This is a genomic window from Streptomyces sp. SP18CS02 (genome assembly GCF_036322365.1).
Lineage (GTDB): Bacteria > Actinomycetota > Actinomycetes > Streptomycetales > Streptomycetaceae > Streptomyces.
Genome location: NZ_JAQYXC010000276.1, coordinates 55668 through 112488, shown reverse-complemented (window position 1 = coordinate 112488; position 56821 = coordinate 55668). Strand labels below are relative to the sequence as shown.

53 protein-coding genes and 1 tRNA gene (2 of these 54 only partly in view) are annotated in these 56821 nt (G+C 73.0%); 27 read left to right on the top strand and 27 right to left on the bottom strand.

All coding sequences use genetic code 11. The annotated features are described in order from the left end of the window. Together PUR26_RS12840 and PUR26_RS12835 are read left to right on the top strand one after the other, a co-directional pair. On the top strand, positions 1-258 hold the 3' portion of the coding sequence (locus PUR26_RS12840) for a MerR family transcriptional regulator (protein WP_329872207.1). Its footprint begins 216 nt before the window's first position; only the last 258 of its 474 coding nucleotides appear in the window; its start codon lies off the left edge, out of view; it ends in the stop codon at positions 256-258. After that, the gene (locus PUR26_RS12835; protein WP_329872205.1) at positions 255-1271 is read left to right on the top strand and encodes an aldo/keto reductase; all 1017 of its coding nucleotides are present in this window, start codon (positions 255-257) and stop codon (positions 1269-1271) included. Before PUR26_RS12840 ends, PUR26_RS12835 begins: the two co-directional genes overlap by 4 nt. Before the next feature lie 198 nt (positions 1272-1469). Here the strand turns inward: PUR26_RS12835 and PUR26_RS12830 are convergent, their stop codons facing one another. From PUR26_RS12830 to PUR26_RS12810, 5 genes are all read right to left on the bottom strand, one after another. Then, on the bottom strand, positions 1470-2147 hold the full coding sequence (locus PUR26_RS12830) for a response regulator transcription factor (protein ID WP_329872204.1): 678 nt from the start codon (positions 2145-2147) through the stop codon (positions 1470-1472). Beyond that, the gene (locus PUR26_RS12825; protein WP_329872202.1) at positions 2144-3457 is read right to left on the bottom strand and encodes a sensor histidine kinase; all 1314 of its coding nucleotides are present in this window, start codon (positions 3455-3457) and stop codon (positions 2144-2146) included. The genes PUR26_RS12830 and PUR26_RS12825 overlap by 4 nt, the downstream gene beginning before the upstream one ends. A gap of 173 nt (positions 3458-3630) precedes the next feature. Next, positions 3631-4500, bottom strand: a complete 870-nt coding sequence (locus PUR26_RS12820; protein WP_329872200.1) for a DUF4429 domain-containing protein — start codon at positions 4498-4500, stop codon at positions 3631-3633. An 86-nt stretch (positions 4501-4586) separates the two neighbouring features. Further along, a complete protein-coding gene (locus PUR26_RS12815; RefSeq protein WP_329872198.1) occupies positions 4587-5798 on the bottom strand; it encodes an alpha/beta hydrolase in 1212 nt (403 codons plus the stop codon). A 199-nt stretch (positions 5799-5997) separates the two neighbouring features. Continuing rightward, the gene (locus tag PUR26_RS12810; protein WP_329872196.1) at positions 5998-6675 is read right to left on the bottom strand and encodes a TetR/AcrR family transcriptional regulator; all 678 of its coding nucleotides are present in this window, start codon (positions 6673-6675) and stop codon (positions 5998-6000) included. A gap of 115 nt (positions 6676-6790) precedes the next feature. On the opposite strand from PUR26_RS12810, the gene PUR26_RS12805 reads away from it, so the two are divergent. From PUR26_RS12805 to PUR26_RS12795, 3 genes are all read left to right on the top strand, one after another. Continuing rightward, complete coding sequence (locus tag PUR26_RS12805; protein WP_329872194.1) at positions 6791-8398, top strand: MFS transporter; 1608 nt, start codon at positions 6791-6793, stop codon at positions 8396-8398. A gap of 190 nt (positions 8399-8588) precedes the next feature. Beyond that, positions 8589-9023 (top strand): peptidase inhibitor family I36 protein, encoded by a 435-nt coding sequence (locus PUR26_RS12800; protein WP_329872192.1) that lies wholly within the window; start codon positions 8589-8591, stop codon positions 9021-9023. 19 nt (positions 9024-9042) lie between these two features. Further along, on the top strand, positions 9043-9351 hold the full coding sequence (locus PUR26_RS12795) for a small hydrophobic protein (RefSeq protein ID WP_329872190.1): 309 nt from the start codon (positions 9043-9045) through the stop codon (positions 9349-9351). A gap of 341 nt (positions 9352-9692) precedes the next feature. On the opposite strand, the gene PUR26_RS12790 is transcribed toward PUR26_RS12795, so the two are convergent. Both PUR26_RS12790 and aceE read right to left on the bottom strand, forming a co-directional pair. Beyond that, positions 9693-10523 carry a potassium channel family protein gene (locus tag PUR26_RS12790; RefSeq protein WP_443077061.1) on the bottom strand — a complete coding sequence of 277 codons (831 nt, stop codon included), beginning with the start codon at positions 10521-10523 and terminating at the stop codon, positions 9693-9695. A 122-nt stretch (positions 10524-10645) separates the two neighbouring features. Continuing rightward, positions 10646-13393: a pyruvate dehydrogenase (acetyl-transferring), homodimeric type gene (gene aceE / locus PUR26_RS12785; protein WP_329872187.1), complete on the bottom strand. Its 2748-nt coding sequence runs from the start codon at positions 13391-13393 to the stop codon at positions 10646-10648. Between the two features lie 489 nt (positions 13394-13882). Between aceE and PUR26_RS12780 the strand changes: the two genes are divergently transcribed. The 6 genes from PUR26_RS12780 to PUR26_RS12755 all read left to right on the top strand — a co-directional run bounded on the left by PUR26_RS12780 (position 13883) and on the right by PUR26_RS12755 (position 18503). Next, positions 13883-14320, top strand: coding sequence for a DUF3052 domain-containing protein (locus PUR26_RS12780; RefSeq protein WP_329872185.1), 438 nt, complete (start codon positions 13883-13885; stop codon positions 14318-14320). Between the two features lie 236 nt (positions 14321-14556). Beyond that, positions 14557-15033, top strand: a complete 477-nt coding sequence (locus PUR26_RS12775; RefSeq protein WP_329872183.1) for a peroxiredoxin — start codon at positions 14557-14559, stop codon at positions 15031-15033. 112 nt (positions 15034-15145) lie between these two features. After that, a complete protein-coding gene (locus tag PUR26_RS12770) occupies positions 15146-15721 on the top strand; it encodes a TerD family protein (protein ID WP_329872181.1) in 576 nt (191 codons plus the stop codon). A gap of 104 nt (positions 15722-15825) precedes the next feature. Then, complete coding sequence (locus tag PUR26_RS12765) at positions 15826-16401, top strand: TerD family protein (RefSeq protein ID WP_329872179.1); 576 nt, start codon at positions 15826-15828, stop codon at positions 16399-16401. Between the two features lie 103 nt (positions 16402-16504). Further along, positions 16505-17650 (top strand): DUF475 domain-containing protein, encoded by a 1146-nt coding sequence (locus tag PUR26_RS12760; RefSeq protein WP_329872177.1) that lies wholly within the window; start codon positions 16505-16507, stop codon positions 17648-17650. Positions 17651-17762: 112 nt separating this feature from the next. Beyond that, entirely contained in the window at positions 17763-18503 is a 741-nt protein-coding gene (locus tag PUR26_RS12755) for a TerD family protein (protein WP_329872175.1), read from the top strand. Between the two features lie 34 nt (positions 18504-18537). On the opposite strand, the gene PUR26_RS12750 is transcribed toward PUR26_RS12755, so the two are convergent. Further along, positions 18538-19407, bottom strand: a complete 870-nt coding sequence (locus PUR26_RS12750; RefSeq protein ID WP_329872173.1) for a TerD family protein — start codon at positions 19405-19407, stop codon at positions 18538-18540. A 198-nt stretch (positions 19408-19605) separates the two neighbouring features. Here PUR26_RS12750 and PUR26_RS12745 point away from each other — a divergent pair, with 198 nt between their 5' ends. From PUR26_RS12745 to PUR26_RS12735, 3 genes are read left to right on the top strand one after another with little or no spacing between them, the layout of a single operon-like run. After that, positions 19606-20769 (top strand): HpcH/HpaI aldolase/citrate lyase family protein, encoded by a 1164-nt coding sequence (locus PUR26_RS12745; RefSeq protein ID WP_329872171.1) that lies wholly within the window; start codon positions 19606-19608, stop codon positions 20767-20769. Continuing rightward, positions 20766-23225: a phosphoribosyltransferase gene (locus PUR26_RS12740; protein ID WP_329872169.1), complete on the top strand. Its 2460-nt coding sequence runs from the start codon at positions 20766-20768 to the stop codon at positions 23223-23225. The genes PUR26_RS12745 and PUR26_RS12740 overlap by 4 nt, the downstream gene beginning before the upstream one ends. A 29-nt stretch (positions 23226-23254) precedes the next feature. Beyond that, positions 23255-24163 (top strand): HAD family hydrolase, encoded by a 909-nt coding sequence (locus PUR26_RS12735; protein WP_329872167.1) that lies wholly within the window; start codon positions 23255-23257, stop codon positions 24161-24163. Here PUR26_RS12735 and PUR26_RS12730 read toward each other — a convergent pair. Further along, positions 24132-24743: a DedA family protein gene (locus PUR26_RS12730; protein WP_329872165.1), complete on the bottom strand. Its 612-nt coding sequence runs from the start codon at positions 24741-24743 to the stop codon at positions 24132-24134. The genes PUR26_RS12735 and PUR26_RS12730 overlap by 32 nt on opposite strands. A gap of 109 nt (positions 24744-24852) precedes the next feature. Between PUR26_RS12730 and PUR26_RS12725 the strand changes: the two genes are divergently transcribed. Together PUR26_RS12725 and PUR26_RS12720 are read left to right on the top strand one after the other, a co-directional pair. Further along, complete coding sequence (locus PUR26_RS12725; protein WP_329872163.1) at positions 24853-25992, top strand: sensor histidine kinase; 1140 nt, start codon at positions 24853-24855, stop codon at positions 25990-25992. Continuing rightward, positions 25983-26633 (top strand): response regulator transcription factor, encoded by a 651-nt coding sequence (locus tag PUR26_RS12720; RefSeq protein WP_329872162.1) that lies wholly within the window; start codon positions 25983-25985, stop codon positions 26631-26633. The genes PUR26_RS12725 and PUR26_RS12720 overlap by 10 nt, the downstream gene beginning before the upstream one ends. Positions 26634-26744: 111 nt before the next feature. Here the strand turns inward: PUR26_RS12720 and PUR26_RS12715 are convergent, their stop codons facing one another. From PUR26_RS12715 to PUR26_RS12705, 3 genes are all read right to left on the bottom strand, one after another. Beyond that, the gene (locus PUR26_RS12715; protein ID WP_329872161.1) at positions 26745-26954 is read right to left on the bottom strand and encodes an FmdB family zinc ribbon protein; all 210 of its coding nucleotides are present in this window, start codon (positions 26952-26954) and stop codon (positions 26745-26747) included. Positions 26955-26983: 29 nt separating this feature from the next. Further along, positions 26984-28276: a hypothetical protein gene (locus PUR26_RS12710; protein WP_329872476.1), complete on the bottom strand. Its 1293-nt coding sequence runs from the start codon at positions 28274-28276 to the stop codon at positions 26984-26986. Between the two features lie 120 nt (positions 28277-28396). After that, positions 28397-29164: a DUF4097 family beta strand repeat-containing protein gene (locus PUR26_RS12705; protein ID WP_329872159.1), complete on the bottom strand. Its 768-nt coding sequence runs from the start codon at positions 29162-29164 to the stop codon at positions 28397-28399. A gap of 160 nt (positions 29165-29324) precedes the next feature. Between PUR26_RS12705 and PUR26_RS12700 the strand changes: the two genes are divergently transcribed. Then, positions 29325-29399 (top strand) — tRNA-Val (locus PUR26_RS12700). An 82-nt stretch (positions 29400-29481) separates the two neighbouring features. Here PUR26_RS12700 and PUR26_RS12695 read toward each other — a convergent pair. The 3 genes from PUR26_RS12695 to PUR26_RS12685 all read right to left on the bottom strand — a co-directional run bounded on the left by PUR26_RS12695 (position 29482) and on the right by PUR26_RS12685 (position 30563). Next, positions 29482-29664: a hypothetical protein gene (locus tag PUR26_RS12695; protein ID WP_329872158.1), complete on the bottom strand. Its 183-nt coding sequence runs from the start codon at positions 29662-29664 to the stop codon at positions 29482-29484. A 158-nt stretch (positions 29665-29822) separates the two neighbouring features. Continuing rightward, positions 29823-30092 (bottom strand): hypothetical protein, encoded by a 270-nt coding sequence (locus PUR26_RS12690; protein ID WP_329872156.1) that lies wholly within the window; start codon positions 30090-30092, stop codon positions 29823-29825. A gap of 228 nt (positions 30093-30320) precedes the next feature. Beyond that, the gene (locus PUR26_RS12685; protein WP_329872154.1) at positions 30321-30563 is read right to left on the bottom strand and encodes a hypothetical protein; all 243 of its coding nucleotides are present in this window, start codon (positions 30561-30563) and stop codon (positions 30321-30323) included. Positions 30564-30671: 108 nt separating this feature from the next. Between PUR26_RS12685 and PUR26_RS12680 the strand changes: the two genes are divergently transcribed. From PUR26_RS12680 to PUR26_RS12650, 7 genes are all read left to right on the top strand, one after another. After that, positions 30672-31430 (top strand): GntR family transcriptional regulator, encoded by a 759-nt coding sequence (locus PUR26_RS12680; RefSeq protein WP_329872153.1) that lies wholly within the window; start codon positions 30672-30674, stop codon positions 31428-31430. A 57-nt stretch (positions 31431-31487) separates the two neighbouring features. Beyond that, positions 31488-32099 (top strand): hypothetical protein, encoded by a 612-nt coding sequence (locus PUR26_RS12675; protein ID WP_329872151.1) that lies wholly within the window; start codon positions 31488-31490, stop codon positions 32097-32099. Positions 32100-32395: 296 nt separating this feature from the next. Then, positions 32396-32560, top strand: a complete 165-nt coding sequence (locus tag PUR26_RS12670) for a hypothetical protein (protein WP_329872150.1) — start codon at positions 32396-32398, stop codon at positions 32558-32560. Between the two features lie 158 nt (positions 32561-32718). Then, complete coding sequence (gene fxsT / locus PUR26_RS12665) at positions 32719-38781, top strand: FxSxx-COOH system tetratricopeptide repeat protein (RefSeq protein ID WP_329872148.1); 6063 nt, start codon at positions 32719-32721, stop codon at positions 38779-38781. Positions 38782-38786: 5 nt separating this feature from the next. Then, positions 38787-40067, top strand: a complete 1281-nt coding sequence (locus PUR26_RS12660; RefSeq protein WP_329872146.1) for a CHAT domain-containing protein — start codon at positions 38787-38789, stop codon at positions 40065-40067. Then, entirely contained in the window at positions 40064-41230 is a 1167-nt protein-coding gene (locus PUR26_RS12655) for a hypothetical protein (protein ID WP_329872144.1), read from the top strand. The genes PUR26_RS12660 and PUR26_RS12655 overlap by 4 nt, the downstream gene beginning before the upstream one ends. Before the next feature lie 31 nt (positions 41231-41261). Beyond that, positions 41262-41522 carry a DUF2277 domain-containing protein gene (locus tag PUR26_RS12650; RefSeq protein WP_329872142.1) on the top strand — a complete coding sequence of 87 codons (261 nt, stop codon included), beginning with the start codon at positions 41262-41264 and terminating at the stop codon, positions 41520-41522. Between the two features lie 19 nt (positions 41523-41541). Here PUR26_RS12650 and PUR26_RS12645 read toward each other — a convergent pair whose 3' ends face one another. From PUR26_RS12645 to PUR26_RS12625, 5 genes are all read right to left on the bottom strand, one after another. Next, positions 41542-42168, bottom strand: coding sequence for a DedA family protein (locus PUR26_RS12645; RefSeq protein ID WP_329872474.1), 627 nt, complete (start codon positions 42166-42168; stop codon positions 41542-41544). A gap of 242 nt (positions 42169-42410) precedes the next feature. Further along, positions 42411-42860: a DoxX family protein gene (locus tag PUR26_RS12640; RefSeq protein ID WP_329872140.1), complete on the bottom strand. Its 450-nt coding sequence runs from the start codon at positions 42858-42860 to the stop codon at positions 42411-42413. Between the two features lie 54 nt (positions 42861-42914). Next, the gene (locus tag PUR26_RS12635; RefSeq protein ID WP_329872138.1) at positions 42915-44822 is read right to left on the bottom strand and encodes an FAD/NAD(P)-binding protein; all 1908 of its coding nucleotides are present in this window, start codon (positions 44820-44822) and stop codon (positions 42915-42917) included. Between the two features lie 174 nt (positions 44823-44996). Further along, on the bottom strand, positions 44997-46718 hold the full coding sequence (locus PUR26_RS12630) for an alkaline phosphatase D family protein (RefSeq protein ID WP_329872136.1): 1722 nt from the start codon (positions 46716-46718) through the stop codon (positions 44997-44999). 130 nt (positions 46719-46848) lie between these two features. Beyond that, on the bottom strand, positions 46849-47493 hold the full coding sequence (locus PUR26_RS12625; protein ID WP_329872135.1) for an HNH endonuclease family protein: 645 nt from the start codon (positions 47491-47493) through the stop codon (positions 46849-46851). Positions 47494-47680: 187 nt separating this feature from the next. Between PUR26_RS12625 and PUR26_RS12620 the strand changes: the two genes are divergently transcribed. Continuing rightward, positions 47681-48421: an ABC transporter permease gene (locus PUR26_RS12620; protein ID WP_329872133.1), complete on the top strand. Its 741-nt coding sequence runs from the start codon at positions 47681-47683 to the stop codon at positions 48419-48421. Positions 48422-48731: 310 nt separating this feature from the next. Beyond that, positions 48732-49316 carry a TMEM165/GDT1 family protein gene (locus PUR26_RS12615; RefSeq protein ID WP_329872131.1) on the top strand — a complete coding sequence of 195 codons (585 nt, stop codon included), beginning with the start codon at positions 48732-48734 and terminating at the stop codon, positions 49314-49316. 166 nt (positions 49317-49482) lie between these two features. Here PUR26_RS12615 and PUR26_RS12610 read toward each other — a convergent pair whose 3' ends face one another. Then, positions 49483-50157, bottom strand: a complete 675-nt coding sequence (locus PUR26_RS12610; RefSeq protein ID WP_329872129.1) for an HAD-IA family hydrolase — start codon at positions 50155-50157, stop codon at positions 49483-49485. A 132-nt stretch (positions 50158-50289) separates the two neighbouring features. Further along, positions 50290-51147: a peptidoglycan-binding domain-containing protein gene (locus tag PUR26_RS12605; protein ID WP_329872127.1), complete on the bottom strand. Its 858-nt coding sequence runs from the start codon at positions 51145-51147 to the stop codon at positions 50290-50292. A 371-nt stretch (positions 51148-51518) separates the two neighbouring features. Here PUR26_RS12605 and PUR26_RS12600 point away from each other — a divergent pair, with 371 nt between their 5' ends. Then, positions 51519-53564 carry an MDR family MFS transporter gene (locus tag PUR26_RS12600; RefSeq protein WP_329872125.1) on the top strand — a complete coding sequence of 682 codons (2046 nt, stop codon included), beginning with the start codon at positions 51519-51521 and terminating at the stop codon, positions 53562-53564. A 31-nt stretch (positions 53565-53595) separates the two neighbouring features. Here the strand turns inward: PUR26_RS12600 and PUR26_RS12595 are convergent, their stop codons facing one another. The 5 genes from PUR26_RS12595 to PUR26_RS12575 form a co-directional block, all read right to left on the bottom strand. Continuing rightward, complete coding sequence (locus tag PUR26_RS12595) at positions 53596-54099, bottom strand: GNAT family N-acetyltransferase (RefSeq protein WP_329872123.1); 504 nt, start codon at positions 54097-54099, stop codon at positions 53596-53598. Positions 54100-54269: 170 nt separating this feature from the next. After that, on the bottom strand, positions 54270-54623 hold the full coding sequence (locus PUR26_RS12590; RefSeq protein WP_329872122.1) for an antibiotic biosynthesis monooxygenase family protein: 354 nt from the start codon (positions 54621-54623) through the stop codon (positions 54270-54272). 20 nt (positions 54624-54643) lie between these two features. Continuing rightward, positions 54644-55312 (bottom strand): O-methyltransferase, encoded by a 669-nt coding sequence (locus tag PUR26_RS12585; protein ID WP_329872120.1) that lies wholly within the window; start codon positions 55310-55312, stop codon positions 54644-54646. A gap of 124 nt (positions 55313-55436) precedes the next feature. Next, positions 55437-55841: a transglycosylase SLT domain-containing protein gene (locus PUR26_RS12580; RefSeq protein WP_329872118.1), complete on the bottom strand. Its 405-nt coding sequence runs from the start codon at positions 55839-55841 to the stop codon at positions 55437-55439. A 307-nt stretch (positions 55842-56148) separates the two neighbouring features. Beyond that, positions 56149-56821, bottom strand: partial view of an ECF transporter S component gene (locus PUR26_RS12575; protein WP_443077056.1) — the 3' portion only. Its footprint extends 110 nt past the window's final position; 673 of the gene's 783 nt are visible here — the last part of the coding sequence; its start codon lies off the right edge, out of view — the gene reads right to left on this strand; it ends in the stop codon at positions 56149-56151.

Here is a 56821-nt window from a genome sequence, read left to right as displayed (position 1 = left end):
AACCGGGACCTGAGCTGGCTCACCTTCGTGGGCAAACTGAGGCTCACCGGCATGCCGGTGGCCGCCATGGTGCGCTACGCCGAGCTGGTCCGGGCGGGCGAGCACACCTTCGACGAACGGCACGAGCTGTTGGAGGAGACGCGGCGGGACGTGCGGTCGCGCATCGCGGAACTCCAGGACACGCTCGCCGTACTCGACCACAAGATCGACTTCTATGCGGGTGCCCGCAGGGCGCCGGAGAGGCCAGACCAGACATGAGCACGGAGAAGATCGCCACCGTACGCCTCGGCACGGACGGCCCCGAAGTGGGTGTCCAGGGCTTCGGAGCGATGGGCATCAGCGAGTTCTACGGCGGCACCGACGAGGCCGCGGCCAGGGACACCCTGGATGCCGCCCTGGAGGCGGGCGTCACCCTGATCGACACCGCCGACATCTACGGGCGGGGCGCCAACGAGGAGTTCCTCGCGCCCTTCGTCGCCGCGCACCGCGACGAGATCACGCTGGCGACGAAGTACGCCATCGAGCGGACCGACGACCCCTCCTACCGGGGCATCCGCAACGACCGCGCGTACATCAGGGAGTCCGTCGAGGGCAGCCTGCGCCGCCTGGGCGTCGAGACCATCGACCTCTACTACATGCACCGCCGCGACCCGGCCGTGCCGTTCGCCGAGTCGGTCGGCGCGATGGCCGAGCTGGTGAAGGAGGGCAAGGTCAAGTACCTCGGCCTGAGCGAGGTGACCGGCGCCGAGCTGCGCGAGGCCCACGCCGTGCACCCCATCACGGCGCTCCAGTCGGAGTGGTCGCTGTTCTCCCGGGACGTGGAGCGCAGCGCGGTGGGCGCGGCCGCCGAGCTGGGCGTGGCCTTCGTGCCGTACTCGCCGCTCGGACGGGGCTTCCTGACGGGCGCGTTCGCCGACGCGGCGAAGGACCTGTCGGGCGGTGACTTCCGCAAGTTCCACCCGCGGTTCTCCGGCGAGAACGCCGAGAAGAACGTCGCCCTGCTGGCCCCCGTCCGGGAGATCGCCCAGGCGCACGGCGTGACGGCCGCGCAGGTCGCCCTGGCCTGGGTGCAGCAGCGGGCGCAGGTGCACGGGCTCGCCGTCGTGCCGATCCCCGGCACCCGCAAGCGCTCCCGCCTGGAGGAGAACGCGGCGGCCACCCGCATCACGCTGAGCGCCGAGGAGCTGGCGCTGCTGGAGCCGATCGCCGGGCAGGTGGCCGGGGACCGGTACGCCGACATGTCCTCCACGTCGGCCGCCCGGGACGTCTGAGCCCGCACCGCCCGGGGCGGTAGCCCCGAGGCCCGGCGTGAACGCCGCGAAGCCCGCCGTGAGCGGCCCCGCCGCTGCCCGGCGGGCTTCGCCGGCTCCCGTCCGGGCGCCTGCCCGCGCGAACCGCCGGGCGCCGCCCCGGCAGCGGGCGGGCCGGAGGACCCCGGCGGACCGGGGCGTCAGGGGGCGCGGACGTGCCTATCCGTCGCCGGGCGTGACCAGGCCCGACTCGTACGCGTAGACCACCGCCTGGGCCCGGTCCCGCAGGGCGAGCTTGGCCAGCACCCGGCCTATGTGGGTCTTCACGGTCTGCTCCGCCAGGATCAGATGGTCCGCGATCTCCTGGTTCGACAGCCCCTGGGCGATCAGCTCCAGGACCTCCGTCTCCCGGGGCGTCAGACCGTCCAGCCGCAGCGAGGGGTTCCTGCGCCGGGCCGGGCGCGACGCCGCGAAGTCGGCGATCAGCCGACGCGTCACCGAGGGGGCCAGCAGCGCCTCGCCCGCCGCCACCACCCGTACCGCCGCGATCAGATCGGCCGGCGGCGCGTCCTTCAGCAGGAACCCGGACGCGCCCGCGCGCAGCGCCTCGTACACGTAGTCGTCCACGTCGAAGGTGGTGAGCATCAGCACCTTCGGCCGGTGCGCCACCCCCGGCGGCGGGTTCAGCAGTTCCCGCGCCGCCGCCAGCCCGTCCATCTCGGGCATCCGCACGTCCATCAGCACCACGTCCGGGTGCGCCGAGCGGCCCGCCTCCACGCCCGCCCGGCCGTCCGCGGCCTCGCCCACCACGTCGATGTCCGGCTGCGCCGACAGCAGCGCGGCGAACCCCGCGCGCACCATGGCCTGGTCGTCGACGATGATCACGCGGATCGTCACGCGGGTTCCTTCGCGTCGAGGGGGAGCCGGGCCGCGACCCGGAAGCCGCCGTCCGGCAGCGGCCCGGTGTCCAGCGTGCCGCCGGTCAACCGTACGCGCTCACGCATGCCCACCAGCCCGTGGCCCGTCCCCACGCTCTCCAGCGGCGAACGCGGCTCGGCCGAGGCCCCGTTGACCACCAGCACCGTCAGCACGCCGTCGGCCGCCGAGACCGACACCCGGGTCGGCGCGCCGGGCGCGTGCCGCACCACGTTGGCGAGCGCCTCCTGCACGATCCGGTACGCCGACAGGCTCACCGCCCGCGGCACGGTGCCCTGTCGCGCGCCGAGCTCCGCCGGCAGGGACAACTCCGCGGGCACCCCCGCCCGTACCGTCGCCTCCACCAGCTGCTGCACCCGGTCGAGCCCGGGCTGCGGCGCCCGCTCCCCCTCCGTGCCGTCGCTGCGCAGGACCGTCAGCAGCCTGCGCATCTCCGCCAGGGACTCCCGCGCGGACGAGGCGATCGCCGAGAACTCCTCGCGCGCCGCCTCCGGCAGCCCCTCGATCCGGTACGGTGCCGAATCCGCCTGCACCGTGATCACCGACATGTGGTGCGCCACCACGTCGTGCAGCTCGCGGGCGATCCTGGCCCGCTCCTCCAGCAGGGTGCGCCCGGCACGCTCGGCCTCACTGATCGTCTCCTGCTCCACCAGCCGCCGCTGTGCCTCGCCCCGCTCCCTCAGCGCCCCGGTGATCAGCAGGACGACACCGCTCAGGACGAACAGCAGCATGTGGACGCCGTCGCCGCGCCGCGGGGAGAGCAGCTCGCAGACGAACCCGAGCGCGCCCGTCGTCAGCCACACGCCCAGCAGGGTCCGCCGGGGCTCCCGCAGCCCCACGGCCACCATGAGCACCAGGTAGCCGACCACCGCCATCGGGGTCCACGGCCAGGACCGGTCCTCCACGCCTTCCGCGCCGAGCAGCACCACCGCGCCCAGCACATCGGCGGACAGGATGATCCACCAGGCCTTGAGCGGACGGGTCACCGCCAGCCACAACGGCACGGTCTGCGCCATGGCCAGGATGCCCGCGACACCGTCGTCCACCCGGTAGTCGTGGGTGAGGACGTGCACGGTGACGGGCAGCAGTATGGCGACGAACCCGGCCGCGACGACGTACGGGAGGAGCCGCAGCCACCGCGAGCCGGACCGCGCGAGCAGCGGAGCGGCCGGCCCGGCCGGCGTGGCGGTGGCCACCCACAGCGCGAGCACCGAGGCGCGGGCGGAGCGGGCCGCGCCGACGAGGGGAGAGGGTGGGGGAGTGGTACTCATGGTGCCGCCAGCCTAGGCAGCCGCGCCGCTCCCGGGCGTCATACCCGGGAGCCGCCCGTCACCCCATACCCCGGTATGACATCCCCGGACCGGGCCGTCCCGGGCCGTCCCGGCACCCCGGTATGACATCCCGGGCCTTCCCCCGGACCGGGCCGTCCCGGACCGGCGGAGCCTCAGAGCTCCGCCAGCAGTTCCGCCTTCTTCGCGGCGTACTCCTCGTCCGTCACCAGCCCCGCCTGGTACAGCTCGCCCAGATGCCGGATCCGGTCCGCGATGTCCGCCGGGTCCCGTCGGCCCGCCGTGACGGCCACCGGCACCGGAACGGGCACCGGTGAGGCGCCCGCGTCCCGTACCGCGGCGAGGACCGCCGCCGCGAACGGCAGCGACTCGTGGACCGGCCCGTAGCCGAGCCCGAAGACGACGGCCGCCGGATCGTGGTCCGCCTGGGCGGGCTGGGGGTCACCGCCGCGGCGCACCAGCCGCAGATAGCCGTCGAGGACGTCCGGCGAGCGCCACCGCACCCCGCTCAGCTCGCGCACCGGGAAACTCTGGTCCCCGGCCTTCCACTTGGCGGACGACGCGCCCGTCCAGAACCAGCGGAACGACACCTGCCGGCCGTCGAAGGACGCCTTGCCGTCGTACGCCTTGAAGGACAGCGGGGCCTCCGGGGGCTCCACCAGGAAGCGTTCGGCCGGTTCCCCGGCCTCCGGCCCGAGCGAGGCCCGCAGCTCTTCCGCGTAGTACTCGGCGAGGGTCTCCCGGTCGGCGGGAAGCACCAGCCGGTACGGATCGCTGCCCTCCTTCAGCTGCCCGGACGCCGCGTCCATGAGCGGATCGGCGCCCGGTCTCGGCACCGCGTGCAGCACGACCGTGCCGCGCTTGCCAGGGGAGAGGGTCACCGACGCCAACGCCTCGTGGGGGACGCGTCGTTCCCGCAGCGCCTGGTAGAGCTTCGGCGCGCGTATCCCCCGTTCGAAGCGGATGAGCACGGCGTCGGGTTCGAACTCCCAGGTGGCATGAATTCCGGCCAGCACATCACCCATGCGCCTCATCGTATGCGGCGGGCGCCCGCACGTCGCCCCTCGAACGGGTTTGACACGTCACGGCCGTTGACGCGTCTCTACGCGCGTCAGGCTGCCACACCGCCGGGGATTCCACTGGTGCAGGACGCTTCCGCACCGGCGCAGCGCACACTGTCGTACGCGCCGACGCCTATCTCCGCGAAGTTGCGCAGGCTCTCGGTGCCCGGCTCGAAATAGCCCGCGTGCCCCACCGCGCCGGCCGCCGACAGCAGCCGCGCCCCGAACTCGGGCGCCACCGGGTCGGCCCCGTGGCCCAGGCCGCCGACCTCCAGGTACGGCACGTCCGCGATCCAGTCGTCGGCGTCGCGCATCGCCCACACCCGGGCCCGGGTGCCCAGCGCGGTGGCGCTGGTGGTCCGCATGCCGGGGCTGCCGGCCACCGCGACGTCGGCGACCCGTCCCGGCAGGCGGCGCGCGGCGACCCCGCAGACCACCGAGCCGTAGCTGTGGCAGAAGAGCGAGACCCGGGAGTCGCCGGGCAGCGCGTCGGTGAGCCCCACCAGCCGTACGGCTCCGGTCTCGGCCAGCCTGCCCATGGCGGCGTCCATGCCGACACCGACGGGCGCCGTGTAGTCGGCCCAGGCGATGACGGCGGTACGGGTGCCCGGCGCGGCGGCCCGCTCGGCGGCGTACAGCGACTCGGCCATGCCGACCGGGGCGGTGTACTTGCGGGCGCTCTTCTGGAAGGTGAGCAGGTTGGTGTCGACGCCCGGGACGACCACGGAGACCCGCTGGGCCCGGTCGAGGTCGCCGAAGACCTCGGCGACCCGGCCCTTGCCGGACGGGTCGAAGGCGAGGATCTGCCGGCCGTCGTCCATCAGCGAGGAGAAGCGGTGCATCCGGCGCACCGCCTCGTGGTGGCCGTCGGGGGAGAGCCGCTTGTCGTCCACCCGCGCGCGCTCGGCCTCGTACGCCTGGGTCAGGGCGAGCCTGTTCGCCCGGTAGCGCAGGGTGACCGGGGCGCCGTTCAGGTTCCCGACGACGAGGGGGTACTCGGCGGCCAGCCGATGCCGCTGGGAGGAGTCCAGCGCCCGGAAGAAGGCGGCCAGTACGCGCGGTGCCGCCTTGGGGTCCGGCAGCGGGCGCGTACCGATCCGGCCGTGCCGCCAGGCGGAGAGCGCGGTTTCCCGCGGCTCCCCCGAGGCGTGCTGGTGGCGGATCGTCGTCCAGCCCGTGGTGGAGAGGAGGACGAAGACCACCGCCAGGGCGAGCAGCATGCGCCAGACGGTGAGGGTGGGAGAGGAGTCGAAGGAAGTCACTGCGGGACACCCTAGGAGAAGCGCGCACGGCGCCGCCAAGAGCGTGACGCACTTCACGCTTCGGGACGGAAATACGGGGAAGAATGATCACTCCTCGTATGCGATCGGCTCACGCCGCGGCGCGCCGCCGACGCCCCGGCCGCGGCGTCCTGCGCGGAGCCGTCCCCGCCCGGAGCCGGGGCCGTCACCGCCGGTCCCCTCACTCGGCGCGGCTGTCGCCGTCCCCGCGGCGGGCGCCGTGCCAGTCCGCCGCGAGCGCCGGGCCGATCTGGTCCAGATAGGTCTCGGTGATGGCGCGGATCGCCTGCAGCGACTGGTCCGGGCCACGGCCCCACAGCTGGCCGGTGATCCGCATGACCCCGCTGAACGCGGCGACCGCCACCCGGGGCCGTGGGTCCGCGTCCACGTCCAGGCCCTCGCGGTCGGCGATGAGCCGGGCGATGTTGTCCTCCATCTCTATGGAGCGGCGCAGATGTACGGCGAGGAGAGCGGGCGTCGACTCGATCAGCTGGAAGGTGCGCAGGTACAGGTCGACCGGCACGACCTCCATGATGGCCTCGCCGATGGTGTCCCAGGCGCAGAGCACCGCGTTGCGCATGGCCTCGAACGGCGCCTCGTGGTCCGGACGCCCGTGCAGCGCCGCCATGAAGTGCTGCTCGGCCATCTGCTGGACGGCGAAGGCGACGTCCTCCTTGCTCGCGAAGTAGCGGAAGAAGGTGCGCTGGGAGACCTCGACGGTCTCCGCGATCTCGTCGACCGTGGTCCGCTCGTACCCCTGGGTGGTGAAGAGCTTGAGAGCGGCGTGCAGCAGGGCGTCGCGGGTGCGCTGCTTCTTGCGTTCGCGCAACCCCGCGCTGGTCGGCTGCTCAACCGTCACTTCATGGTCCTCTTTCTGCGGCTTCGGCCTGCTCAGGGTACCTGTGAGCTACGTGACAGTTACCGGCGTGTGAATCGCTTTGTCAATTGTCAGCGACTGTCACTAGCCTCTTCGTATGACTAGTCAGACCACCATCGAAAAGGCGCCGCAGGACGACGGTCCCGTGCCCCCCTCCACGGGGCTGCGCGGCCACCCCTGGCTGACGCTCTTCGCCGTGGCCATCGGCGTGATGATGGTCGCGCTCGACGGCACGATCGTCGCCATCGCCAACCCCGCGATCCAGAAGGACCTCGGCGCCTCGCTCGCCGACGTCCAGTGGATAACCAACGGGTACCTGCTGGCCCTGGCCGTCGCGCTGATCACGGCCGGCAAGCTCGGTGACCGCTTCGGCCACCGCCAGACCTTCCTGATCGGCATCGCCGGCTTCGCCGCCGCGTCCGGCGCGATCGGGCTCTCCGACTCCATCGCCCTGGTGATCGCCTTCCGGGTGCTCCAGGGACTCTTCGGCGCCCTGCTGATGCCGGCCGCGCTCGGCCTGCTGCGCGCCACCTTCCCGGCCGAGAAGCTGAACATGGCGATCGGCATCTGGGGCATGGTCATCGGCGCCTCGACGGCCGGCGGCCCGATCGTCGGCGGTCTGCTCGTCGAGCACGTCAGCTGGCAGTCGGTGTTCTTCATCAACGTGCCGGTCGGTGTGGTCGCGCTCGCCTTCGGCCTGGTCATCCTCAACGACCACCGGGCGAAGAACGCCCCGCGCTCCTTCGACCTGCCCGGCATCGCGCTGCTCTCCGCCGCGATGGGGTCCCTCATCTGGGGCATCATCAAGGCCGGTGAGTCCTGGGGCTGGGGCAGCGCCAGCACCTGGGGCTTCCTGGGCGGCGCCATCGTGCTCTTCGCCCTGTTCGCCGTCTGGGAGACCAAGGTCGCCGAACCGCTCATCCCGCTGGGCATGTTCCGGTCCGTCCCGCTGTCCGCCGGTGTCGTGCTGATGGTCCTGATGGCCTTCGCCTTCATGGGCGGTCTGTTCTTCGTGACGTTCTACCTCCAGGGCGTCAAGGGCCTCAGCCCGGTCGACAGCGGTCTGCACCTGCTGCCGCTGACGGCGATGATGATCGTCGCCTCGCCGCTCGCGGGCGCGCTGATCACCAGGTTCGGCCCGCGCATCCCGCTGGTGGGCGGCATGGTGTGCACGGCGACGGCGATGTTCGGCATGATCACCCTCACCGAGGGCACCGGCACGCTCGCCATGTCCCTCTGGTTCGCGCTGCTCGGTCTGGGCCTCGCCCCGGTCATGGTGGGCGCCACCGAGGTCATCGTCGGCAACGCCCCGCTGGAGCTCTCCGGTGTGGCGGGCGGTCTCCAGCAGGCCGCGATGCAGGTCGGCGGCGCGCTGGGCACCGCCGTGCTCGGCGCGGTCATGTCCGCCAGGGTCGGCGCCGACTTCGCGGACAACTGGAAGGACGCGGGCATCCCGGTCCCGGCCGACCCCAAGCTGGAGCAGGCCGCCGAGTTCGGCATCGTCCCGGCCGAGCTGGCCAAGGCCCCGGGCATGACGCCGGACATGCTCGACAGGATCAGCGGTGTCATCCACGACACCTTCATGTCCGGCATGGGTCTGGCCTTCACCGTCGCCGGTGCCGTGGCGGTCGTCGCGGCGCTGGTCGCCACCCTCACCAAGCGCGGTGAGAACGCGGAGGCGGGCGCGGGCGCCGCCCACATCTGACACCTTCGGTCGACCCCCGGGCCCCGGCGACACCCGTCGCCGGGGCCCGCGGTGCGTCCGGGGCCCCGGCCGGGCGGCGGCTCCGCCCCGACTCACCCATCCGGATGGAACGGCCCGGACCCCCTTCCCGTCACCCCGCCCGGCGGTTCAGGGTGCGGGCAGGTGATCGTCACGACACACGGGGGCCGACATGCGTATCCGTACCGTCCTCACCACCGCGGCCGGCGTCGCCACGACGGCGGCGCTCGCCGCCACCGCGCTCACGCCCGGCGCTTTTGCCACCGCGGCGGGACCCGGTGCCGCCGCCGCGCCCCGGCCGGGTACCGCCGCCGCTCCGGCACGGCTCGGGCCGTGCGACGTGGGGCAGTTGTGCCTCTGGGACAAGGAGGACTTCAAGGGGATCCGGCGGACGTACGAGCTGACCGCGATCGACATCGAGAGCTGCGTGCCGCTGCCGCGCGGCACGGCGGCCACCGCCCTGGCCAATCGCACCGGACGGCCCGTCACGACCTACCAGTCCGCCGAGTGCGCGGAGACGGGCGAGTTCGACACCTATCCGGGCGGCGGCACCTGGGTGCCCCAATCCCCGTACCGGGCAAGGGCCTTCAAGGTATGGGAGAACTGAAGGAGGGCACCCGGAGCGCATGAACGGTTTCGGGCACACCTGGCGTACGCGCGGAAACCCCCGCTCACGCGGCCGCATGGGGTCGCGGACCGGGCCGGACCGCGCGACGCTCGGGATCGTGGGGCTGGTCTGCGCGGTCGCCGGATTCTTCGTGCTGGGGATCGTCCTCGGCCCGGTGGCGATCGCCTGCGGCTGGCTCGGCATGGGCCGGCGCTGGGCGAGTGATCGTGTCCCGGCGCTGGTCGCCTTCGTCCTCGGGGCGATCGACACCGTCCTGGCCCTGGTGTGGCTGGCCGGTTCCGCCGCCCCGGGCAACGGACTGTTCTGAGGGGTGTCCTGCCGGGCTCGTGACGCCCGGCACCGCCCTCCCCGTAGCCCTTCGGGCACGGGAGGCGCCCCCGCGCCGCGTTGTCGTCGGCCGACGGTCGCCGACGTTTCTCGCAGCCCTCCGGGCACGGGGGTGGGGACCCCCACCGCGTCGCCCCCCGTCCGCCCTGCGATGCGTCCCCTCGGCCCCGGAGGGCCTGTGGACGCCCCAGGCACCGAATGACGCTCACCGATCCGGCCCCCGCCCGACAAGACACCCCCCGGGGGTGTTCCGCCCGGACCGCGACGCCCGGTGCGACGTCCCGTCCGCCGAGGGCGGGGTCCCGCCCGCGAGGGCCGGCGCTACGCCGGCGTACGGCCCGCGCCACCGCCCCGCGCGGTCAGCGGGCCCGGCCCGGCCGCCGGCCCCGCGGGCACGGCCGCGGAGCCGGGCTGTGCGGGTACGGGGGCGCCCGCCGACAGCCGGCCGACCTCCGCGCGCAGCTCCCTGACCTCCAGGGTCAGCGCTTCGAGGAGCGCCGTCTGACGGCGCTCCTGCGCGTCGTCCCGTTCGAAGCGGGAGATGAACCACGCGGCGATGTTCGCCGTCACGACACCCAGCAGGGCGATGCCCGACAGCATCAGCCCCACCGCGAGCACCCGGCCCAGCCCCGTCGTCGGGGCGTGGTCGCCGTATCCCACGGTCGTCATCGTCGTGAAGGACCACCACACCGCGTCGCCGAGCGTCTTGATGTTCCCCTCGGGCGCGTCCCGCTCGACGTGCAGCACCGCCAGCGAGCCGAACATCATCAGCCCCACGACCGCGCCGGCCACATAGGTGGTCAGCGTGATCTGCGGCGCCATCCGGGCCCGCCGGCCCACCAGCAGCAGGGTGGAGACCACCCGCAGCAGCCGCAGCGGCTGCACCAGCGGCAGCAGCACCGCGAGCAGGTCCAGCGGGTGGCCACGGACGAAGAGCCAGCGCGCGGGCGCCAGCAGCAGCCGCACGGCGTAGTCCACGGCGAACGCGCCCCACACCGCCCACTCGACGGCCGAGCAGACCCGGTGCACCCACGGCTCGGCGTCCGGCGCCACGATCGGCACCGCGTACGCGACCCCGAAGGCCACGGCGAGCGCCAGCAGCGGCGTCTGCGTGCGCTGTTCCCAGCGGATCTGTGCGGTCGGCTCCCTCATGCGAGGCATCGTAAGGCCGCGAATCCCCGCGAATCCCCGGCGCCCGCCCCCACCCGCACGCCGAAGGGCGGCGGGACCGGGGTCCCGCCGCCCTTCGGCTCCGTGTCACACGGGACGAGCGGTCACGCGTCGCCGCCCGCCGCGCCCGGGTCCGCCGCCGCCACGTCCAGCAGCTGGTAGCGGTCCACGGCCTGCTTCAGCACCGACCGGTCGACCTTGCCCTCGCGGGCCAGCTCGGTGAGGACGGCCAGGACGATCGACTGCGCGTCGATGTGGAAGTACCGCCGCGCCGCACCACGGGTGTCCGCGAAGCCGAAGCCGTCCGCGCCCAGCGACGTGTACGTCCCCGGCACCCAGCGGGCGATCTGGTCGGGCACCGACCGCATCCAGTCGGAGACGGCCACGAACGGACCCTGCGCGCCGGAGAGCTTCCGCGTCACATACGGGACGCGCTGCTCCTCCTCCGGGTGGAGCAGGTTGTACCGGTCGGCCTCGACGGCGTCGCGACGCAGCTCGTTCCAGGACGTCGCCGACCAGACGTCGGCCTTGACGTTCCACTCCTCGGCGAGGAGGCGCTGCGCCTCGACCGCCCACGGCACCGCGACGCCGGACGCCATGATCTGCGCCGGGATCTCGCCGGCCTCGCCCGCCTTGAAGCGGTGGATGCCCTTGATGATGCCGTCGACGTCGACGTCGGCCGGCTCGGCCGGGTGCTGGATCGGCTCGTTGTAGACGGTCAGGTAGTAGAAGACGTCCTCGCCCGGCCTGCCGTCGGCCGTCTCGCCGTACATCCGGCGCAGACCGTCCTTGACGATGTGGGCGATCTCGAAGCCGTAGGCCGGGTCGTACGCGACGCAGCCCGGGTTGGTCGAGGCGAGCAGCTGGGAGTGGCCGTCCGCGTGCTGGAGCCCCTCACCGGTCAGAGTCGTACGGCCGGCGGTCGCTCCCAGTACGAAACCGCGCGACAGCTGGTCGGCCATCTGCCAGAACTGGTCACCGGTCCGCTGGAAACCGAACATGGAGTAGAAGACGTACACCGGGATCAGCGGCTCGCCGTGGGTGGCGTACGCCGAGCCCGCCGCGATCAGCGAGGCCGTGCAGCCCGCCTCGGAGATACCGTCGTGCAGCATCTGCCCCGTCGGCGACTCCTTGTAGGCGAGGAGCAGCTCGCGGTCCACGGCCTCGTACTGCTGGCCCAGCGGGTTGTAGATCTTGGCGCTCGGGAAGAACGAGTCCATACCGAACGTGCGGTACTCGTCCGGCGCGATCAGCACGAACCGCTTGCCGATCTCCTTGTCCCGCATCAGGTCCTTGAGCAGCCGCACGAACGCCATGGTGGTGGCGATCGACTGCTGGCCGGAGCCCTTCCTGACCGCCGCGTAGGTCTTCTCGTCCGGCAGCGCCAGGGGCTTGGCCCGCACGACCCGGGTCGGGACGTACCCGCCCAGCGCCTTGCGGCGGTCGTGCATGTACTGGATCTCCTCCGAGTCGCGACCCGGGTGGTAGTACGGCGGGGCGCCCTCTTCGAGCTGCTTGTCCGTGATCGGGATGTGCAGCCGGTCACGGAAGCGCTTCAGGTCGTCGACCGTCAGCTTCTTCATCTGGTGGGTCGCGTTGCGGCCCTCGAAGTTCGGGCCGAGCGTCCAGCCCTTGACCGTCTGGGCGAGGATCACGGTCGGCTGGCCCTTGTGCGCCTTGGCCGCCGCGTAGGCCGCGTACACCTTCTTGTGGTCGTGACCGCCGCGGCCCAGGTGCTGGATCTGCTGGTCGGTCATGTTCTCGACCATGGCGCGCAGCCGGTGGTCGTCACCGAAGAAGTGCTCGCGGACGTACGAGCCGGTCTCCGTCGCGTACGTCTGGAACTGGCCGTCCGGCGTGGTGTTCAGCTTGTTGACCAGGATGCCGTCGCGGTCCTGGGCGAGCAGCGGGTCCCAGGAGCGGTCCCAGACGAGCTTGATCACGTTCCAGCCGGCGCCGCGGAACTGCGACTCCAGCTCCTGGATGATCTTGCCGTTGCCGCGGACCGGACCGTCGAGGCGCTGCAGGTTGCAGTTGACGACGAACGTCAGGTTGTCCAGGCCCTCCCGCGCGGCGATGGACAGCTGGCCGAGCGACTCCGGCTCGTCCATCTCGCCGTCACCGAGGTAGGCCCACACGTGGGAGGCGGAGGTGTCGGCGATGCCGCGCGCCTCCATGTAGCGGTTCATCCGCGCCTGATAGATCGCGCCCAGGGGGCCCAGACCCATGGACACGGTCGGGAACTCCCAGAAGTCCGGCATCAGCCGCGGGTGCGGGTAGGACGACAGACCGTTCGGGAACTTCGACTTCTCCTGGCGGAACGCGTCGAGCTGCGTCTCGCTCAGCCGGTCGAGCAGGAAGGCGCGGGCGTAGATACCGGGGGACGCGTGCCCCTGGAAGAAGATCTGGTCGCCGCCGTCACCCTCGTCCTTGCCGCGGAAGAAGTGGTTGAAGCCCACGTCGTACAGGGAGGCGGAGGAGGCGAAGGTGGCGATGTGGCCGCCCACGCCGATACCGGGGCGCTGCGCGCGCGACACCATGACGGCCGCGTTCCAGCGCGTCGCGTTGAGGACCTTGCGCTCGATCTCCTCGTTGCCGGGGAAGAACGGCTCGTCCTTGGTGGCGATGGTGTTCACGTAGTCCGTGCTGCGCATCTCGGGCACGGCCACGCGCTTCTCGCGGGCCCGTTCGATCAGGCGGAGCATCAGGTAACGGGCACGCTCACGGCCCCGCTCGTCGACGGCGGCGTCGAGGGAGTCGAGCCATTCCTGAGTCTCTTCGGGATCGAAGTCCGGGACCTGGCTGGGAAGGCCGCCAATGATGATCGGGTTGCGATCGGATCCGGAAGCCACGCTGTTCCTTCGCTGTTCGGTGGAGCCTACGGGGATGACTGCGGGGTGTGCCGAGTGCCGGCAGTGCGGTCGCGCCGCCACCATCGTCTACCCCGTGGACGCAAACGTCACCTCTACCGAGGGGTAACCCCCGTCGGCCCGTCCATCCGGCCCGTACCCTTCGGTGATCCCGTCCGGACCCGCGTTCCGGGTCCGGCCAAATCGCAACCTTACGCCCAGTCCGGCCATGCGTTTCGTTCGGCCGTTCGCCCACGATTGGCGCACGGAAAGAACGCAAGCCCCTAAAGTGGGTCAAGAGGTGTGGTCCTCATGACGGGCGTGGGCGGGGAGGTGCCTGGAGTTGCGGCGAGACGGCCCCAAAAGTCACCGTTTCGGCGGTCTCGGCGGCCGGGTACTTGCGCGATCCGCCCAGCACGTGTGGACTACGGCCAATGCCGCGCGTACGCGCGCGGCCGAAGCATTTTCCAAAACACGATCAGGAGGCAAGCCGTGAGCGCGACCGCGGACCACGCGGAGGAGCGGACCAACCTGGCTGCGAGGCTGGGGTTCGAGCCCGGACAGGTGGTCCAGGAGATCGGCTACGACGACGACGTCGAGCAGGAGCTCCGTGAGAGCATCGAGGCCGTCATCGGCCAGGACCTCGTGGATGAGGACTACGAAGACGTCGCCGACGTCGTACTGCTGTGGTTCCGCGACGAGGACGGAGACCTCACGGACGCGCTGGTCGACGCCATCGGTCTGATCGAGGAGGGTGGGGAGATCTGGCTCCTGACGCCCAAGACCGGCCGTGACGGCTACGTCGAACCCAGCGACATCAACGAGGCGTCCCAGACCGCAGGCCTCTCCCAGACGAAGAGCATCAACGCCGGCAAGGACTGGGCGGGCAGCCGCCTGGTCACGCCGAAGGCGGCCAAGTCCAAGCGCTGAACCACCCAGTCGCCCACAGGGCCCCCGCCGACCTGGTCGGCGGGGGCCCTGTGCGTAGGGTGGGTGCGGGCGGGCCGCCCCGGCGCACCGGCCCCGGTCCGCGCGTCCGGCACGCGGCTGCCGTGCGCGGAGGTCCGGGCCCGCGGTCCGGGCCCGTAGTCCGGCCCGTAGTCCGGCCCGTAGGTTCAGCCCAGTGAACCCGTAGGTTCAGCCCCAGTGAAAGGGATGTGTGAGACATGGCGATCGAGGCGGTCAAGGTCGGCACCAAGGCCCCGGACTTCGAACTGAAGGACAACCACGGACGCACCGTGCGGCTCTCCGACTTCCATGGTCCCCGCGGCGCCAAGAACGTGGTGCTCCTCTTCTACCCCTTCGCGTTCACCGGGGTGTGCACGGGCGAGCTGTGCGCGCTCCGCGACGAGCTGCCGAAGTTCGTCAACGACGACACCCAGCTCCTCGCCGTCTCCAACGACTCCATCCACACCCTGCGCGTCTTCGCCGAGCAGGAGGGCCTGGAGTACCCGCTGCTGTCGGACTTCTGGCCGCACGGCGAGACCTCGCGCGCCTACGGCGTCTTCGACGAGGAGAAGGGCTGCGCCGTGCGCGGCACCTTCATCATCGACAAGGACGGCGTCGTGCAGTGGACCGTCGTCAACGGCCTGCCGGACGCCCGTGACCTGAACGAGTACGTCAGGGCGCTCGACACCCTCTGATTCTTCGGCCCAAGAGCCTGCTCGCGACGGGAACCCGTCACTAGGATCCACTCGTTGATCCGATGCCAACGCACGACGGGGGCGCTGCCCCTGGAAACCAATGGAGGGACTCGTGGGAGTCAGCCTCAGCAAGGGCGGCAACGTCTCGCTGACCAAGGCCGCGCCCAATCTGACCGCGGTCACCGTCGGTCTGGGCTGGGACGTCCGCACCACCACCGGTACGGACTTCGACCTCGACGCCAGCGCCCTGCTGGCGAACGCCGAGGGCAAGGTCACCACCGACGGCAACTTCGTCTTCTTCAACAACCTGAAGAGCGCAGACGGCTCGGTCGAGCACACCGGTGACAACCTCACGGGTGAGGGCGAGGGCGACGACGAGCAGATCAAGGTCAACCTCGCCTCGGTCCCGGCCGACATCGACAAGATCGTCTTCCCGGTCTCCATCTACGAGGCCGAGAGCCGCCAGCAGTCCTTCGGCCAGGTGCGCAACGCGTTCATCCGCGTGGTGAACCAGGCAGACGGCAACGAGCTCGCGCGGTACGACCTGAGCGAGGACGCCTCGACGGAGACCGCCATGGTCTTCGGCGAGCTGTACCGCAACGGCGCGGAGTGGAAGTTCCGCGCCATCGGCCAGGGCTACGCCTCGGGTCTGCGCGGCATCGCGCAGGACTTCGGCGTCAACGTCTGAGCCGTTCCGCGCCAGAGCCACCCGCGCAGTCTCGTCCGGCGCCGCACACTCCTGTGCGGCGCCGGACGTGCCTCTATCGCACACCTCAGGGGAGGACCCACGACATGGGCGTCACACTCGCCAAGGGAGGCAACGTCTCCCTCTCCAAGGCCGCACCCAACCTCACCCAGGTGCTGGTCGGTCTCGGCTGGGACGCGCGTTCCACCACCGGAGCGCCCTTCGACCTCGACGCCAGCGCCCTGCTGTGCCAGTCCGGGCGCGTGCTCGGCGACGAGTGGTTCGTCTTCTACAACAACCTCAAGAGCCCCGAGGGATCCGTCGAGCACACCGGCGACAACCTCACGGGCGAGGGCGACGGGGACGACGAGTCGCTGATCGTGGACCTCGTCAAGGTCCCGGCCCATGTCGACAAGATCGTCTTTCCGGTCTCGATCCACGAGGCCGACAACCGGGGGCAGACCTTCGGCCAGGTCGCCAACGCGTTCATCCGCGTGGTGAACCAGGCAGACGGCAACGAGCTCGCACGGTACGACCTGAGCGAGGACGCCTCGACGGAGACCGCGATGATCTTCGGCGAGCTGTACCGCTACAACGGGGAGTGGAAGTTCCGCGCGGTCGGACAGGGGTACGCATCAGGGCTGAGGGGCATCGCTCTAGACTTCGGGGTCAATGTTTCCTAAAGCACGTCTCCGGGTTGGTTCAAGACCCGGCGCGCACCGCGAGGGGGAGTCCCTCCCCCAGAGCTCCGCCTGGGGGGATCCCCACAACACGATTGGGTAGCCAGTGGTCCTGAAAACCTTCGGCTGGTCGTTCGCCATCACGGCGATCGGCCTCGCGTTCGCCGCCTGGCAGTGGGGGTGGGAGGCCTTCGGGATCGTGCTGATCCTGTCGGTCCTCGAAATCTCGCTGTCCTTCGACAACGCGGTGGTCAACGCCGGAATTCTCAAGAAGATGAACGCCTTCTGGCAGAAGATCTTCCTGACGGTCGGCATCCTGATCGCCGTGTTCGGCATGCGACTGGTCTTCCCCGTCGTCATCGTCGCCATCAGCGCCAAGGTGGGGCCGATCGAAGCGGTCCAGCTGGCCATGAACGAACCGCAGCAGTACGAGGACCTCGTCACCGACGCCCACCCGGCGATCGCCGCCTTCGGTGGCATGTTCCTGCTGATGATCTTCCTCGACTTCATCTTCGAGGAGCGCGAGCACAAGTGGCTGGCCTGGCTGGAGCGGCCGCTGGCCAAGCTCGGCAAGGTCGACATGCTGTCGGTCTGCATCGCCCTGATCGCCCTGCTGATCTCCGCGGTCACCTTCGCCACCGAGGCGCACACCAGCACCGGCCACGCGGACAAGTCGGCCACCGTGCTGCTCGCCGGCGTCGCCGGCCTCATCACGTACCTGGTCGTCGGCGGTCTCTCCGGCTACTTCGAGGACAAGCTGGAGGAAGAGGAGGAGCGCGAGCACGAGGAGGAGGAGCAGGCCAAGAAGGAGGGCAAGCCCGTCTCCGCCGTCGGCCTGGCCGGCAAGGCGGCCTTCTTCCTCTTCCTGTACCTGGAAGTGCTCGACGCCTCGTTCTCCTTCGACGGCGTCATCGGCGCCTTCGCCATCACCAACCACATCTTCTGGATGGCGCTCGGCCTCGGCATCGGAGCGATGTACGTCCGGTCGCTCACCGTCTACCTGGTCCGCCAGGGCACCCTGGACGACTACGTCTACCTGGAGCACGGCGCGCACTACGCGATCGGCGCCCTCGCGGTCATCCTGCTCATCACGATCCAGCACGAGATCAGCGAGCTCATCACCGGCTTCATCGGCGTGTTCCTGATCGCCGCCTCCTTCCTGTCCTCGGTCCGCCGCAACAAGGCGCTGGCGGCCGCCGAGGGGGATGCCCGCGGCCCCGACGAGAAGGCCGGGATCTCGTCCGGCGTATGAGAACGGGGTGTGACGACCCCGTCAGTGAGGAACGCTTCTGAGCGGGGCGGCCGGTGCTCCCGGCCGCCCCGCGGCGTATCCATGAAGGACCGGACGACAAGGGGTGGGGGGCATGGCTTTCTGGGACAGCCTGCGGGGTGACAGGACGGCGCAGTTCGACTCGGGCGGAGCCGCGTCCAACTCCATCGATCTGACCAGACGGCGCCCGTCCGTCTCCCTCACCAAGCAGGGCGCGGAGACCGGCAACCTGCGCGTCAACCTCTCCTGGCGCATGCGCACCTCCGACATAGAGGGCCGGTCCAGGCAGAGCGGCCGGCTGCTGCGCCACCCCCTCAAGTTCTTCAAGCCGGAGGTGGTCCAGGCGCACACCCAGGGCGTCGTCAACGTCGACCTGGACATCGGCTGCCTGTACGAGATGGCGGACGGCAGCAAGGGCGTGGTGCAGCCCCTCGGCGGCTTCTTCGGCGACCTCAACGCCCCGCCGTACGTGAAGCTCAGCGGCGACGACCGGTTCGGGGCGCCCTCCGGCGAGACGATCTTCGTCAACCTCGACCAGCGCGAGTCGATCAAGCGGCTGCTGTTCTTCGTCTACATCTACGACCAGACGCCCGCGTTCGACCGCACGCACGCCACAATGACGCTCTACCCGAGCAACGGCCCCCGCATCGAGATAGAGCTCGACGAGCGGGCGCCGCAGGCCCGCTCCTGCGCGGTCTTCCTGCTGGAGAACGTCAAGGACGAACTGGTGGTGCGCCGTGAGGTGCGGTTCGTGTACGGCTTCCAGGCCGAGCTGGACCGGCTCTACGGCTGGGGACTGCAATGGGGACGCGGCTTCAAGGCGGGCCGGGTCTGACCCCCGCCCGCCCCACGGACCCGGGACGCCCGCGTCACCCCCGGACGAACTGGGGGCCCATCGGCGGCAGCCGGAAGTTCGGGTCGGGCGCGGGAGCCGCCGCGGCGGCCGGCTGGGGGTAGCCGTACGCGGGCCGTGGCGGCTCCGAGGGCGCCGGACCGGCCTGGGGGTGGCCGTACGCCGGCCCGCCGGCCCCCGGCTGCGGATAGCCGTAGGCGGGAGCGACGGTGGGCGCGGACGCGGAGGTCTGCCCGGCGGGGGCGACGGACGCGGCGGACACCGCGGCCGGGGGAGCGCTCGGAGCGGGCGGCGCGGGCACGGGCCGGTCGGCCGGGGGCTCCGCCTCGCCCTCCGCCTCGTCCACCGAGATCCCGAACGCGGTGGCCAGCCCGATCAGGCCCGTCGGATAGCCCTGCCCGACCGCCCGGAACTTCCAGCCCTCACCGCGCCGGTACAGCTCGCCGCAGATGATCGCCGTCTCCTCGCCCGTCTCGGGCTTCACCTCGAAGACGGCCAGCGGCTCCTGGCCGGCCGACCCGGCGTCGTACAGCAGCACACGAAGGTCGCGTACGTGTTCGAAGGTGTCCCCGTCCGAGGAGGCCGCCAGGACCACCTGGTCCACCGACGCGTCCAGCGCCGCGAGATCCGCCTCGACCGTGTCCGTCAGGCCCTCGGTCACCCGCTTCTTCGACAGCCGCCGCACCAGGCCCGAGGGGTGGCGCGGCTGGTTGTAGAAGACGAAGTCCTCATCGGAACGCACCCGTCCGTCCGCGCCCAGCAACAGGGCCGAGGCGTCCACGTCGGGGACTCCGGGGCCGGGGGTCCAGCACAGTACGGCCCGAACGGCCGCGGCGTCGAGCGGGACGTTCGAGCCCTTCAGCATGGCGTGCGTCATGCCCGTCATCCTGCCTGGCCGCACACCCCGCGGACAACGTGGGGGCCGGGCCCGCCGCCCGCCCGCACGCCGGCTCCGCCGTCCCATGCGCGAGAAGCAGACGAGTTACCTGGAGTTCATCCCCATGGGGAACTCTTGACACTCGTCGGTACGTACTATTACCGGCCACATGTCTTCGGGGCCTTTACGGCAGTACGGGGGATTCTTATGCGTCATTTCGGGCACATCCCGCCCACTGCCCGAGCCGGGCTGTTCCACCGGGAGCCGGTGGAGTTCACCGCCGACTCGCCCGCCGGCGTCCTGGCCGTCGCGCTCGGTGCCACCCTCTACAGCCCGGCCACCCGTCCGCACCTAGCCGACGACGTGGACAAGCAGGTCGGACGCGGTGTCGTGTCGATGGTGCTGTGCCTGGAGGACTCCATCGACGACAGCGAGGTCGAAGCGGCCGAAAATAACCTTGTCCAGCAGTTCGCCACCCTCCACGAACGGGGCGGCGAACCACCGCTGCTCTTCATCCGCGTCCGCGAACCGGACCAGATCCCCGACCTCGTACGGCGGCTCGGCCCGGCCGGCGGACTGCTGTCCGGATTCGTCCTGCCGAAGTTCACCGAGAAGCGCGGCACGCCCTTCATGGAGGCCCTCACCGCGGCGGAGGGCGCCGCCGGGCGGCGGCTGTTCGCCATGCCCGTACTGGAGTCGCCGGAACTGCTCCATCTGGAGACCCGGAGCGAGACCCTGGCCGGCATCGCCCGCACCGTCGACACCCACCGCGAACGGATCCTCGCCCTGAGGCTCGGCGTCACCGACTTCTGCTCGGCCTACGGACTGCGGCGCTCCCCCGACATGACCGCCTACGACGTGAAGATCGTCGCCCATGTCATCTCCGACGTGGTCAACGTGCTGGGCCGCGCGGACGGCACCGGGTTCACCATCACCGGACCGGTCTGGGAGTACTTCCGCCTCCAGGAGCGCATGTTCAAGCCCCAGCTGCGCCGCAGCCCCTTCATGGAGCAGCGCGCCGACGAACTGCGCACCACGCTGATCGAGCACGACCTCGACGGACTGCTGCGCGAGATCGAGCTGGACCGGGCCAACGGCCTGCTCGGCAAGACCTGCATCCACCCCTCGCACGTCCTCCCCGTCCACGCGCTGTCCGTGGTCAGCCACGAGGAGTTCAGCGACGCGCAGGACATCCTGCGCCCGGAGCGGGGCGGCGGAGGAGTGCTGCGCTCCGCCTACACGAACAAGATGAACGAGGTGAAGCCGCACCGCGCCTGGGCCGAGCGGACCCTCCGGCGCGCCGAGGTCTTCGGCGTCGCCAAGGAGGACGTCGGCTTCGTGGAGCTGCTCACCGCCGGGCTGGCCCGATGAAGGAGGACGAGAACGTGGTGTGGTCGGGTACGTGGGTCGCCGAACGGCTGGGCGTCGAGCTGCGGGGCAGCGGGCCCGGCGGCGACGAGAGGCTGCGCGGACTGCTGGGCCTGGCCCTGCGGCGCAACCCCAAGCGGGCCCACCTGCTCGTCTCCAACGTCCTGGGCAAGCACGTGCCGCAGAGCCCCACCGTCGTCTGGCGGGCGGGATACGACCTGGGCCTGCGGGTCCGGGACCTGCTGGGCGCCGAGGACGCGCACCGCGCGCTGGTCCTCGGCTACGCGGAGACGGCCACGGGCCTCGGCCACTCGGTCGCGGACGGGCTCGGTGTCGCGCCGTACCTGCACTCCACGCGCCGCCCCGTGTCCGGCGTCGCGACGGCGGGCGGCTTCGAGGAGTCCCACTCGCACGCCACCTCCCACCTCCTGCTGCCCGAGGACCCGGCGCTGCTGGCCTCCCCGGGCCCGCTGGTCCTGGTCGACGACGAGTTCTCCACCGGCAACACCGTGCTCAACACGGTCCGCGCCCTGCACGAGCGCTACCCGCGCGAGCGGTACGTCGTCGTGGCGCTGGTCGACATGCGCTCGGAGCAGGACCGGGGCCGGCTCGCGGACCTCGCCGCCGAGATCGGCGCGCGGGTGGACCTGGTGACGCTCGCCGTGGGCACGGTACGCCTCCCGGACGGCGTCCTGGCCAAGGGCCAGGCCCTGGTCGCCGCCCACGAGCCGCCGGCGGCGGACCGGGCGCACGGGCCGGCGGCGGCCGCCGCGCGGCGGGTGGAGCTCGGCTGGCCGGCCGGGGTCCCCGACGGCGGCCGCCACGGCTTCACCCCCGGCCACCGCGCCCTGCTCGATGCCGCGCTCCCCGCCATGGCCGCCCGGCTGGCCGACGCCCTGGCCCTGCCGCCGAGCGGCACGGGCACCGGCACCGGCACCGGCCGCCCCCGGGTGCTGGTGCTCGGATCCGAGGAGCTGATGTACGCGCCGCTCGCCCTGGGCGTCGCCCTGGAGAAGCACATCGACGCCGACGTGCGCTTCTCGACCACCACCCGCTCGCCCGTGCTCGCCGTCGACGACCCCGGCTACGCGATACGCACCCGTCTCGTCTTCCCGGCACACGACGGCCCCGCCGACGGCCCCGGCGACCGGTTCGCCTACAACGTCGCGGGCGGCGGGTTCGACGCCGTCGTCGCGGTCGTCGACTCCGTCGCCGACACCCCCGCGCTGCACGCCCCCGGCGGCCTGCTGGCCCGGCTCGCCGAGCACACCCCGCGCGTCCTGCTCGCCGTCGTCCCCTCGTACGTACCCGAAAGGGACCCCATGCTGCCCGAGCCCCTGCGCGGCCCCGCGTTCTCCTCCTACGCGCCCGACGAGGTGGGCTGGCTGCTCCAGGACCTCTCGGACGTCGAGCTGGAGGCGCCCACCGAGGAGCGGGAGGAGGCGATACAGAGCGGCGGCGCGCACTACGCCGAGTCGCTGCCCGTCGAGTACCAGCCCAGCGCCCGGTACCAGGAGCTCTTCCACGCGGCCCTGGAGACCTCGGCGTCCCGCGTCGCGCGGGCGGTCGGCACGGTCACCGAGACGGTCCTGGCCGAGCGCTCCCCCCGCCCCGTGCTCGTCTCCCTCGCCCGCGCGGGCACGCCCGTCGGCGTCCTGATGCGCCGCTGGGCGCGCCGCCACGGCATCGACCTGCCTCACTACGCGGTGTCCATCGTGCGCGGGCGCGGTATCGACGCCAACGCCCTGCGCTGGCTCCAGCGCCACCACGACCCCGCCGACGTGGTGTTCGTCGACGGCTGGACCGGCAAGGGGGCCATCACCCGCGAACTGGCCGAGGCGCTGCGTGACTTCCCCGGCTTCGTCCCGGAGATCGCGGTCCTCGCCGACCCCGGCTCCTGCGTGCGCACCTACGGCACCCGGGAGGACTTCCTCATTCCCTCCGCCTGCCTCAACTCCACGGTCTCCGGCCTGATATCGCGTACCGTCCTGCGCGCCGACCTGGTCGGCCCCCACGACTTCCACGGCGCCAAGTTCTACCGCGAGCTCGCCGACGCCGACCTGTCGGCGCACTTCCTGGACGCCGTCACCGCCCGCTTCGACGAGGTCGCCGACGCCGTGGCCGCCGACGTCAAGGAACTGCTGGCGGCGGACCGCGCCCCCACCTGGGAGGGGTGGGCGGCCGTGGAGCGGATCAGCGAGGAGTACGGCATCCACGACGTCAACCTGGTCAAGCCGGGTGTCGGGGAGACCACCCGCGTACTGCTGCGCCGGGTCCCCTGGAAGATCCTCGCCCAGCGCGGCGCGGGAGCCGACCTCGACCATGTGCGACTGCTGGCCGAGCAGCGCGGCGTACCGGTGGAGGAGGCCGACGGGCTGCCGTACACCTGCGTCGGGCTGATCCACCCCCAGTACACGCGAGGGGCCACCGGCGCCGACGGCAGGGCGGTGAACCACTGATGGCGACACCCACGGCATCCTCCGCACCGATGGCGTCCGCCACCGGCACGCTCCCGGCCGCCGCTCCGGTGGCGCCCGCACCCGGCACGCTCCCGGAAGCCGTACCGGCCGCCGTGCCCACCGCGGTGACGCTCATCGCCAGCGACCTCGACCGCACCCTGATCTACTCGGCCGCCGCCCTCGGCCTGACCATGCCGGACGCCGAGGCGCCGCGCCTGCTGTGCGTGGAGGTCTACCAGCGGAAGCCCCTGTCGTACCTCACCGAGACGGCCGCGGCCCTGCTCGCCGCGCTGCCGCCGCACGCCGTCTTCGTCCCCACCACCACCCGCACCCGCGAGCAGTACCGGCGCATCCGGCTCCCCGGCCCCGACGCCCGGTACGCCATCTGCGCCAACGGCGGGCACATCCTCGTCGACGGCGTCAGCGATCCCCGCTGGCAGCGCACCGTCGCCGCCCGGCTCGCCGACGAGTGCGCCACGCTCGACGAGGTCCGCGCCCACCTCCTGGCCGCGGCCGATCCCGCCTGGCTCCTCAAGGAGCGCGTCGCCGAGGACCTCTTCGCGTACCTCGTCGTCGAGCGTGCCCTGCTGCCCGAGGGCTGGGTGAGGGAGCTCGCCGAATGGGCCGACGGCCGGGGCTGGACGGTCTCCCTCCAAGGACGCAAGATCTACGCCGTGCCGAAGCCGCTCACCAAGAGCGCCGCCATGCGCGAAGTGGCCCGGCGCACCGGCGCGGACCGCGTCCTGGCCGCCGGGGACTCGCTGCTCGACGCCGACCTGCTGCTCGCCGCCGACCGGGCCTGGCGGCCCGGCCACGGGGAGCTCGCCGAGACCGGCTGGAGCGCCGGCCACGTCGACCTGCTGGAGGAGAAGGGCGTCCGGGCGGGCGAGGAGATCCTGCGCCGGTTCAGTTCCTCCGTGCACCCGAACCCGGCCTGAACAGCCGTACCGCCACGAACACCAGCACCGCACCCACCGCCACCACCAGGACCGCCTTCGAGTACATCGACACATAACGGGTGACGTCCTCCCAGTTGTCGCCCAGGAGGTACCCGGCGAGGACGAAGACGGTGTTCCAGATCGCGCTGCCGAGCGTCGTCAGCGCCAGGAACACCGGCAGCCGCATGCGCTCGACGCCCGCCGGCACGGAGATCAGCGACCGGAAGATCGGCACCATCCGGCCGAAGAACACCGCCTTCGTGCCGTGCCGGCCGAACCACGCCTCCGTGCGTTCGATGTCCGAGACCTTCACCAGCGGCAGCCTGGCCGCGAGGGACACGGTGCGGTCCCGCCCGAGCAGTGCCCCCACCCCGTACAGCGCGAGCGCGCCCACGACCGAACCGGCCGTCGTCCACAGCAGGGCGGCGATCAGGTTCATCCGCCCGGTGGCGGAGGCGAACCCCGCCAGCGGCAGGATCACCTCGCTCGGCAGCGGAGGGAAGAGGTTCTCCAAGGCGATGGCGATCCCCGCGCCGGGGGCGCCGAGGGTGTCCATGAGGCTGTTGATCCAGCGTTCCATGGCTCCACGCTAGGAACCGCTGCCTGAAGACACCCTGAAGGCGACCGCACGGCACCCTGTGGTTTTCCGCACTGTGCGGGGCCCGCGCGGGGAGCTAGCGTGGCCGATCATGAAGGAAGTCGCCCAGCGGTGGGTCCGGCAGGCGGCCGGCCTGGCCCTCGGGGCCGCCACCGCCGTCGTCGAGCTCGTCTGGGCACTGGTCACGGGCGTCGCGCTGCTGCCGGTGCTGGCCTGGCCGCGCGGGCGCCGCACGGTCCTGCGCCCCGCGTACGCCGTCGCGGGGCGCCTCGCACGACTGGAGCGCGGCCGTCTCGGCCGCTTCCACGACGTGCGGATCTCCGCCGTGTACGAGGACGGGCGCGCCCTGCGGTACACGGCCGCCCGCTGGCCGGTGGGCCTGCTGGGCGGGGTGGTGCTCGGCTGCGTCGTGATCGGCGCCGGCTACAGCACGTTCATCCTGTACGGCTGGGCGATCACCGACATCCGCTACCTGTGGGCCGTGGCCGTGAGCAGCCTCGCGGGGCTGTTCCTGCTCTTCCTCGCCGTCCAGGGCGTCGTCGGCGTCGCCGCGCTGGACGGGCAACTGGCCCGCCGCTACCTGGGGCCGAGCCACCACGACGAGCTGGAACGGCGCATCGCGCAACTCGCCGCCAGCCGGGCCGAGGTCATGGACGCCGTCCACGACGAGCGACGGCGCATCGAGCGGGACCTGCACGACGGGGTCCAGCAGCGGCTGGTCGCCCTCGGCATGCTGCTGGGCCGCGCCCGGCGCAGCCGGGACGCGGAGCGCGCCGGTGCGCTGCTGCTCCAGGCCCACGAGGAGAGCCGTCGCGCGCTGGCCGAACTGCGCGAGGTGGCCTGGCGGGTGTACCCGACGGTGCTGGACGAGGCGGGACTGCGGGCGGCCCTGGAGTCGGTCGCCGAACGCAGCCCGCTGCCGGTCGCGCTCGGGTACGACGTCGCCCCGGCGCTGCCCCGGCAGGTCGAGACGGTGGCGTACTTCGTGGTGTCCGAGGCGGTGACCAACGTCGTCAAGCACGCCGGGGCCACCCGGATCGGTGTGGAACTGGGATGCGGGAACGGGGTGCTGACGGTGCGGGTGACCGACGACGGCGGGGGCGGAGCGGCTCCCACCGGTACCGGACTGAGCGGCCTCGCGAGCCGGGTGACCGCCCTGGACGGCCGGTTCGCGGTCCACAGCCCGGCCGGCGGCCCCACCATCATCACGGCGGAGGTGCCATGCGGGTGATCCTGGCCGAGGACTCCACACTGCTGCGCGAAGGTCTGGTGCGGCTGCTGATGGAGGAGGGACACGACGTCCTGGCGGCGGTCGGCGACGGCGAACAGCTGCTCGCCGCGGTCGAGGCGGACCGGCCGGACGTCGTGGTCGCCGACGTCCGCATGCCGCCCACGCACACCGACGAGGGCCTGCGCGCGGCCCTGGGCATCCGCGAACGGTGGCCCGGCGTCGGGGTGCTGGTGCTGTCCCAGTACGTGGAGCGGCGGTACGCCACCGAGCTGCTGACCCTCACCGGCGGATCGGACGGAGTCGGCTACCTGCTGAAGGACCGGGTGGCCGAGGTCGACGAGTTCCTGGACGCCCTGGAGCGGGTGGGGGAGGGGCGGACCGCCTTCGACCCCGAGGTCGTCCGCAGACTGCTCGTCCGCTCCACCCGCACCGACCCGCTCTCCCGGCTGACCGCCCGCGAGGGCGAGGTCCTCGCGGCGATGGCGCAGGGACACACGAACGCGGCGATCGCGGCCCGGCTGTACGTCTCGCAGAGCGCCGTGGAGAAGCACATCAACGCGATCTTCGACAAGCTGGAGCTGACCGGGACGGCCGGCTACAGCCGCCGGGTGCTGGCGGTGCTGCGATATCTAGGTACCTGACCGGGCACCGCACCGCGGCATCGCGCGGCGGCCGGCGCCGGGCCCGCGGCCGTACGGCCGGGCTCCGGAGGCCCGCTCATCCCCCCGGGGCGCCCCCGAGGCGCGGACGGGTCAGCCGCAGCAACCCCCTCCGCAGCATCCGCCGCCACCGCCGCCGGCGGGAGCGGCCTGCGCGGTGCCGCCCACGGCGACGGCCGAGAGCAGCTTGACGGTGTCGTCGTGCCCGGCGGGACAGTCCGCCGGGGCCGACGACTCGGCCATGGGACGGTTCAGCTCAAACGTGTCGCCGCAGGTCCGGCAGCGGTATTCGTAACGAGGCATGACCTCAGACTAGCGACCGGTCGTCCCGCTCAGGCCCCACTGCCCAGATCCTCACGGATCAGCTCGACCACCCGCGCCACGGTGGCCCGCACGGCCTCGGTCTCCGTCAGGAAGTGCCAATAGTCCGGGTGGCGCCCCTCCAGGCCCCCGATCGCCCGCTCCAGCCGCGCCACCGCGTCGTCCAGCGGGCGGGCATGGCGCGGATCGGGCGTGGTGCGGCCCGCCATGGCCAGCCGCTGCGCGTCGCGGATCGCGAACCGGGTCCGCTCGGTCTCCTGCTGCGGGTCCTTCGCCACCGCGTCCAGCCGCCGAAGGCGGTCACCGGCGGCGGAGACGGCCTCGTCGGTGCTGTTCAGCAGCGCCCGCGCGGTGGCCATCAGGGCGGTGGCGTCGGCCCAGCGCTGTTCCTCCCGCGCCCGGCCGGCCTCCTGGAGCTTCTCCTCCGCCTGCCGGACGCTCAGCGCGGCCCGCGCGGGAACGGGCTGCAGATCCTGCCAGCAGGCGGCGCTGAAACGTCGGCGCAGCTCGCTGAGGACCGGCTCCACTGCGGCGGCCCGGTGGGTCAGTGCCTGGGCCCGGGTCCGCAGGGAGACCAGGCGCTTGTCCGTCTCGGCGGCCCGCTCCGGAAGCCGCTCGGCCTCCGCCCGTACGGCTTCGGCGTCGCGCAGCACCCGGTCGGCCCGCTGGAGGGTGTCGGCGACACCGTGCTGCCCGGCGCCCTCGTTGAGCCTGGTCAGCTCGGGGCCGAGGGCGGCGAGCCGGGCGGCGAGGTCGTCCGCGCGCAGACCGGAGCCGCGGGCCGCGTCGAGCGCTTCGGTCGCGGCGAGCAGCGCCGTCCGCGCCCTTCCGACCGCCGGGGCCAGCCGCGCGAGCTGCGTCTCCGCCTTGTCGAGCAGCGGCCCGAGCCCCCGCTCGAACCGCTCCAGCTCGCCCCTGACCTGTACGAGATCGTCCTTGGCGCGGCTCAGCTCGCCGCGCGCCCGCGACGCCACGGAACCTTCGAGGTCGTCCCGGTCGAGGTCGTAGGTGTCGACGGCGGTGATGTAGCGGTGGCTCACCTCGTCGATGCGCCGTCCCAGGGCCGCGAAGTCGTCCACGGCCCGCAGGGCGGCCGGCGAGCCGTCCACGGCGGTGATCGTCTCGATGGATATCCGCAGGTCCCGCTGGGCGGTGTCCAGCTCGTAGAACGCGGCGGCGGCGTCGTCCTTCGCGGCCTGCGCGTCGGCCCGCCGGCCGTCCCCGCGCCCGCCGAACCAGCGGCGCGTACCGCCACCGGCGACCGCGGCGGGCAGCGCGGCCGCGAGGAGTACGGGAAGCAGCATCAGCGCGAGCGCGTCCGTCGTGTACCGCCGCGCGTCTGTCGCCGTCACATCCCGCTCCCGTGCCGTGTCCGCCCTGCCCGGTTCATTCTCCCACCAGGTAAGGACGAACACACGGGCCGGTCAGTTCGCGGAACGGACGGTGACTTCCCCGTTGTCGCTGCGCGCCTTCACCACGTGCGCGCTGCCGTCGTCCGTCGGGACACCCACCTCGACCTCGCCGTTGTTGCTCCGGGCCTCCACGGCGTACGCGGTCTTCCCGGCGGGCAGCTCGATGGTGATGGCGCCGTTGTCGCTGACGGTCTCCACCCGGTCCGGCACCACGCCGAGCCCCAGGTGGACCCGTCCGTTGTCGGACCGCGCGACCACGCTCCTCGACGTGGCCCCCTCCACGCGGATCTCGCCGTTGTCGCTCTGGAGGTCCAGCGGCCCCCCGGCGCCGCGCACCGTCACCCGGCCGTTGTCCGACCGCACCTTCAGCGCGGTGGCGAACCCGTCCGCGGTGACCGCCCCGTTGTCGTCCTCCACGGTGACGGCGACACCGCGCGGGATCCTCACCTCGTGCCGCGACGAGCAGTTGCTGGCCAGGGCGTCGCACTCGACCCGCAGGGTCAGCCGGCCGTCCTCCAGCTTCCAGCTCGGCTCGGGCCCGTTCCCCATGACCACCCAGCCGTCGACCTGCCGGGACACCTGGACGTCCTTGACGTCGGCGGGCATGAGGACGAGCTCGGAGTCGTCGGAGTCGATGCTCAACGTCTCCCCGCTGAACGCGAACGCCTTCCTCTCCACGGGGGCGCCCTCCACATCGGCGCTCCCGCACCCGGTGACGGCGAGCCCGCCGAGAACGACCCCGCCGACCGCGACGAGCCTGCGGATACGGTGTGCTGCCACGTTGAACCCCCTGATAGCCCTGCTGATGCCCCCACGCTAGGCGCCGGCCGCCCCGCCCACGATCCGGCCCACCACCGTCCCGGGGTAGGGCTACCCCCAGGTACGTGATCACGTTTGCGGGAACCGCCGGGGGGCGATGTAGGCTGTTGCCTCATTCCACGGGTGCGTAGCTCAGGGGTAGAGCGCTGCTCTTACAAAGCAGATGTCGGCGGTTCGAAACCGTCCGCGCCCACCATACGAAGGCCCCCCGCCGATCATGGCCGGGGGCCTTCGGTGTCCCCGCCCGGCCGCCACGAGGACGGCCGGGCGGGGCGGTCTCACGTCCAGACCGGTTCGAGGGTCCGGAGCTCCGACAGCCGGAACGCCACGTCCGTGAAGAACCGTTCGGGATCCGCGTCGAGAGCGGCGGTCAGCCGCGCGTACTCCTCATGCGCGCCGGCCGCCATCTCGTAGCCGCAGCGGCACCGGTACCAGTCCGGGTCACCGGGGACGAGCGGCACGCGGCACCGTGGGCAGTCCATCGCGGGAGACGGCACCGCTGCGGACGGCCGGTGTCGCGGCCGTGACGCGTCCACCGGCCACCCACGTTCCGCGACATCCGCCCGCCGGCACTCGGGACACGGGAGGGTGCCTTCCCGCTGCGGGCCGCGGGCGCGGGCTAGCCGTACAGCTGGCCGCAGCTGCGGCACTGCGGACGCCCCTGCCCGTTGGGTGCGATCTCCCCGCCGCAGTAGCAGAAGAGGTTCCGCAGGACCGTCGCGATGTGTTTCATGTCTGCCTCGTCGTTCTCGTTCGGGATGTCGGCGGGCGGGTCGCCCGACGTCTGTACGGGCGGCCGGCCGGACGCCGGGGACGGCGGCGGGGCCGGCCGGGACGGTGCCGCGTGCGCGTCCGGGGGGCGCACGTCGGCGATGGCGGTGACGGTCACGCGTACCTCATTCCGTTCGGCGGTCCTGGGGCGGGCGGCCGGCGCGGTCCCACGGGTGGGCCGCCCCGGCGCTTGGGTGGCAGGCGTGCGCGCAGTGCAACGTCTCTATCGGCAGCTCCACGGCCCGGCTGCCGGGAAGCCGGACCGCCCCCGGCCCGTCGCACAGCTCGCACGCGTCCGCCCGGCACTCCGGGGACACGTACCGGCCGGGGGGATCGGTACGGGTGGTCACTGCTGCCTCCGGTCCAACTCGGCCCACACGGTGGCGCGCTCGGCGGTCCTGTCGTGCCCGAACCGGTCGGCCGAGCGGAGGGCGAGGAGCAGGGCGCTCCACTCGGCGTCGGCCAGATCGGCGGGGATCTCCGCTTCCACACGGACGCGCTGGGGGGCCTCGTCGACGGTGGGCTGCGTGCCGGTTGCGGCGGCGAGCGCACTGACGAGTGCGGCGGTCTGCGCGTCGATCGTGGGCACAGCTCTCCCCTGTGATCCCTGCGTCACGGTTCGTGATGCTGAGTACTCAGCTTCGACCTGATGGGTTAGCTTTGTCAATGACGGTCGTGCACCCTTGGAGCTGCGCCTATGCCACGCGAAACGCCTTACCTTCAGGTGGCCGACGCTCTGCGCGCCCGCATCACCAGCGGTGAGTGGCAGGTGGGCGACAAGCTGCCCAGCCGGGCGAAGTTCGCCGCCGAGTACGGCGTGGGCCAGTCCGTCGCGCAGCGCGCCATGGAACGCCTCATCATCGAGGGCCTGCTGGAGGGGCGCGCCGGATCCGGTACGTACATCCGCCGGCCGCGTGAGCGCCTCCGCATGGTCCGCTCCCGGCACCGCGAGAGCAGGGGCGGGAGCCCGTTCCGCGCCGACATGCGCGAGCAGGGCCGCGCCGGAACCTGGGAGTCCCGCAGTACCGCCCGCGTGCCGGCCCCGGAGCGCATCGCCGAGCGGCTCGCCATCGCGCCCGGCGACCCGTGCGTGCACACCCATTACGAGTTCCTCGCCGACGGCCAGCCCGTCCAGCTCTCCGAGAGCTGGGAGCCCATGGCCATCACCGACGGAACCCCCGTCGTCCTGCCCGAGATGGGCCCCCACGCGGGTGCCGGCGTCGTCGAGCGGATGCGGTCGATCGGCGTCATCATCGAGACGGCCGTCGAGGTGCCCCGCCCGGCCCGCGCCACCCAGGAACAGGCCAACCTGCTGGGCATCTCGGTCGGGGACCTGATCACCGAGATCGAACGCACCTACCACGACACCGAAGGCCGCCCCGTCGAGACGGCCGACATCACCGTCGCCGACGTGCGCTGGGAGATCGCGTACGAGATCGGTGTCCAGCACGACTGACCCGGACGCCGGACACTCGCGCGTCGGCCGGGGCCGACGAGGCAATAGTGTGCGCCGATGGAGTCGGAGCTTGCGCGCGAACAGCGCCGAGCGGCCCGGACAGCGCCGTTCACCCCGTACGTCGTCATCGTCACGGGCTGCCTGCTGCTCGCCCTCGTGGCCGGCTGGGGCGATCTGCTGCTCGTCGTCATGGGCCGTGCCGTCCCCGGCTGGGTGCTGAGCGGTGCGCTGCTCCTCGCCCTCCTGGTACTCGTGCTGGGCCGTGCCGTACGGCGTCGCCCGGCCGCCCGCGCGACGACGGCGAGCGGCCGCTTCCCGCCCCGTCGGCTGATCACGCTGCCGGCCGTCGCCGCCGGACTGGGCTGCGCCTTCGGGGCGCTCGCCGACCTGGGCGCGGAGTACCACGTGCTGGAGCCGCGCGGCCCGGACGGCTGCCGGGCCGTCGTGCGGGAGACGGCGTTCCTGTTCTCGGGCAGCGGTGAGGTGTACGCCGTGGGGGCCACCGGTATCGGCCGGCCGGGGAGCTCCTGGACGGCGGACGACGGCTACCGCCCCGTCGCCTCCGGTACGTACGAGCTGAGCTGGGGCCACGGCGGCGGCGTTCTGGCGGTCCACGGCACGACCGGCGATCCGGTCTTCCCCGGCCTGCACGAGGTCGACTGCGGGTGACAGGGCCGGGGCACCGCGGCCGGGGCGCCGTGGATCACCTCTTCCGCCGAGGGGCGGGCGGCCCGATGGCCCTGCCAGGCTCCTGGGCCACACCCGCTGCCCGGGCGCGACGGCACCCGGCCCCGCCCCCGGCCCGCCGGCGGCGCCCGTCGCGCGGGGCGGCCGTGCTCCGCGCGTGCGACGGAGCGCGCCGTCGTGGGACCGCCCTGCGCCCTGCCGGGGCGGGCCGGGCGGCGGTGATCCTGCGGTGTGCCGGACCGGTCGGTCCGGCGATTCCATCGGGCAGGAGGAGCGACATGGCCCGGACGCAGTCGAAGTGCGGGGCGCCCACCAAGCGCGGCGGTGGGTGCCGGCGGCTCGCCATGGTGGGCGCCTCGCGGTGCAACCTGCACCGCGGGGACTGGGCGACCTACACCATCGAGAGGTTCAAGGAGAAGCAGCGCGGGCGCGCTCGCACGTGACGCCCCCGGCGACCCTGGGAATGGGACCGGCTCCCGTAGCGTTCCGGAGTGACAACTCACTGTCACTGCCCTAGGGTTGACGGGCAGTCATCAGGGCATTCGGGGGGTGCGGAGACGGTGGCGGACGTTTCCCGGGGCGCCGGGTCGAGCGGGGCGCGATGATTCTTGACGACATCCTCCACGAAGGGCTCGGGGCGTCGCGGGCCGCCGGCGCGCAGGAGCAGGAGATCCCCAGCCAGCGGCGGGTGCCCGCGGGCGGAGACCCCGGCGGGAACCCGCACATCGAGGAGCACACGACCGTCCTCGATCCCGAGGCGCGCGAGGCCATCGCCCGCATCCCCGCGCCCGTCGGGATGCACAACCTGCCCAGGGCCGCGACCCAGGTCCTCGTCGGCAGGACACAGGCCCTCGCCGCGGTCGAGAAGGTCCTGACCGCGTCCCCGGGCGGCGGCGTGATCACCCAGGCCGCCGCCCTGCACGGACTGGGCGGCGTCGGCAAGACGTCGCTCGCGCTGCACTACGCCTACGCCCGCCGCGAGGACTACACGCTCGTGTGGTGGATCACCGCCGAGACCGAGGGGCACATCGTCTCCGCCCTCGCCGACCTGGCCATCTTCCTGCACCCCGGATGGGCCCTCGGGGCCACGCCGAAGGAGCGGACCGAGTGGGCCCTCGCCTGGCTGCACGAGCACCCCGGCTGGCTGCTCATCTACGACAACGCCGAGGACCCCGTCCACGTCAACCCGTACGTCGGACAGCTCCTGGGCCGCGGGCACCAGCTCGTCACCAGCCGGCGCGCCAAGGGCTGGCACCCGGGCACGGAGGCGGTCCAGCTCGACGTACTGGACGCCGAGGTCGCCGCCGACCTGTTGTGCCAGGTCGCGTTGGAGGGCCGGTCGCCCGACGCCGCCCAGCGGCGGCAGGCCGCCGCGCTCGCGCGCGACCTGGGGCGGCTGCCGCTCGCGCTGTCCCAGGCCGGTGCCTACCTGCGCCAGACCGGGACGTCCTTCTCCGCGTACCGCGTCGAACTCGACACCGCCGCCCCGGGCACCGACGCGACCCGCACCATCGACCGCATCCGGCGCACCACGCTTCACTCGATCGAGCGGCGCGACCCGTTCGCCGTCGAGCTGCTGCGCGTGCTCGCCTGGTACGCCCCCGAGGCCCTGCCGCGCGAGATCCTGCTGCCGCTCTCCCGCGTACCCGGTGACGTCGACTCCGCGCTCGGCACGCTCGCCGACTACAACATGATCACCTTCGGCGGGCGGACCGTCACCGTCCACCGCCTGCTCCAGTCCGTGCTCCGCACGTCCGGGGCCGGTCAGGAGGCGTACGGGATCGCCGAGTGGGCCCTGGCGCGCGCCCTGCGCACCGGCGGCGCGGCCGGTACGGAACACGAGGCGCAGGCCCGCCTCCAGTCGCTCCTGCCGCACATCCAGGCCCTCGCCGCCGCCCGGCGCACGCCCGGGACCGAGCCCGACCCGGACGTCATCGACCTCTACCGGCGGGCCGTCACCGAGCTCGTCGAGCGGGACCAGCGCACCCTGGCCATCGAGCTCCAGGAAGCCGTGGTGGAACGGCGTACCGCGCTGCTCGGTCTGGAACACGCCGACACCCTGGACTCCCGGGACCTGCTCGCCGAGCTCCACAGCAAGGCCGGTGAACCCGCCAAGGCCGTCAGCCTGTGCCGCGACGTGTTCCTGGACCGGATGAAGGTGTCCGGCCGCAGCCACCCCGCCACTCTCGCCAGCCGCGACAACCTGGCATACGCCTACCGCAAGGCCGGCGAACACCGGCGCGCGGTGAGGGAGTTCGAGGCGGTCGTCGAGGACCGTACGCGGGTCCTGGGCGCCGACCACGAGTCGACGCTCACCAGCCGCAGCGGCCTCGCCTACGCACGCCAGCTGGCGGGTGAGCACCGGCGGGCCGTCGAGGAGTTCGAGGCGGTCGTCGAGGACCGTACGCGGGTCCTGGGCGCCGACCACGAGTCCACGCTCACCAGCCGCAACGGCCTCGCCTACGCGCACCGGGAGGCGGGCGACCACCGGCTGTCGGTCGAGCTGTACGGCAAGGCCGTCGCCGACCGGGCCCGCGTCCTCGGCCCGGAGCACCCCGACACCCTCACCAGCCGGGGCTGGCTCGCCGCCGCCCTGCGCACCGCCGGGGAGCACCGCCGCGCGGTGGCCCTGCTGGCGGAGGTCCTCGGTGACCGTACGCGCGTGCAGGGCGAGGACCACCCCGATGTGCTGCGCTGCCGCGCGGACCTGGCCCGCGCCCGGCAGGCCGCCGGCGAACGGGACGCGGCGGTGGACGAGTACGAGGCGCTGGCCGCCGACTACGCCCGCGTGATGGGCCCGGAGCACCCCGACACCCTCGACGTGCGGGACGACTTCGCCGACGCCTGCCGCGACGCCGGCGAGCACCGGCGCGCCATCGGGCTCTACCAGGAGCTGGTGGCCGACTGCGCGCGGGCGCGCGGGGCCGACCACCCCGACACCCTCTCGTTCCGCAGCGGCCTCGCCTACAGCCGGCAGGTCGCCGGGGAGCACGACGCGGCCGTGAGGGAGTTCGCCGCGCTCCTCGCCGACCGCGTGCGGGTCCAGGGCGACGAGCACCCGCACACGCTCCACGCCCGCGGCAGCCTTGCGGCCGCCTACCGGGCCGCCGGCCGCCACCAGGAGGCGATCGGGCTCTTCGGGAAGCTGGTCGCGGACCGTACGCGGATCCAGGGCCCCGACCACCCCACGACCCTGGAGGCCCGGCTCTTCCTCGCCCACGCCTACCAGGAGGAGGGCAGAAGACGGCACGCGGGGAAGCTCTTCGACGAGCTCGTCGAAGCCCGCGAGCGGGTCCTCGGAGCGGACCACCCCCAGACGCTGGGCACCCGGTTCTGGCAGGCCGTGGTCCGCCGGGACGAGGGCGAGTACCGGCGGGCGACCGAGCTCTTCGAAGGACTCGTCGAGGACAGCACGCGCGTGCGGGGCGCCGACCACCCCGTGACGCTGTCCGTCCGCAACGGCCTGGGCTACACCCTCCAGCTGGCGGGCCGCCACGCCGAGGCCGTCACCAGTCTCGAAGCGGTCCTCGCCGACCGGGAGCGGACCCAGGGCGCCGAGCACTCGGCCACGCTCTACGCCCGCGGCAACCTCGCCCTCGCCCTTCGCGACGCGGGCCGTCACCAGGAGGCGATCGGACTCTTCGGGGAGCTGGTCGCGGACCGTACGCGGATCCACGGCCCCGACCACCCCACCACCTTCGAGGCGCGGTTCCTGCTCGCCCACGCCCATCAGACGGCGGGGGAGTTACCCGAAGCGGTCGCCGGGTTCCAGAGGCTGGTCGCCGACCGGACCCGCGTCCTGGGAGCCGACCACCCCGACACCTTCTCCGCCCGCTTCCGCCTGGCGGACGTCCAGCACGAGGCGCTGAACCACCGCGTGGCGATCGCCCTCCAGGAGGAGCTGCTGCGCGATCGTACGAGGGTGCACGGCGCCGAACACCCCAGGACCATCGACGCGCGCTGGGGCGTGGCCAACGCCTACCGGCGTGCGGGCGACCTCGGCCGAGCGGTGGAGCTCTTCACCGGACTCGTCCGGGAACGGGAGCGGATCCAGGGCGTCGACCATCCATGGACCCTGGTGGCCCGCTCCTGGCAGGTGTTCACCGTGCGCGAGGCCGGGCGGTTCACCGAGGCGGTGCGCCTCTACCGGCCGCTGCTGCGCGACTTCACCCGGGTGTACGGGGCCGACCACCCCGAGACGCTGCTGTGCCGTCGCAACCTCGCCAGGGGACAGCAGCTGGCGGGGTATCCGCTGCGCGCGGTCGCGCAGTTCGAGGAGCTCGTCGAGGACCGCGTCCGGATCCAGGGCGCCGACGATCCGGCCTGTCTGGAGGAGCGGAGCCAGCTGGCCTCCGCCTACCAGGAGGCCGGTATGCACGGCAGGGCCCTCGAACTGCGGGAACAGCTCGTCGCCGACCACGTCCGGCTGCTGGGCGCCGACCACCCCGACACCCTGATCGCGCGCAACTCCCTGGCCGAGGCCCGGCGGTCCGCCTGGCAGATGCACGAGGCCGTCGAGGAGCTGACGCGGCTGGTCGACGACTCCACGCGCGTGCTGGGCGCCGACCACGTCAGGACCCTCGGCCGTCGCAACCGCCGTGCCTACGCGCGGCAGTCGGCCCGCCAGGACCGGGAGGCGATCGCGGAGTTCGAGGTGCTCGTCGAGGACCGCACCCGCGTCCACGGGCCGGAGCACCTCTACACGCTCGCCTCGCGTTCCAACCTGGCCCTCGCCCTCACCGACGCGGGTGACCACGCGCACGCGATCCGGCTCTACGAGGACGTCCTCGCCGACATCACGCGTCTCCTCGGCCCCGACCATCCCGAAACCCTCGGCACCCGCCGCTCGCTCTGCCGCGCGCTGCGGCTGTCCGGCGACTGGCGACGCGCGGCCGGGCTCCGCGACGAGCTGGTCCGCGACCGGGCCAGGATCCAGGGCGCCGACCACCCGCAGACCCTGTGGGCCCGCCTGCAGGCCGCGCTCGACCGGCGCGCGGGCGGCGACCTCGTCACGTCCGCCGCAGCCGTGGAGGACGTGCTCGCCGACCGCAAGCGGATCCTCGGCGCCGACCACGCCGACACCCTCGACTGCCGGGGGACCCTGGCCGAGACCTGGCTCATGGCGGGCGAGTACGCCCGCGCGGTCAAGGAGTACGAGAGCCTCTGCGCCACCCGCGTGCGGATCGGGGGCGCCGACCACATCAAGACCCTGGGCGAACGCCGGCTGCTCGCGCTCGCCTGCCGTCAGGCCGGGGACCACCGCAGGGCCGTCACCCTCCTCGACCGGCTGGTCGAGGACGCCCGACGGGCCCTCGGCGACACCCACGTCTTCACCACCGAGACGCGCGTCGCTCTCGCCCTCGTCCGCACGGAGACCGGATCGCCCGGTGTCGCGGTACGGCTCGCGGAGCGGGTCGTGGCCGACTGCGTACGGCACTGGGGCCCGGACAACCCCTTCACCCTGGAGGCGCGCGAGGTGCTGGCCCTCGCCGTGCTCCAGGCGGGCGACGCGGCGCGGGCCGTCACGGAGTACGTGTCGGTCCTGGAGGGCCGGGCCCGGGTGACGCCGCACGGCTTCCCGGCCACCATCGAGGAAGTGGCCCGCGCCCACCGGGACGCCGACGGGGATCCGTCCGTCGTCGTCACCTGCGCCCGGCTGCCCTACGGCTGGTGGCCGTTCACCACGCCGGTCGTGGGCCTGGCCCAGGCGTGCGGCGAGGCCGGGGACCGGCAGGCCGCCGTCGCGCTGCTGCGGGCGGTGTGCCAGGGGCGCGCCCGGGTGTACGGCGCCGGTCACCCCCTGACGCTGGAGGGCGGGACGGCCCTCCTGCTGGCCCGGGCGGCGGCGGGCGACGAGGACACCGCGCGGGAGCGGGAGCGGTTGCTCGCCGACTGGGAGCGGACCCTGGGCGCCGCGCACCCCTTCGTGGCCGGCCTCAGGGCGCGCTTCGAGCGGCTGCGTCCCCCCAGGGCCCTGCGGGTCACCCTGCTCGACGACGCCCGGGTGGGGGAGCCCGCCAGGATCCAGGTGCGCATGGAGCGCGCGGCGGGGCAGCCGGGGGAGACATGGCACTCCGGGACCAGCGCCGACGGCGCCGACAGCGCGGCCGGCGGGGAGCCGCCCGGACCCGGGGCGGGGGAGCCGGGCGCGGAGCGGGCCCGGGAGGCGGCGAGCGGCGCGGTGACCGACGCGGACGAGGAGCTCGTGCCGGACGCGGAGTTCGTGACCGACGGGGAGCTCGTGACCGACGCGGACGAGGAGGTGCCCGGCCGGTCGGGCTCCTCGGAGGCGGCCGGGGAGCTCGGTGAGTCCGGTGACCCCGCCGGCGGGGCAGGCGTGACCGGTGGCACTGACGGGGCCGACGGGATCGAGGGCGTCGGTGACGGCGAGACGGTTCCGGCACCGGACGCGTCCGTGCTGCCTCCGCTGCTGCTCCTCGCCGGTGTCCGGTCCGCCGCGGGGATCGAGCCGGCGTCGGCCGAGCACATCCCCGGCGCCGAGCCCGCGACCTTCGTCTTCACCCCCGCCGAGCCGGGCGCGCACCGCATCCGGCTGACCGTGTACGACCAGCGCTACGGCGTCGTGCTGCAGGATCTGGAGGCCACCGTAGACGTCACCGGCGAATCCCCCGTACCGTCGCCCGACGCCCCCCGGGGGGACTGAGCACCGTGGTCAGAGACCTCGCCGTCGACATCCGGCACAACCCGTCCCTCGACTTCACCGTCCTGCCCCCGCACCGCGGCGGCCCGGACAAGGTGCCCGCAGCGCCGGAGCCCCTGGACCTCATCGTGTCGCTGCGTCGCTACCAGCGGGACCGGCTGCACATTTCGGCCTTCCAGCCGTACACCAGGTCCCCGAAGAACGGGACCCACCACGCGTATCTGGAGGTGTCCGAGACCAGCGTCCTCAGGAAGGCGGCACGGCTGCGGTCCATCTGGCACGAGCGGGTCGTGCACCGCCGGTTCACCGACGCGGACGGCATGTCCGACGGCGGGTTCCCCTTCTCCGACGTGGCCGATCTCTCGCCGATCGCGGACCGCGCCCGCCGGGTCACCGAGGAACTCGCCGAGGCGGGACGCTCCTTGCTCAAGACCCTCCTCGCCGGGGACGGCGCCGCGCTCCGGTCCTTCCGGGACTTCCTGATGGACACCCTCGCGTCCGACGACTGCCTGCGGATCAGCTTCGACTCGGACCTCCACCTGCCCTGGCCGATGCTGGCGGTGGAGCCGGGCGACGGCGAGGAGGTGTGGGACTCCTTCCTGGGCCACCGGCACCAGGTGGAGCAGACCGGCACGTCCTACCAGACGCTGCAGGCCCCCGGAGCGCCCCGCACCCTGCCGGTGACCAGCCTCAACACCGACTCCACGCTGGAGATGGTGGCCAAGGCCCCCGAGGTCCGCAAACTGCTGGAGGAACGGTCCCATCTGACCGTCCACACGGAGTCGGAGACGTTCCTGGAGGCGCTGTCGGGCGCGATGTTCGACGAGGACCTGATGTACTTCTGGTGCCACGGCCACTTCGTCGAGAACGGCTCGCCCCACCCCCATCTCGTCGTCCAGCTCTCCGACGACCGCCATATCGACGCCGATCTGGTCGAGGACCGCCGCGACCGCTTCACCGGCCTGCACGACTCCCGCTTCCGTCCCTTCGTGCTGCTCAACGCGTGTCACTCGGGCCAGGCGGCGACCGTGCCCGAGCTGGAGCACCTCGGCGCGGCACTGATCAAGCTGGGCGCCGACGGGGTGCTCGGGCCGCAGATCGAGATCCCGCAGGTCTTCGCCACCGAGTACGCGTACGCGTTCCTTGACCTGTACCTGGCGGGGGAGCACACGGCCGGCGAGATATCCCAGGCGCTGGTGCGCCGGTTCGCGCGTGAGTTCCACAACCCGCTGGCCCTCGCGTACTCCCTGCACTGCGGGATCGACAGCCGACTGGAGGTCGCGTCATGAAGCGCGGTGCCGTGAACCCGTCCGAAGGGGGCCGTTCCGACGCGGGCCGGGCCGGTGGAGGCCTCCCCGCCCGGAGCCGTGCCTCCACGGCGCGCGCCTCCGCCAGACGTACGGGCAAGGGCTCCCTCGCCCCGCGCGGCGCCCCGCCCCGGGCGACGGTGGTCGACCTGGACGAACGGGGCAGGCTGCTGGTGCCCGGCACCACGACGCCCGTGCCGGCCAACCGGGTCGCCGAACACCTGGCCAGGCATCTGACCGTGCCCCGCCAGGCCACCGACATCCATGTCTACGTGCACGGCTGGCAGACCCCTCCGGCGACCGCCGCCCGCACGGCCGCCGGGCTCGTCCACGAGGCCCGCTCGCTGTACGCCGCCCACCCGGACCGGTATCCCGGCATCACCGGGGGCTACCGGCCCTGGTGCGTGGCGGTGCGCTGGCCCTCGTCCAGCCGGCCCACCCTCGGCGGGTACCGCACCATCCGGGACCGGGCGCACGCCATGAGCGCCGGACCCACCGCGCAGGCGTCGTACGTCCTGGCCCACCTGCTCGGCTACCTGGACGCGCAGCGGGCGCACCCCGACCGTCCCGATGTGCTGGCCAACCGCAACGGCCAGTACCTGCACCTGGTCGGCCACTCCTTCGGCGGGCGTTTCCTGTGCGAGGCGGTCCAGCGGTCGGCGGAGCAGCCGCTGAACCCGCGGGTCCTCGGCTGGAGCGCGGCGGCGGACCCCAGACGGCCGTTCACCGCCGACAGCGCGCTGATCTTCCAGATGGCGGCCCCGCGCGACGCCTTCGACCAGCTCTTCCCCTCGCTGTTCCCGGCGGGCGGACGTCCCGGGGCCCCGCTGAGCGGGCCGCTGGTCCTGACCCATTCCCGCTGGGACCGGGCCACCGGCTTCTGGCACCTGCGGGCCGAGGGGGTGCCCGGGATCGGTCACACCGGGACCGGCGTGGCGCCCGTGCCGCAGTTCACCACCCGGATCAGGCCCGTCGACGTGCCGTACGCCCTGGCCGAGCTGGACCACCGGATCGTCAACGTGGACGCCAGCCCGCTCTTCCGGGGCAGCCTGGCCACCCGGCTCGCGCCCGCCGGGGCGCACTCGGACTTCCGACGGCCGGAATCCGCCCATCTGCTGCTGAGTCTCGCCTCGCTGGCACGCTGACGCGGCGGGACCCGCGCGCCACACTGGAGGCATGTGCCGCAGCATCAAGACCCTCCGACCGCCCGTTCTCCCCGAAGAGGCCACCGAGGAGGACATCCGCGCAGCCGCCCTGCAGTTCGTCCGCAAGGTCTCCGGCTTCCGGAGCCCGGCCGCCCACAACCGGGAGGTCTTCGACCGGGCCGTGGACGAGATCGCCGGGGCGACCCGGGCCCTGCTGGAAGGGATCGAGGTACGGGGCGCCGCGAGGGGAGCGGCCCCGGCGGCCGCGGACCGGCCCGCGGCAAGGACCTGAGGCCCTTCCCCGGGCGTTCCTAGGAGGCGGCGGGCGCGGCCGACGGAGCGGGCACGGGTGCCGGTCGCCGCACGACGTACGCGGCGAGCGTCCCCGCCAGGAAGAGGGCCAGGACCGATACCGCCGCCCCGATCCAGGTCGCGCCCAGCCACCGGCCGCCGAAGTAGCCCAGACCCACGCTGTACGCGGCCCAGGCCACTCCCGCCAGGGCCGACCACGGCACGAACTCCTTGGCCCTGCGGCGGGCGGCGCCCGCGCCCAGGGAGACCACGGATCGCCCGGCCGGGGCGAAGCGGGCGATGACGACGAGGACGCCGCCGCCCCGGCTCAGTGCCGTGCCGAGACGTTCCTGCGCGGCGGTCAGGCGGCGCGAGCGGGCGATGGCCCGGTCCAGCCGGTCGCCGCCGTGCCAGGCCAGGCGGTACGCGACGAGATCGCCGAGCAGTGAGGCGGTGGCGGCGCACAGCATCAGTGTCAGCAGGGAGAGGACGTTCGGCGGGACGTTCCCGGCCGCCGCGGCGGTCGCCGCCGTGATCACGAGCACACCGCTCGGCAGAACGGGCAGGAAGACGTCGAGGAGGACGGAGGCGCCCACCACGGCGTAGATCCATGGACTTCCGGCCAACGACCCCACACTGTCGAGCACCTTCGACTCCCCGGTTCGACGTACCAGCGCCGCGACGTCGCAGGGGAGCGGCAGGGGCGGCATACAGCCATACAGCGTACGCCCGGTGGGTCGGCCGTGGATCGCCGGGACGGACGATGTCGCGCAGCTCACGGAAGGACCGGCGCACGAGGGGTCCCGCGGCTCGGGGAGGCCGGGCGGCACATGCGGAAGGGCCCGGGACCGGCCCGGGCCCTTGGGCCACACCCGCGACGCGAGCGGTGCTACACGGTGACCGTTTCGTGCCGCTCCCGGCGGGCCGGGCCGCGCGAGGAGAACAGGCCGTCCAGGGCCAGGGCGCCCGGACCGGTGAAGACCAGCAGCAGCAGCGCCCAGCAGAACATGGCCGACGCCTCGCCGCCGTTCTCCAGCGGGAACAGCGACATCGGCTGGTGGACCTTGAAGTACGCGTACGCCATCGAGCCCGAGGCGATGAACGCGGCGGCCCGGGTACCCAGGCCCACCAGGACGAGCGCGCCGCCGACGAGCTGGATGACGGCCGCGTACCACCCCGGCCAGCTGCCCGTGGGGACGGTGCCGCCGCCCACCGCGCCGCCGAGGACGCCGAAGAGCGAGGCGGCGCCGTGGCAGAGGAACAGCAGTCCGACGACGATGCGGAACAGGCCGAGCGCATAGGGCTGGGCCCTGTCGAGGCGCGCCGAGAGCTGGGACATGCGGGGGGACTCCTTCGGTTGGGGACGGAACCGATGGCCCTAGGTTAGGGAGTCCTAATCAATACTTGCAAGTTCAACATTCGGTCGTTCCGGCCGGGGTGCCGCGTCGGCCGCGCGGAGGCGCACGGCGGCCCGCAGGGCGGCCCGCGCCACCGCGTCGGCGTCCGAGAGCGTCACCGAGTCGACGCCCGGCCGGGCGCCCGCGGCCGTCACCCAGTGCACCCCCTCGGTGGGCACACCGATCGCGAACCTTCTGGTGTGGGCGCGTCCCTGACGGTCTATCAGGTGATATGGCCGTCCTGTCACGTCCAGGCCGCCGGTCTCGTAGCCGTCGACCGTGTGCGGCCTGCACCCACCGGTCTCCAGGAGCCGCGCGAGCAGTGCGTCCCCGGTCCTGCGGAGGTCCGGTTCCGGCAGCCGCGCCTCGATGAGTGTGGTCGCCGTCACGGTGGAACCGGGCACAGCGGGTGATTCGGCCACGAACGCGCCGTTCTCCGTCCGTACCTCCAGCCCCGGGCCCACCACGTCCAGGACGCCCGCCTCGACCAGCGCGGCCATCTCCTCGATGCGGCGGCGCGGCGGCCCGATGGACAGGAACGCGTTCAAAGGCGTGTACCAGCGGTCCAGGTGATCGCGGCGCGAGGCGCCCGACAGGCCCGCGTGGTCCACGACGCGGCGCAACTCGTTGCGGATGTCCCGCAGGACGTCCAGCGCCGCCTTCACCGGACCGGCGACGTTCCCGAGCGCCGCCTGCGCCGCGTCCCGGCGCAGATGGGCCAGCAGCCAGGCACGGTGACCGGCCGGGGAGCCGAACGCCTCCCCCGCGTTCGGGCGGGAGACCCGCTCCCAGGACCAGCGGTCCCGGGCCGGTACCCCGTACGCGTCGAGAACCGTCTCCGGCGCCTCGGCGGCGAGGAACCGGGAACGGAACCCGGGGGCGTCCCGCAGCAGCGCCTCGTAGTAGACCGTCTCGGCCTCCCGGGCGACCAGCGGCCATATCTCGGAGAGGAAGTCGGGCGGGTCGCCCGCCTCGCTCCGCTTGCGGAACGTCTCGATGACATACGGCGTCAGCACCAGCGGCTCATGCCGCCGCGACGCGCCCTTGGCGTTGTCGCCGCGCGCCTGGTACGGCACACCGCGCCGCGAGCCGGCGTACAGCCGGGGCTCCCGCCCCGACGGGCGGTACACCAGCCGGCCCGCGCCCGCGTCGTCACCGGCACCGTCCTGCCGTACGAAGGTGCCGCCGCGGCCCGCCGTCAGGAGCGCCATGTGGTCGAAGAAGTTGAGGCCGAGACCCCGCAGCAGCACCTTCTCTCCCGGGGCGATCGACGCCAGGTCGAGGTCCGCCGGGTTGGCGGGCGGCAGATGGCACAGCCCGTGGCGCGCCGCGTACGCGCTCAGCCGGGCCTGCGACGGGGTGGGGGTCTCCGGGAGGTGGCCCTGGGCCAGGACGACCGCTCCCAGCCCGTCGAGGACGGTGCCGTCGTCGAGGACGAGCGTCTGCGCGCCCTCCCCCCGGCCCTCCTCGTCCTCCAGGCGCACCGCGCGGGCCGCGTGCACCCGTACCGTCACCTCGGGCGGCGCCTCGCGTACCGTCCGGGCGAACGCCCACTCCAGGTACCGGCCGTAGCAGGCGCGGGTCGGGTAGTCGTCGGGACCCGGTCCGCCCGGGCGGGAGGCGGCCCACTCGTACAGGCTGGGCCCCTCGCGCACCGGGCCCTCGCAGCTCACGCTCCCGTCGGTGAAGACCGTCACCTGGGACGCGACCGTGTTCATCAGCAGCTCGGCCGACTGGTCGGTGCGCCAGACCCGGCCCGCTCCCGGCGGCGAGGGGTCGACGACATGGACGGTCAGGGGAACACCCCGGGCCAGTTCCGGGACGGAGGCGCAGAGTCTCTCCAGCACCGAAGTGCCACGGGGACCTGCACCGACCAGGGCTATCGCATGACGAACTGCGGACAAAGGGGAGACTCCCTGGGCAAAGGGGGTGCGGGGAAGCTGTGCGTCCGGCACATCATGCCGGTGGGGCGACGGCAGTCGAACCCCTGGGCGGAGGATGACCCTCCGCTGTGGGCAGGATCACGGAACCGATCAAGGAGGCTTAGGGGAGGGGTCGTGGAGACGTTCACGGAACGTTCACCGAAGGGGCGTCAGAGACCTCTCGTCCACCGTCACCAGCCCTGCCCGGCCGTCCTGTTCACGTGCCTGTTCGAGCCGCAGGTCCGCCGAACGGCCCCGTAGCGCCAGCGTCATCAACTGGTTCCCGAACCACGGTCCGCCCGTCCTGTGCCAGTCGACGCCCGGCCGCCCGGCCCGCCCGTGCCGGGCCAGCGCCTGGCCGAGCCGCCGCCCCGCCCGGCTCCAGCCGAGACGGAAGCCGAGCCGCATGACCCGCGGGATCGAGTTGTGCACCGGCGAGCAGGTCAGCTGGTAGACCTCGGCCCGGGGGCCGTCCTCGGGCCACGTCGGCTCGGCGACGTACGCGTGGTGCACATCGCCCGACAGCACGCAGATGGTCGCCGGGGCGTCAGGCCCCCGGCCCGCCTCCGCGAGCAGCCGCGCCAGCCCGTCGAAGGACTCCGGGAACGCCGCCCAGTGCTCCAGGTCCGCGTGCCGCCGCAGCTGCTCGCCGATCCGCGCCCAGCGCCCGCCGCGCTCGCCCCGGCACAGCATGGCGTTCCAGCTCTCGGCGCCATGGATGAGAGGCGGCAGCAGCCAGGGCAGCGAGGTGCCGATGAGCAGGTGGTCGTAACCGTCCCGGTCGTCGCCGTCCCCGTCGGCGCCGTCGGCGCCGCCCCTGCGGGCCCCGTCCGTCGTGGGAGCCCGGCCCGCGAGCACCTGCTCGCGCAGCCAGCGCGCCTCGCCCTCGTCGAGCATCGCCCGGTCGCGTTCCTCCAGCACCCGCGCCGCCCGGGTGTCCACCATCACCAGCCGCGTCCGCCCGAAGTCGCGCCGGTAGCTCCACCGCACGCCGGCCGGGTCGGCGTCGGCCTCGGCCGCGAACCGGCGCAGGCGCTCCGTCCCGTCCGGCTCGGCGCACACCGCCGTGTACAGCGGGTCGGCCGCCAGCTCGGCGGGGGACAGGTTGCCCAGGTGCTGGTGGACCCAGTACGACATCAGGCCGCTCAGGATGCGCTCGCGCCACCATGGGGTCCCGCGCATCTCCGCGAGCCAGGCCGTGCTGGTGTTCCAGTCGTCGATGACATCGTGGTCGTCGAAGATCATGCAGCTGGGCACGGTGGACAGCAGCCAGCGCACCCCGGGATCCAGCCACGACTCGTAGTACAGCCGGGTGTACTCCTCGTAGTCCGTCACCTCCGCGCCCGGGGGCTCGCTCAAGTCCCGCCGGGCGGCCAGCCACTGGCGGGTCGCCTTCGAGGTCTCGTCGGCGTACACCTGGTCGCCCAGCAGGAGCAGCGCGTCGGGGCGGGCGGCCACGGGGTCCTCCGCGAGCCGGGTGGCGAGCCGGTCCAGCGCGTCCGGGCCCACCGGATCCTTCTCCCCGGCGGGTGGCGCCGCCCAGCGGCAGGAGCCGAAGGTCACGCGGACCTGCGAGGCCCCGGGCCGGGGGGTGCTGATCGTGCTGGCCGGGTGGGGCGAGTCGGCGAGCGGCCAGACCCGGTGGCCGTCGAGCAGCACCTCGTAGGGCGTCGTGGAGCCGGGCGTCAGCCCGGTGACCGTGACCAGCGCGTAGTGGTGACCGGCGATCGAGAAGGTCCGCGCGGCGCCGGCGGCGCCGTCCGCGCACCGCACCTCGGCCGTGCACGGCCCGTCGGTCTCCACCCAGACGGTGGCGTGGTCGCCGGCATCCCAGTCGACGTAGCGGAGGAGTGGTCCGAGTCGCAGTCCCGCCGTCATGAGTGGTCCCTCCGTCGCCCGCGCGTACACACGCCTGTGCGTCAGTACGGTACGGAAACGACGGAGGGCCTCGGGCTGTTCCGGCCACGCCGGTCGTGCGGCGGGCCGCCGGCGGCCCGGGGAGGAGTGATCAGCAGCCGTTGAGGACGGACTGCAGCGCGCTCTTCTCCGCCGAGTCCACGCTCAGCTTCCAGTGGTACTTCACGTGCACCCACATCCGGGCGTAGGTGCAGCGGTAGGCGGTGCGCGAGGGCAGCCACTCCGCCGGGTCGAGGTCGCTCTTGGCCTGGTTGACGTCGTCCGTGACCGCGATGAGCTGCGGGCGGGTCAGGTCGTTGGCGAACGCCTGGCGCTGGGACGTCGTCCAGCTGTTCGCACCGGAGCGCCAGGCCTCGGCGAGGGCCACCACGTGGTCGATGTCCAGGTCCGACGCGGCGGTCCAGGTCGCGCCGTCGTACTCGCTGTACCAACTGCCGCTGACCGCCGCACAGCTGGAGTCCTGCTGCACATTGCTGCCGTCGCGCTTGAGGACGGTTTCGCGGGTGTTGCAGCTGCCCGACTGGGTGATCCAGTGCGGGAACAGATCGCGGCTGTAGCCGCTGGAGGAACCTTCCGCCTTCACCGTCAGCGCCGCGAGGTAGGTGCGGGCGGTCGCGGCGCTGACCGGGGTCGGAGGGGCGGCCTGGGCGGCCGGGGCGGTGGCCAGGAGGCCGGTTGCGGTGAGGGCTGCGGAGGCGGCGAGGACGGCTATTCGACGCGCGTAGACACCGGACATGCGAACTCCTAGGGGTGGGGGGCCTTGACCGTTCGCCCGGGCGGGCGGCTCGGTCATCGTGGCGGCGCCGGGTTGCGGCGGGGTGGGCGCCAGGTAACAGAGTGGCGACATGAGCACGTCACATCAAGGGGTGCGCCGCTTCTTCTGACCGGCCGCCAGCCGTCTTGCCCCGCTTTAGGGTTGGAGGGTGCTGCTGCCCGTCAATGCCGCGTTCGGGGCCGTTCTCGCCGTTCTGCTCGCGCTCGCCGCCACCGTCGTGGCGCTCGCCCGCCTCCGCCCGCCCCGGGAGATCGTCACCGCCGGACTGCGTGCCACGGGCCAGCTCGCCGCCGTCTCGCTGGTGATCGGATGGGTGGTCCGCTCCCTGCCGCTGCTGTTCGTCTTCCTGCTGCTGATGTACGCGGTGGCGGTACGCACGGCGGGGCGCCGCGTCACCTCCGACCGCAGCTGGTGGTGGGCCGCCCTGCCCATCGCGACGGGAGTGGTGCCGGTCGTCGCGGCCCTGGTGCTCACCGGTCTCGTGCCCGTCAAGGGCATCGCCCTCATCCCCGTCACCGGCATCCTGATCGGCGGCGCGCTGACCGCGACCGTGCTCGGCGGGCGGCGTGCGCTGGACGAGCTGGCGTCGCGGTACGGGGAGGTCGAGGCGGGGCTCGCCCTCGGGCTGCCGGAGCGGGACGCCCGGCTGGAGGTGGCCCGCGAGGCGGCGGCGGACGCGCTCCTGCCCGGGCTCGACCAGACCAGGACGGTGGGGCTGGTCACCCTGCCGGGCGCGTTCGTCGGGATGCTGCTGGGCGGGGCGTCACCGCTGCTCGCGGGGGCGGTGCAGCTGTTCGTGCTGATCGCCCTCATGGCCGTGCAGGGAGTGGCGGTCGCGGTGGTGCTGGAGCTGGTGGCGCGCGGCAGGCTGCACCGGCCGCAGCCGTGAGGCGGGGCGGGCGGGCGCCGGTGCGGCCCCGGCCTCGACGGCGTCGGTGCGGGCCGGGCCGGGGCCGCCGTCCGATCGCGTACCCTGGACGGAGCAGAAGGGGAGTAGCTCTTCGCCGGACCGTCGACATACTGCTGGGCCTCGTGCCCGGCCGGCGCCCGGAGGCGGGTCCCGTCAGGGGCCGGCCAGCGAGACCTTCGGCAGCAGCAGAGTCCATGCACCCATGGCCCTGCCGTGCCGAAGCGACCCCTGGAACGCGTGTGCAGGTCTCTCGGTGCGGTGGAGCCCGACCGATTGAGGTACCCGTCCCGTGCTCAGTCTCACGATCATGGCGATCACCTTCGGCGTCGTCTTCCTCGCCGAGCTTCCCGACAAGACCGCCCTCGCCGGCCTCATGCTGGGCACGCGGTACCGCGCCTCCTACGTCTTCGCGGGTGTCGCCGCCGCCTTCGCGATCCATGTGGGCCTCGCCATCGCCGCGGGCAGCGTCCTGACCCTGCTGCCGCACCGGCTGGTGCAGGCCGTGGTGGGTCTGCTGTTCCTGGCGGGCGCGGCGATGCTGCTGCTCAAGAAGGACGACGAGGACGACGAGGAGATGAAGGCCCCGGCCGACCAGTCCTTCTGGAAGGTCTCCGGCGCGGGCTTCATGCTGATCCTGGTCGCGGAGTTCGGCGACCTGACCCAGATCATGACCGCGAACCTGGCCGCCCGCTACGACGACCCGCTCTCGGTGGGCCTGGGCGCGGTGCTGGCCCTGTGGGCGGTGGCCGCGCTCGGCATCCTGGGCGGGCGGACGCTGATGAAGTACGTACCGCTGCGGCTGATCACCAAGGTCGCCGCCTGCCTGATGATCGCGCTGGCGGGCTTCAGCCTCTACGAGGCGCTGGCGCCGTGAGTTCTCGCCGGTGTGTCACGGCCGCCACGGCCGTGACACACCGGCGGGGGTGCCGCTCGTGGCACCGCGCGGACCGTGGGGGCTGGGTGGGCCGTGGGGGCTGTGTGTGGGGGGGCGTGGCGCGGGCGGGCGGCGAAAGGACGCGGCCGGTCCGGGGCGCGGGGCCTCAGGCGGTGATGCGGAGCTGGACGGTGCCGTCGGCGCCCGCCCCCACCCGTACCCGGGTCAGGTCCTCGACGAGCACGTCGGGAGAGAAGGCACCCGCGCGCGGCCCGACACCGACCACCCGCATCCCGGCGGCGCGGCCCGCGAGGATCCCCGCCTCCGAGTCCTCGAACACGACGCAGTCCTCGGGGGCGAAGCCCAGCTCGGCGGCGCCCTTCAGGAATCCCTCGGGGTCCGGCTTGCTCGCGCCCACCCGCTCGGCGGTCACCCGGGTCGTGGGCATCCGCAGTCCGGCCGCGCCCATGCGGGCCTGGGCGAGCGCCTCGTCGGCCGAGGTGACCAGTGCGTGGGGAAGGGACTCGATGGCGGCCATGAAGGCCGGGGCGCCGCCGATGGGCACCACGCCGTCGAGGTCGGCGGTCTCCTCCGCGAGCATCACCCGGTTGTCGGCGTGGTTCTGCTCCATCGGCCGGTCCGGGAGGAGGACGGCCATCGTCGCGTACCCCTGGCGGCCGTGGACGACCTTCAGCGCCTCTTCCGGGTCGAGCCCGTGCCGCAGGGCCCACCGGCGCCAGCAGCGCTCCACCACGGCGTCCGAGTTGACCAGGGTGCCGTCCATGTCGAGAAGGAGGGCGCGGGTGGTCAGAAGAGCGGGGGAGGAAGCGGTGGCCGACATCGGCGATCTCCACAGGAGAGGGTGTGGGGGTACGAAGCGGCCCGCCCGCCGGTCAGGGAATACGGGCGGGGCCACTTTGTTTCTCCACGATACAAAACGAGACCCCCTTTGCGCCACCCGCCCCCTGTCCGGTCAGCGGCCGGCCGTCTCCGCCTCCAGCGATCGTCGGGTCACCGGGCCGTAGACGCCCCAGCCGTCGTCCTCGATGGCGCGGGCCCGCTGGTAGCGCCCCACCGCCTGCTCCACGTTCTTGTCGTAGCGCCCGTGCATCGGCCCGTCGTAGACGCCCGCCTGCCGCAGCCGGCCCTGCAGTTCCGTGACGTCGTCCCCTTCGTCCCCGCGGCTCAGCGTGGGGCCCTCCGGCTCAGGGTCCGGCTCACGGTCGGGCGGGCGGACACCGGGGGGTGGCGGCGACGACGGCGTCGCGGGACGCGACGCCCCGGTGGACGCGGGCCCGGAGGGCGCCGCGTCCGGCCGGGAGGCGGAAGCGGACGGCGAGGCCGATGCGGACGCGGACGCCGAGGCGGAGGCGGACGCGGAGGGCGCATCCGACGGCGAGGGCGAGCCGGACGCCGCGACCGTCGACGACGGGACGCCGGGCAGACCGCTCGGCATCAGCGGTGCGCTCGACTCCAGATCGGGCAGGGCACGCTCCGTCCCCCCGTCCCCCTCGAACAGCCCGCCCGTGAACGCCGCCAGCCCCGCCACGCCCACCACCGCCACCACGACGGCGGCGACCGCCGACGAACGCCGGGCGGGGGAGCGGCGGCGTGAACGGCCCCGCCGGGACGGCGCGCCGGCCTCAGGGAGGGCCCCGGACCCGTACCCCGGGTCGGCCCCGGCGGCGTACACGAACTCCGGCGCGGGCCCGGAGCCGTACTCCGGCACCGGCCCGGGAGCCGTCGGCGACGCCGGGCCCCCGGCCGGCGGCACGAACAGCGGCATCGTCGCCCCGGGGTCCGGGTGCCCGCCACCAGCCGGCGACTGCACCGCCCCTCCGGGGGACGCCTCCAGATTCACGTACGGGCGTATCCGCGGCGGGTCCCCCTGGCCCCAGCCGGGCGGGGGAGCGGATCCGTCCCCCGGGCCATCGGTGAATCCGTCGATGTGTCCATCGGCGCGTCCATCGGCAGAGCCGTGGCCGCAACCGCGCCCACCGCCCCTCGCGCCGCACTCAGGACAGATGTGTCCTGTCAACGTGGGTCCCCTCCCCTTCGAACTGCGAGCGATTATGCAGCCCCGCCCGGCCATCACCGATCCCGCCGACGCCCCTCGGCAGGCCATAACGGGACGGAACGCCCAGGATGGGAGATGCGTGAGGGGGTACGTGATGAGGCCCGCCGCTCATGAGGGAGAGGTACATGGCGCAGGAAGTGAGCACCCCGGCCATCAGCCCGATACCCGGTGAGGGCCACAGCCGACGCGCGGTCCTGGTCGCGATCGGTGCCCTGCTGCTCGGCATGCTGCTGGCCGCGCTCGACCAGACCATCGTCTCCACCGCCCTGCCGACCATCGTCAGCGAACTCGGCGGCATGGACCACCTGTCCTGGGTCGTCACCGCCTACATGCTGGCGGCGACCGCCGCCACCCCCCTGTGGGGCAAGCTCGGTGACCAGTACGGACGCAAGAAACTCTTCCAGGCCGCCATCGTCCTCTTCCTGATCGGCTCGGCGCTGTGCGGCGTCGCCCAGAACATGCCCCAGCTCATCGCCTTCCGCGCCGTCCAGGGCCTGGGCGGCGGCGGTCTGATGGTGCTGTCCATGGCGATCGTCGGCGACCTGGTGTCCCCACGCGAACGCGGCAGGTACCAGGGACTGTTCGGAGCCGTCTTCGGCGCCACCAGCGTGCTCGGCCCGCTGCTCGGCGGACTGTTCACCCAGCACCTGTCCTGGCGCTGGGTCTTCTACATCAACCTGCCGATCGGCGTCGTCGCCCTCTTCGTCATCGCCGCCGTCCTGCACATCCCGGCCCGCGGCACCCGCCACACCATCGACTACCTCGGCACCTTCCTCATCGCCTCCGTCGCCACCTGCCTCGTCCTGGTGGCGTCACTCGGCGGCACCACCTGGGCCTGGGGCTCCGCACAGATCATCGCCCTCGCCGTGCTCGGCGTCGTCCTGCTGGTGTGGTTCGTACGCGCGGAGAAGCGCGCCGCCGAGCCCGTACTGCCGCTCAAGCTCTTCCGGATCCGCACCTTCACCCTCGTCGCGGTCATCAGCTTCATCGTCGGCTTCGCGATGTTCGGCGCGATGACCTACCTGCCGACCTTCCTCCAGGTCGTCCAGGGCGTCACCCCGACCATGTCCGGCGTGCACATGCTGCCGATGGTGCTGGGCCTGCTGCTCACCTCCACCGCGTCCGGACAGATCGTCAGCCGCACCGGCCGCTGGAAGGTGTTCCCCCTCGCCGGCACCGGCGTGACGGCCATCGGCCTGCTCCTGCTGCACCGGCTGGAGGAGGCCACCCCCGCCTGGGAGATGAGCCTGTACTTCTTCGTCTTCGGCGCCGGACTCGGCCTGGTCATGCAGGTCCTGGTGCTGGTCGTGCAGAACGCCGTCTCCTACGAGGACCTGGGCGTCGCCACCTCCGGCGCGACCTTCTTCCGCTCCATCGGCGCCTCGTTCGGCGTCGCCGTCTTCGGCACCGTCTTCACCAACCGGCTCACCGGCAAGCTCACCGAGGCCCTCTCCGGAGCGGGCGTGCCGCCCGGAGCGGCCGACCGGATCGCCGCCGACCCGCGCGCCATCGCCGTGCTCCCGGCCGGCCTGCGCCCGGCGGCCCTGCACGCCTACGCGACGTCCATCACCGACGTCTTCCTCTACGCGTCACCCGTCGTCCTCCTCGCCTTCCTGGTCGCCTGGTTCCTCCGGGAGGACCCGTTGCGCGCCTCGGTCACCGCGCCCGAGCCCAGTCAGACGCTCGCCTCCAACCCCGTCGAGCGCTCCTCGTACGAGGAGTGCGCCCGCGCCCTGTCGGTGCTGGGCTCCCGGGAGGGCCGCAAGGCGGTCTACGAGAAGATCACGGCCCGCGCGGGCCTCGACCTGCTGCCCACCGCGAGCTGGCTGCTGCTGCGGATCAAACGCCACGGCGCGGTGGAGCCCGCGCGCCTCGCCGACACCACCCCCGTACCGATCAGGGCGATCAACCAGGCGTCCCGGCAGCTGGAGGAGCGGGGCCTGGCACGCCGGGAAGGGCTGCCGCTGCTGCTCACCGACCGTGGTGTGGACGTCGCCGCGCGCCTGGCCAGGGCGCGTGAGGACTCCCTCGCCGAGCTGCTCGGCGACTGGTGGGGCCCCGACCGGCCGACCGATCTGGTGCAGCTGGTCGAGGAGCTGACGGCGGAGCTCTCCGGCTCGGACCAGGAGCGCCCGAGGGGCCCGCTGGCGCGGCGGGACCACGCGGCGTAGGGGCGGGCGGCGGAGCGCGGCCGCCCGGACCTCAGCCCCGCAGGGCGTCCGCGTGGAGCTCCTTGCCGTACCAGATGTCCATGTACGGGCCCTCGCAGTACGCCGGGATCTCCCGGTAGCCGCTCCGGGTGTACAGCGCGCGTGCCTCGACGAGGTCCAGGCGGGTGTTGAGGACCATCCGCCGGGCGCCGAGCCCTCGGGCCGCCGACTCCAGGGCGTCCAGCAGCAGCGCGGCGCCCCCGGTGCCCCGGAAGGCGGGGCGGACGAAGACGCGGGTGAGCTCGGCGCGTTCGGCGTCCAGCATCAGGATCCCGCCGCAGGCGGCCGGGGCGCCGTCGAGCCGGCCGACCACGAACTGCCCGGTGGGCGGGGTGAGCAGATCCACCCCGTCGTCCGCCAGTCCCTCGTCGATCTCCGCCGCCGTCGCCGGCCGGCGCCAGTAGCGGCCGGCCACCTCGTCGTAGTAGTCACGGCGCAGCGCCGAGGCGTCGGGCGTGTCGTGGCGCTCGAAGTCGAGGGTCCATCGGCTTGTCATGGACCCTCTGTACCCGGACGGGGGGCCGCCGCGCCAATCCTTTGCGGCCCGGCCCTCGGCCCGGGCTCCCGCACGCCCCGCCTCGCGACACCGGAGCCGCGCGGTTCGGCGCCGCGCGGTTCGGCGCCGCGCGGTTCGGCGCCGCGCGGCTCCGGGCCGCCGTCGTCGGGTCAGGCCTTCGGGGCGGCCTGCTGGACCACCTCGAACGACCACAGCGTGGACGCCGAGGCGGCCGGCTTGGGACGCTCACCGCCCTCGCCCTGGGCCGGGCCGCCGCCCTGGGCCGGGGACCCGCCCTGGTGCGCGGCCTTCATCGGACCCTCCATCCACGCCTGGAAGGAGGCCTCGTCGCGCCAACGGGTGTAGACGAGGTACTGGTCGGTCCCCTCCACCGGACGGAGCAGTTCGAACCATTCGAAGCCGTCGGACCCCTCGACGGAGCCGGCCCGGGAGGAGAAGCGCTTCTCCAGGATCTCGCGCTGCTCGGCCGGTACGGTCAGGGCGTTGATCTTCACGATGCTCATACCGGCAGCATAGGACGCGCTCAGCCGATGACGCGGGCCAGCAGCAGACCGTCGTACCCCTTCGTGCCCACCGTCTGGAGCGCCGTGGCGTCCAGCCGGGGCTCGCGCGCGATCAGGTCGAACATCTCGCGCGTCCCGACGATGCCCTCGTCCGTACTGGTCGCGTCGGTGACCGCGCCCCCGCGCACCACGTTGTCCACGATGATGAGGCTGCCCGGCCGGGTGAGTTCCAGCGCCCACCGCACATAGTGCGGGTTGTTGCGCTTGTCCGCGTCGACGAAGACGAGGTCGAAGGGGCCGGCCCCTTCGGCGGCCAGCGCCGGCAGGGTCTCCAGGGCCGCACCCGTGCGCACCTCGGCGATCGGGTCGAGGCCGGCCCTGGCGAGGTTGGCGCGGGCGACATCGGCGTGGGCGGGGTCGTACTCCAGCGAGACCAGCCGTCCGTCCGGGGGCAGCGCCCGGGCCAGCCAGATGGTGCTGTAGCCACCGAGCGTGCCGATCTCCAGGACCGAGCGCGCCCCCTGGACGCGGGCCAGCAGGTGCAGAAGCTTGCCCTGGTTCGGGGCCACGGCGATGGCCGGCAGACCGGCCGCCTCGCTGTCCCGGAGCGCGGCCGTCAGGGCCTCGTCGCCGGGGGCCAGCAGACCGGTGACGTAGTCGTCCACGGCGTTCCACTGCTCTTGCGTCATGGTGCCGAACGTACTCCACGGCCGGGCGCGCCGGCGTGCCGATCGCCGGCTCGTGCCGCGCCCGCGCGCCGGGCCGGGTCGTGGCCGGCCGCGCGGTTCTGTGGACGCCCGGTGGTCCGTCGGCTCAGTACCAGCCGTTGGCCTGCCAGTGCGACCAGGCGCCGCACGGGCTGCCGTAACGGTCGTTCATGTAGTCCAGGCCCCACTTGATCTGGGTCTTCGGGTTGGTCTTCCAGTCGGCGCCCGCCGAGGCCATCTTCGAGCCGGGCAGGGCCTGGACCAGGCCGTACGCACCCGAGGAGGCGTTGGTGGCGCCCGCGTTCCAGTTGGACTCGTGCGACACGATCTTGTCGAAGCACTGGTACTGGCCCGTCGGGACCATCTTCTTCGCGATGTCCTGCGCCGAGGGGGCGGCGGAGGCCGGAGCGGTCGCGCCGAGCACGGCACCCGAAGCGCCCAGGAGGAGGGCGGCACCGGCGGCGACGGACTTCTGGCGGGCGGAGAAACGGCTGGCGAGCGAGCGGAACACGAAACGACCTAACGTCGGGGACATGGGCGCCGCCGGGCATGCCGAATCCACGCCAGGGGCGGGGGGAAGTGGCTGCCGAAGGCGCTGCGATGCGAGCGGCGCCCGGCGACATCACCAGAGAAGCAGGGCCGCGCAGGCGCCGCAATGCCCCTTGTTACTAGGCGACACCGGATCCGGGGACCACCGGCAGGGGGTGGGCCGGCTCGATCGGCGCAGGTCGCCGCGGAGGCCGGAGGATCCGTCGGTCTGTCCTATTCGCGGTAGTACGGGACCAACGGCCTGTGGGGCGCCTCACCCGGGGCGAGCCCTAGTCGGGCTCTGTGGAGCCTTCGAATGTGACCTGGGCCTCGAAAGCAGCCCTGCGAGTTGCCCGCCGCAATGCCTTGAGAACCGTGGAACCGATGGCGAGGGTCAGGACGACGGTCAGCACCGCCCGCCCCAGGTCCCAGCCCAGCGATGTCGCCGCGCAGTACGCCAGGAACCGCACCAGGTTCTCCGCCACCGGGTCGCCCGCGTGGAAGGAGACGCCGCTGCCCATGCCCTGGAGCGTCACCCAGCCCTGCAGGTTCATGATCGTGCCGTACGCGAACGACGCCAGCGCCCCGTAGAGCCCCAGCATCAGCAGTTCACCCCGCCCCCGCAGCCTCTCCTGCCCCGGCAGCAGTCCGGCGCCCATCGTGAACCAGCCCATCGACAGCATCTGGAACGGCATCCAGGGGCCGACCCCGCCGGTGAGCAGCGCGGAGGCGAACATGGTGACGGCGCCGAGGACGAAGCCGAACCCCGGGCCGAGCACCCGGCCGCTCAGCACCATGAGGAAGAACATCGGCTCCAGACCGGCCGTACCCGCCCCGAGCGGCCGCAGTGCGGCGCCGACCGCCGCCAGGACGCCGAGCATCGCCACCGCCTTGGCGTCCATCCCGCGGTCCGCGATGGTCGCGACGACGACCCCCACCAGCAGCGGCAGCAGCGCCGCGAAG

What these genes read in the sequence shown, in the direction of transcription:
- PUR26_RS12835 (WP_329872205.1), top strand. Translation starts at nt 255, where the DNA reads ATGAGCACGGAGAAGATCGCCACCGTACGCCTCGGCACGGACGGCCCC.
- PUR26_RS12825 (WP_329872202.1), bottom strand. Translation starts at nt 3,457, where the DNA reads ATGAGTACCACTCCCCCACCCTCTCCCCTCGTCGGCGCGGCCCGCTCC.
- PUR26_RS12820 (WP_329872200.1), bottom strand. Translation starts at nt 4,500, where the DNA reads ATGGGTGATGTGCTGGCCGGAATTCATGCCACCTGGGAGTTCGAACCC.
- PUR26_RS12805 (WP_329872194.1), top strand. Translation starts at nt 6,791, where the DNA reads ATGACTAGTCAGACCACCATCGAAAAGGCGCCGCAGGACGACGGTCCC.
- PUR26_RS12800 (WP_329872192.1), top strand. Translation starts at nt 8,589, where the DNA reads ATGCGTATCCGTACCGTCCTCACCACCGCGGCCGGCGTCGCCACGACG.
- PUR26_RS12795 (WP_329872190.1), top strand. Translation starts at nt 9,043, where the DNA reads ATGAACGGTTTCGGGCACACCTGGCGTACGCGCGGAAACCCCCGCTCA.
- PUR26_RS12790 (WP_443077061.1), bottom strand. Translation starts at nt 10,523, where the DNA reads ATGAGGGAGCCGACCGCACAGATCCGCTGGGAACAGCGCACGCAGACG.
- PUR26_RS12775 (WP_329872183.1), top strand. Translation starts at nt 14,557, where the DNA reads ATGGCGATCGAGGCGGTCAAGGTCGGCACCAAGGCCCCGGACTTCGAA.
- PUR26_RS12765 (WP_329872179.1), top strand. Translation starts at nt 15,826, where the DNA reads ATGGGCGTCACACTCGCCAAGGGAGGCAACGTCTCCCTCTCCAAGGCC.
- PUR26_RS12755 (WP_329872175.1), top strand. Translation starts at nt 17,763, where the DNA reads ATGGCTTTCTGGGACAGCCTGCGGGGTGACAGGACGGCGCAGTTCGAC.
- PUR26_RS12750 (WP_329872173.1), bottom strand. Translation starts at nt 19,407, where the DNA reads ATGACGGGCATGACGCACGCCATGCTGAAGGGCTCGAACGTCCCGCTC.
- PUR26_RS12745 (WP_329872171.1), top strand. Translation starts at nt 19,606, where the DNA reads ATGCGTCATTTCGGGCACATCCCGCCCACTGCCCGAGCCGGGCTGTTC.
- PUR26_RS12740 (WP_329872169.1), top strand. Translation starts at nt 20,766, where the DNA reads ATGAAGGAGGACGAGAACGTGGTGTGGTCGGGTACGTGGGTCGCCGAA.
- PUR26_RS12735 (WP_329872167.1), top strand. Translation starts at nt 23,255, where the DNA reads ATGGCGTCCGCCACCGGCACGCTCCCGGCCGCCGCTCCGGTGGCGCCC.
- PUR26_RS12730 (WP_329872165.1), bottom strand. Translation starts at nt 24,743, where the DNA reads ATGGAACGCTGGATCAACAGCCTCATGGACACCCTCGGCGCCCCCGGC.
- PUR26_RS12725 (WP_329872163.1), top strand. Translation starts at nt 24,853, where the DNA reads ATGAAGGAAGTCGCCCAGCGGTGGGTCCGGCAGGCGGCCGGCCTGGCC.
- PUR26_RS12720 (WP_329872162.1), top strand. Translation starts at nt 25,983, where the DNA reads ATGCGGGTGATCCTGGCCGAGGACTCCACACTGCTGCGCGAAGGTCTG.
- PUR26_RS12715 (WP_329872161.1), bottom strand. Translation starts at nt 26,954, where the DNA reads ATGCCTCGTTACGAATACCGCTGCCGGACCTGCGGCGACACGTTTGAG.
- PUR26_RS12710 (WP_329872476.1), bottom strand. Translation starts at nt 28,276, where the DNA reads ATGCTGCTTCCCGTACTCCTCGCGGCCGCGCTGCCCGCCGCGGTCGCC.
- PUR26_RS12680 (WP_329872153.1), top strand. Translation starts at nt 30,672, where the DNA reads ATGCCACGCGAAACGCCTTACCTTCAGGTGGCCGACGCTCTGCGCGCC.
- PUR26_RS12675 (WP_329872151.1), top strand. Translation starts at nt 31,488, where the DNA reads ATGGAGTCGGAGCTTGCGCGCGAACAGCGCCGAGCGGCCCGGACAGCG.
- PUR26_RS12670 (WP_329872150.1), top strand. Translation starts at nt 32,396, where the DNA reads ATGGCCCGGACGCAGTCGAAGTGCGGGGCGCCCACCAAGCGCGGCGGT.
- fxsT (WP_329872148.1), top strand. Translation starts at nt 32,719, where the DNA reads ATGATTCTTGACGACATCCTCCACGAAGGGCTCGGGGCGTCGCGGGCC.
- PUR26_RS12655 (WP_329872144.1), top strand. Translation starts at nt 40,064, where the DNA reads ATGAAGCGCGGTGCCGTGAACCCGTCCGAAGGGGGCCGTTCCGACGCG.
- PUR26_RS12650 (WP_329872142.1), top strand. Translation starts at nt 41,262, where the DNA reads ATGTGCCGCAGCATCAAGACCCTCCGACCGCCCGTTCTCCCCGAAGAG.
- PUR26_RS12640 (WP_329872140.1), bottom strand. Translation starts at nt 42,860, where the DNA reads ATGTCCCAGCTCTCGGCGCGCCTCGACAGGGCCCAGCCCTATGCGCTC.
- PUR26_RS12630 (WP_329872136.1), bottom strand. Translation starts at nt 46,718, where the DNA reads ATGACGGCGGGACTGCGACTCGGACCACTCCTCCGCTACGTCGACTGG.
- PUR26_RS12625 (WP_329872135.1), bottom strand. Translation starts at nt 47,493, where the DNA reads ATGTCCGGTGTCTACGCGCGTCGAATAGCCGTCCTCGCCGCCTCCGCA.
- PUR26_RS12610 (WP_329872129.1), bottom strand. Translation starts at nt 50,157, where the DNA reads ATGTCGGCCACCGCTTCCTCCCCCGCTCTTCTGACCACCCGCGCCCTC.
- PUR26_RS12600 (WP_329872125.1), top strand. Translation starts at nt 51,519, where the DNA reads ATGGCGCAGGAAGTGAGCACCCCGGCCATCAGCCCGATACCCGGTGAG.
- PUR26_RS12595 (WP_329872123.1), bottom strand. Translation starts at nt 54,099, where the DNA reads ATGACAAGCCGATGGACCCTCGACTTCGAGCGCCACGACACGCCCGAC.
- PUR26_RS12590 (WP_329872122.1), bottom strand. Translation starts at nt 54,623, where the DNA reads ATGAGCATCGTGAAGATCAACGCCCTGACCGTACCGGCCGAGCAGCGC.
- PUR26_RS12585 (WP_329872120.1), bottom strand. Translation starts at nt 55,312, where the DNA reads ATGACGCAAGAGCAGTGGAACGCCGTGGACGACTACGTCACCGGTCTG.